At 70.0% G+C, this 53,278-nt stretch carries 48 protein-coding genes, 2 tRNA genes and 1 pseudogene; 28 read left to right on the forward strand and 23 right to left on the reverse strand.

Translation table 11 applies throughout. The features are described 5' to 3' along the window. The first annotated feature begins 324 nt into the window (after positions 1–324). The 9 genes from gyrB to ABZT47_RS35580 all read left to right on the forward strand — a co-directional run bounded on the left by gyrB (position 325) and on the right by ABZT47_RS35580 (position 12,057). Entirely contained in the window at positions 325–2,268 is a 1,944-nt protein-coding gene (gyrB, locus tag ABZT47_RS35540; RefSeq protein WP_354852154.1) for a DNA topoisomerase (ATP-hydrolyzing) subunit B, read from the forward strand. 42 nt (positions 2,269–2,310) lie between these two features. Then, positions 2,311–4,812 carry a DNA gyrase subunit A gene (gyrA, locus tag ABZT47_RS35545; RefSeq protein WP_354852156.1) on the forward strand — a complete coding sequence of 834 codons (2,502 nt, stop codon included), beginning with the start codon at positions 2,311–2,313 and terminating at the stop codon, positions 4,810–4,812. Positions 4,813–5,021: 209 nt separating this feature from the next. Continuing rightward, positions 5,022–5,933, forward strand: a complete 912-nt coding sequence (locus tag ABZT47_RS35550) for a DUF3566 domain-containing protein (RefSeq protein WP_354852157.1) — start codon at positions 5,022–5,024, stop codon at positions 5,931–5,933. A gap of 185 nt (positions 5,934–6,118) precedes the next feature. Further along, positions 6,119–6,195: transfer RNA gene (locus ABZT47_RS35555), tRNA-Ile, on the forward strand. 102 nt (positions 6,196–6,297) lie between these two features. Further along, positions 6,298–6,825: a glycosyltransferase gene (locus tag ABZT47_RS35560; protein WP_354852159.1), complete on the forward strand. Its 528-nt coding sequence runs from the start codon at positions 6,298–6,300 to the stop codon at positions 6,823–6,825. Positions 6,826–7,059: 234 nt separating this feature from the next. Continuing rightward, positions 7,060–7,452 carry a hypothetical protein gene (locus ABZT47_RS35565; RefSeq protein WP_354852161.1) on the forward strand — a complete coding sequence of 131 codons (393 nt, stop codon included), beginning with the start codon at positions 7,060–7,062 and terminating at the stop codon, positions 7,450–7,452. Positions 7,453–7,498: 46 nt separating this feature from the next. Then, on the forward strand, positions 7,499–8,116 hold the full coding sequence (locus ABZT47_RS35570) for a hypothetical protein (protein ID WP_354852163.1): 618 nt from the start codon (positions 7,499–7,501) through the stop codon (positions 8,114–8,116). Next, entirely contained in the window at positions 8,113–11,430 is a 3,318-nt protein-coding gene (locus tag ABZT47_RS35575; protein ID WP_354852164.1) for a WD40 repeat domain-containing protein, read from the forward strand. Before ABZT47_RS35570 ends, ABZT47_RS35575 begins: the two co-directional genes overlap by 4 nt. Positions 11,431–11,556: 126 nt before the next feature. Next, the gene (locus ABZT47_RS35580) at positions 11,557–12,057 is read left to right on the forward strand and encodes a hypothetical protein (protein ID WP_354852166.1); all 501 of its coding nucleotides are present in this window, start codon (positions 11,557–11,559) and stop codon (positions 12,055–12,057) included. Positions 12,058–12,148: 91 nt separating this feature from the next. Here the strand turns inward: ABZT47_RS35580 and ABZT47_RS35585 are convergent, their stop codons facing one another. Beyond that, entirely contained in the window at positions 12,149–12,376 is a 228-nt protein-coding gene (locus ABZT47_RS35585) for a hypothetical protein (protein WP_354852168.1), read from the reverse strand. A gap of 395 nt (positions 12,377–12,771) precedes the next feature. Here ABZT47_RS35585 and ABZT47_RS35590 point away from each other — a divergent pair. Further along, positions 12,772–13,566 (forward strand): annotated as a pseudogene (locus ABZT47_RS35590) (nucleotidyltransferase domain-containing protein). A 249-nt stretch (positions 13,567–13,815) separates the two neighbouring features. Further along, positions 13,816–16,188 carry a prolyl oligopeptidase family serine peptidase gene (locus tag ABZT47_RS35595; RefSeq protein WP_354852169.1) on the forward strand — a complete coding sequence of 791 codons (2,373 nt, stop codon included), beginning with the start codon at positions 13,816–13,818 and terminating at the stop codon, positions 16,186–16,188. Positions 16,189–16,262: 74 nt separating this feature from the next. On the opposite strand, the gene ABZT47_RS35600 is transcribed toward ABZT47_RS35595, so the two are convergent. The 6 genes from ABZT47_RS35600 to ABZT47_RS35625 all read right to left on the reverse strand — a co-directional run bounded on the left by ABZT47_RS35600 (position 16,263) and on the right by ABZT47_RS35625 (position 24,138). Beyond that, positions 16,263–16,886 carry a GAF domain-containing protein gene (locus ABZT47_RS35600; protein WP_354852171.1) on the reverse strand — a complete coding sequence of 208 codons (624 nt, stop codon included), beginning with the start codon at positions 16,884–16,886 and terminating at the stop codon, positions 16,263–16,265. Continuing rightward, positions 16,873–17,745 carry a S8 family serine peptidase gene (locus tag ABZT47_RS35605; protein WP_354852172.1) on the reverse strand — a complete coding sequence of 291 codons (873 nt, stop codon included), beginning with the start codon at positions 17,743–17,745 and terminating at the stop codon, positions 16,873–16,875. The genes ABZT47_RS35600 and ABZT47_RS35605 overlap by 14 nt, the downstream gene beginning before the upstream one ends. Beyond that, positions 17,742–20,807, reverse strand: coding sequence for an AAA family ATPase (locus ABZT47_RS35610; RefSeq protein ID WP_354852173.1), 3,066 nt, complete (start codon positions 20,805–20,807; stop codon positions 17,742–17,744). Before ABZT47_RS35610 ends, ABZT47_RS35605 begins: the two co-directional genes overlap by 4 nt. Further along, the gene (locus tag ABZT47_RS35615) at positions 20,804–21,016 is read right to left on the reverse strand and encodes an aroma-sacti cluster domain-containing protein (RefSeq protein ID WP_354852175.1); all 213 of its coding nucleotides are present in this window, start codon (positions 21,014–21,016) and stop codon (positions 20,804–20,806) included. Before ABZT47_RS35615 ends, ABZT47_RS35610 begins: the two co-directional genes overlap by 4 nt. 175 nt (positions 21,017–21,191) lie before the next feature. Then, positions 21,192–23,000: a BTAD domain-containing putative transcriptional regulator gene (locus tag ABZT47_RS35620; protein WP_354852177.1), complete on the reverse strand. Its 1,809-nt coding sequence runs from the start codon at positions 22,998–23,000 to the stop codon at positions 21,192–21,194. Positions 23,001–23,034: 34 nt separating this feature from the next. Then, positions 23,035–24,138 carry a hypothetical protein gene (locus ABZT47_RS35625; protein WP_354852179.1) on the reverse strand — a complete coding sequence of 368 codons (1,104 nt, stop codon included), beginning with the start codon at positions 24,136–24,138 and terminating at the stop codon, positions 23,035–23,037. A gap of 853 nt (positions 24,139–24,991) precedes the next feature. On the opposite strand from ABZT47_RS35625, the gene ABZT47_RS35630 reads away from it, so the two are divergent. Next, positions 24,992–26,047 (forward strand): endo-1,4-beta-xylanase, encoded by a 1,056-nt coding sequence (locus ABZT47_RS35630; RefSeq protein WP_354852181.1) that lies wholly within the window; start codon positions 24,992–24,994, stop codon positions 26,045–26,047. Between the two features lie 63 nt (positions 26,048–26,110). Here ABZT47_RS35630 and ABZT47_RS35635 read toward each other — a convergent pair whose 3' ends face one another. From ABZT47_RS35635 to pobA, 3 genes are read right to left on the reverse strand one after another with little or no spacing between them, the layout of a single operon-like run. Beyond that, positions 26,111–27,055: a DUF72 domain-containing protein gene (locus ABZT47_RS35635; protein ID WP_354852183.1), complete on the reverse strand. Its 945-nt coding sequence runs from the start codon at positions 27,053–27,055 to the stop codon at positions 26,111–26,113. A gap of 4 nt (positions 27,056–27,059) precedes the next feature. Then, the gene (locus ABZT47_RS35640) at positions 27,060–27,908 is read right to left on the reverse strand and encodes an MBL fold metallo-hydrolase (RefSeq protein ID WP_354852185.1); all 849 of its coding nucleotides are present in this window, start codon (positions 27,906–27,908) and stop codon (positions 27,060–27,062) included. Between the two features lie 29 nt (positions 27,909–27,937). Next, the gene (gene pobA, locus ABZT47_RS35645; RefSeq protein WP_354852186.1) at positions 27,938–29,143 is read right to left on the reverse strand and encodes a 4-hydroxybenzoate 3-monooxygenase; all 1,206 of its coding nucleotides are present in this window, start codon (positions 29,141–29,143) and stop codon (positions 27,938–27,940) included. A gap of 105 nt (positions 29,144–29,248) precedes the next feature. On the opposite strand from pobA, the gene ABZT47_RS35650 reads away from it, so the two are divergent. After that, on the forward strand, positions 29,249–30,043 hold the full coding sequence (locus ABZT47_RS35650) for an IclR family transcriptional regulator (RefSeq protein WP_354852188.1): 795 nt from the start codon (positions 29,249–29,251) through the stop codon (positions 30,041–30,043). A gap of 42 nt (positions 30,044–30,085) precedes the next feature. Here ABZT47_RS35650 and ABZT47_RS35655 read toward each other — a convergent pair whose 3' ends face one another. Next, positions 30,086–31,063: an acetylxylan esterase gene (locus ABZT47_RS35655; RefSeq protein ID WP_354852190.1), complete on the reverse strand. Its 978-nt coding sequence runs from the start codon at positions 31,061–31,063 to the stop codon at positions 30,086–30,088. Positions 31,064–31,291: 228 nt separating this feature from the next. Between ABZT47_RS35655 and ABZT47_RS35660 the strand changes: the two genes are divergently transcribed. The 5 genes from ABZT47_RS35660 (at position 31,292) to ABZT47_RS35680 (ending at position 34,109) form a co-directional block, all read left to right on the forward strand. Then, complete coding sequence (locus ABZT47_RS35660) at positions 31,292–31,684, forward strand: DUF3224 domain-containing protein (RefSeq protein ID WP_354852192.1); 393 nt, start codon at positions 31,292–31,294, stop codon at positions 31,682–31,684. Positions 31,685–31,960: 276 nt separating this feature from the next. Continuing rightward, positions 31,961–32,080, forward strand: a complete 120-nt coding sequence (locus ABZT47_RS35665) for a DLW-39 family protein (RefSeq protein WP_211264163.1) — start codon at positions 31,961–31,963, stop codon at positions 32,078–32,080. A gap of 57 nt (positions 32,081–32,137) precedes the next feature. After that, complete coding sequence (locus ABZT47_RS35670) at positions 32,138–32,863, forward strand: HAD-IA family hydrolase (protein ID WP_354852195.1); 726 nt, start codon at positions 32,138–32,140, stop codon at positions 32,861–32,863. A 15-nt stretch (positions 32,864–32,878) separates the two neighbouring features. Then, positions 32,879–32,951, forward strand: a tRNA-Ala gene (locus ABZT47_RS35675). A 375-nt stretch (positions 32,952–33,326) separates the two neighbouring features. Next, positions 33,327–34,109 carry a GNAT family N-acetyltransferase gene (locus tag ABZT47_RS35680; RefSeq protein ID WP_354852197.1) on the forward strand — a complete coding sequence of 261 codons (783 nt, stop codon included), beginning with the start codon at positions 33,327–33,329 and terminating at the stop codon, positions 34,107–34,109. 271 nt (positions 34,110–34,380) lie between these two features. Here ABZT47_RS35680 and ABZT47_RS35685 read toward each other — a convergent pair whose 3' ends face one another. The 3 genes from ABZT47_RS35685 to ABZT47_RS35695 all read right to left on the reverse strand — a co-directional run bounded on the left by ABZT47_RS35685 (position 34,381) and on the right by ABZT47_RS35695 (position 36,689). Then, entirely contained in the window at positions 34,381–34,647 is a 267-nt protein-coding gene (locus ABZT47_RS35685; protein ID WP_354852199.1) for an Imm53 family immunity protein, read from the reverse strand. A 262-nt stretch (positions 34,648–34,909) separates the two neighbouring features. Further along, a complete protein-coding gene (locus ABZT47_RS35690) occupies positions 34,910–35,548 on the reverse strand; it encodes an HD domain-containing protein (RefSeq protein ID WP_354852201.1) in 639 nt (212 codons plus the stop codon). 160 nt (positions 35,549–35,708) lie between these two features. Beyond that, on the reverse strand, positions 35,709–36,689 hold the full coding sequence (locus ABZT47_RS35695) for a sulfite oxidase (protein ID WP_354852203.1): 981 nt from the start codon (positions 36,687–36,689) through the stop codon (positions 35,709–35,711). A 289-nt stretch (positions 36,690–36,978) separates the two neighbouring features. Here ABZT47_RS35695 and ABZT47_RS35700 point away from each other — a divergent pair, with 289 nt between their 5' ends. Then, positions 36,979–37,323, forward strand: coding sequence for a DUF202 domain-containing protein (locus tag ABZT47_RS35700; protein WP_354852205.1), 345 nt, complete (start codon positions 36,979–36,981; stop codon positions 37,321–37,323). A gap of 177 nt (positions 37,324–37,500) precedes the next feature. On the opposite strand, the gene ABZT47_RS35705 is transcribed toward ABZT47_RS35700, so the two are convergent. Both ABZT47_RS35705 and ABZT47_RS35710 read right to left on the reverse strand, forming a co-directional pair. Then, positions 37,501–37,857 carry a hypothetical protein gene (locus ABZT47_RS35705; RefSeq protein ID WP_354852207.1) on the reverse strand — a complete coding sequence of 119 codons (357 nt, stop codon included), beginning with the start codon at positions 37,855–37,857 and terminating at the stop codon, positions 37,501–37,503. A 114-nt stretch (positions 37,858–37,971) separates the two neighbouring features. Next, positions 37,972–38,610 carry an FCD domain-containing protein gene (locus ABZT47_RS35710; protein ID WP_354852209.1) on the reverse strand — a complete coding sequence of 213 codons (639 nt, stop codon included), beginning with the start codon at positions 38,608–38,610 and terminating at the stop codon, positions 37,972–37,974. Between the two features lie 84 nt (positions 38,611–38,694). On the opposite strand from ABZT47_RS35710, the gene ABZT47_RS35715 reads away from it, so the two are divergent. Together ABZT47_RS35715 and ABZT47_RS35720 are read left to right on the forward strand one after the other, a co-directional pair. Next, the gene (locus ABZT47_RS35715; protein ID WP_354852210.1) at positions 38,695–39,948 is read left to right on the forward strand and encodes an MFS transporter; all 1,254 of its coding nucleotides are present in this window, start codon (positions 38,695–38,697) and stop codon (positions 39,946–39,948) included. Between the two features lie 180 nt (positions 39,949–40,128). Continuing rightward, positions 40,129–40,791: a tetratricopeptide repeat protein gene (locus ABZT47_RS35720; RefSeq protein WP_354852212.1), complete on the forward strand. Its 663-nt coding sequence runs from the start codon at positions 40,129–40,131 to the stop codon at positions 40,789–40,791. Here ABZT47_RS35720 and ABZT47_RS35725 read toward each other — a convergent pair. Beyond that, positions 40,788–41,030: a hypothetical protein gene (locus ABZT47_RS35725; RefSeq protein ID WP_354852214.1), complete on the reverse strand. Its 243-nt coding sequence runs from the start codon at positions 41,028–41,030 to the stop codon at positions 40,788–40,790. The two genes, ABZT47_RS35720 and ABZT47_RS35725, sit on opposite strands and share 4 nt — an antisense overlap. A gap of 111 nt (positions 41,031–41,141) precedes the next feature. After that, entirely contained in the window at positions 41,142–41,612 is a 471-nt protein-coding gene (locus ABZT47_RS35730; protein WP_354852216.1) for a lamin tail domain-containing protein, read from the reverse strand. A 484-nt stretch (positions 41,613–42,096) separates the two neighbouring features. Between ABZT47_RS35730 and ABZT47_RS35735 the strand changes: the two genes are divergently transcribed. Further along, positions 42,097–43,038: a hypothetical protein gene (locus tag ABZT47_RS35735; protein WP_354852218.1), complete on the forward strand. Its 942-nt coding sequence runs from the start codon at positions 42,097–42,099 to the stop codon at positions 43,036–43,038. 136 nt (positions 43,039–43,174) lie between these two features. Here the strand turns inward: ABZT47_RS35735 and ABZT47_RS35740 are convergent, their stop codons facing one another. Further along, entirely contained in the window at positions 43,175–43,708 is a 534-nt protein-coding gene (locus ABZT47_RS35740) for an RICIN domain-containing protein (RefSeq protein ID WP_354852220.1), read from the reverse strand. A 209-nt stretch (positions 43,709–43,917) separates the two neighbouring features. Here ABZT47_RS35740 and sigJ point away from each other — a divergent pair, with 209 nt between their 5' ends. Both sigJ and ABZT47_RS35750 read left to right on the forward strand, forming a co-directional pair. Next, positions 43,918–44,862, forward strand: coding sequence for an RNA polymerase sigma factor SigJ (sigJ, locus tag ABZT47_RS35745; RefSeq protein WP_354852222.1), 945 nt, complete (start codon positions 43,918–43,920; stop codon positions 44,860–44,862). 93 nt (positions 44,863–44,955) lie between these two features. Then, positions 44,956–46,170 carry an FAD-dependent oxidoreductase gene (locus tag ABZT47_RS35750; protein WP_354852224.1) on the forward strand — a complete coding sequence of 405 codons (1,215 nt, stop codon included), beginning with the start codon at positions 44,956–44,958 and terminating at the stop codon, positions 46,168–46,170. Positions 46,171–46,403: 233 nt separating this feature from the next. Here the strand turns inward: ABZT47_RS35750 and ABZT47_RS35755 are convergent, their stop codons facing one another. Then, positions 46,404–46,997 (reverse strand): PadR family transcriptional regulator, encoded by a 594-nt coding sequence (locus ABZT47_RS35755; protein ID WP_354852226.1) that lies wholly within the window; start codon positions 46,995–46,997, stop codon positions 46,404–46,406. A 96-nt stretch (positions 46,998–47,093) separates the two neighbouring features. Here ABZT47_RS35755 and ABZT47_RS35760 point away from each other — a divergent pair, with 96 nt between their 5' ends. Further along, positions 47,094–47,990: an alpha/beta hydrolase gene (locus ABZT47_RS35760; protein ID WP_354852227.1), complete on the forward strand. Its 897-nt coding sequence runs from the start codon at positions 47,094–47,096 to the stop codon at positions 47,988–47,990. A 168-nt stretch (positions 47,991–48,158) separates the two neighbouring features. Then, the gene (locus ABZT47_RS35765; protein WP_354852229.1) at positions 48,159–48,575 is read left to right on the forward strand and encodes a nuclear transport factor 2 family protein; all 417 of its coding nucleotides are present in this window, start codon (positions 48,159–48,161) and stop codon (positions 48,573–48,575) included. A 110-nt stretch (positions 48,576–48,685) separates the two neighbouring features. On the opposite strand, the gene ABZT47_RS35770 is transcribed toward ABZT47_RS35765, so the two are convergent. After that, positions 48,686–49,375, reverse strand: a complete 690-nt coding sequence (locus ABZT47_RS35770; RefSeq protein WP_354852231.1) for a helix-turn-helix domain-containing protein — start codon at positions 49,373–49,375, stop codon at positions 48,686–48,688. Between the two features lie 74 nt (positions 49,376–49,449). Here ABZT47_RS35770 and ABZT47_RS35775 point away from each other — a divergent pair, with 74 nt between their 5' ends. Continuing rightward, positions 49,450–49,896: a VOC family protein gene (locus ABZT47_RS35775; protein ID WP_354852233.1), complete on the forward strand. Its 447-nt coding sequence runs from the start codon at positions 49,450–49,452 to the stop codon at positions 49,894–49,896. Continuing rightward, positions 49,893–50,921 (forward strand): aldo/keto reductase, encoded by a 1,029-nt coding sequence (locus ABZT47_RS35780; protein WP_354852235.1) that lies wholly within the window; start codon positions 49,893–49,895, stop codon positions 50,919–50,921. The genes ABZT47_RS35775 and ABZT47_RS35780 overlap by 4 nt, the downstream gene beginning before the upstream one ends. Positions 50,922–51,075: 154 nt before the next feature. Here ABZT47_RS35780 and ABZT47_RS35785 read toward each other — a convergent pair whose 3' ends face one another. Both ABZT47_RS35785 and ABZT47_RS35790 read right to left on the reverse strand, forming a co-directional pair. Further along, positions 51,076–52,548: an Ig-like domain-containing protein gene (locus ABZT47_RS35785; protein ID WP_354852237.1), complete on the reverse strand. Its 1,473-nt coding sequence runs from the start codon at positions 52,546–52,548 to the stop codon at positions 51,076–51,078. Between the two features lie 354 nt (positions 52,549–52,902). Then, on the reverse strand, positions 52,903–53,278 hold a 376-nt coding region (locus ABZT47_RS35790), incomplete at its 5' end, for a hypothetical protein (protein ID WP_354852239.1).

Raw genomic sequence — 53,278 nt, forward strand, 5'->3', positions numbered from 1 at the left:
GACCGGCGACGGAGGGGGCCCTTCCCCGGGGAAACCGATCAGAATCACGGTGGCGGCGGTGACCCCCCTCCCCCGTGGGGGGATGCTCAGTAAGGCATCCAACGCCCGACAGGCCACCACAGCGGCCGTCAATGCCACCTGATGCGCTTCTGACCGGTAGAATGAACTCGGATTCCGGACACGTCCGCATGCGAGTCACCCCCGGCCGCGCGCCGATCTCCCACGGGTGGTCGCATCGAGGCACTCACGACGGTGACGGGCACGGCAGGAGCAGCCGCATCACGGCCTCTCCTGTCGCGTGTCCGCGGCAGGAGGATTTGGCACTTGTCCTACGACGCTAGCTCAATCACCGTTCTCGAAGGGCTTGAGGCGGTTCGTAAGCGCCCTGGCATGTACATCGGCTCGACCGGAGAGCGTGGTCTCCACCACCTGGTCCAGGAGGTTGTGGACAACTCCGTCGACGAGGCACTCGCCGGCTACGCCGACCACATCGAGATCACTCTCCTCGCGGACAACGGCGTCCGGGTAGTGGACAACGGCCGCGGCATCCCGGTGGGAATCGTCCCCGGCGAGCAGCGGCCCGCCGTCGAGGTCGTCCTCACCGTCCTGCACGCGGGCGGCAAGTTCGACAGCAAGTCCTACGCCGTCTCCGGCGGCCTGCACGGCGTCGGCGTGTCGGTGGTCAACGCCCTCTCCACCCGCCTGGAGGTGGAGATCAAGACGGAGGGCCACTACTGGCGGCAGTCGTACGTCGAGAGCAAGCCCACCGGTCCCCTGGTCAAGGGCGAGCCCACCGAGGAGACCGGCACCTCGATCACCTTCTGGGCCGACGACACCATCTTCGAGACCACCACGTGGAACTTCGAGACCCTGTCGCGCCGCTTCCAGGAGATGGCCTTCCTGAACAAGGGCCTGACGATCGTCATCCGCGACGAGCGGCCCGACCACGTTAACGGCGAGCCTCATGTGGTGACCTACCACTACGAGGGCGGTCTGTCCGACTTCGTCACGCACATCAACTCCAAGAAGGAACCGGTCCACAACTCGGTCATCGACTTCGAGTCCGAGGGCGAGGGCATCTCCGTCGAGATCGCCATGCAGTGGAACGGGTCCTACAGCGAGTCGGTCTACACCTTCGCCAACACCATCAACACCGCCGAAGGCGGCACCCATGAGGAAGGCTTCCGCGCGGCGCTGACGACGATCGTCAACCGTTACGCCCGCGAGCAGAAGTTCCTCAAGGAGGGCAAGGACGACAACCTCACCGGTGACGACATCCGTGAGGGCCTCACGGCGATCATCTCGGTGAAGCTCGCCGACCCGCAGTTCGAGGGCCAGACCAAGACCAAGCTCGGCAACACCGAGGCCAAGTCGTTCGTGCAGAAGGCCTGCAACGACTTCCTGCGCGACTGGTTCGAGCGCAACCCGGGCGAGGCCAAGGAGATCATCAACAAGTCGCTGCAGGCGTCCCGCGCCCGCATCGCGGCCCGCCAGGCCCGCGACCTCACCCGGCGCAAGTCGCTGCTGGAGGCCGGTTCGGGGCTGCCGGGCAAGCTCGCCGACTGCCAGTGGACCGAGCCCGAGAAGTGCGAGCTGTACATCGTCGAGGGCGACTCCGCGGGCGGCTCCGCCAAGGGCGGCCGCGACCCGAAGTTCCAGGCCATCCTGCCCATCCGCGGCAAGATCCTGAACGTCGAGAAGGCCCGCATCGACCGCGTGCTCAAGAACAACGAGGTGCAGGCGCTGATCACCGCGCTCGGCACCGGCGTGCACGCCGAGTTCGACATCGCCAAGCTCCGCTACCACAAGCTCATCCTGATGGCGGACGCCGACGTCGACGGTCAGCACATCACCACCCTGCTGCTGACGCTGCTGTTCCGCTTCATGAGGCCGCTCATCGAGGCCGGGCACGTCTACCTCTCCCAGCCCCCGCTCTACAAGATCAAGTGGGACCGGAAGGGCGAGGACGCCAGCTACGCCTACTCCGACCGCGAGCGCGACTCCATCATCGAGGCCGGCATCGCCAACGGCCGGCGCGACCCGCGCATGCACGACGGCGTTCAGCGCTTCAAGGGTCTGGGCGAGATGAACGCCGCCCAGCTCTGGGACACCACGATGAACCCGGCGACCCGGGTCCTCCTTCAGGTCACCCTCGACGACGCCGCCCAGGCCGATGAGATGTTCACCGTGCTGATGGGCGAGGACGTCGAGGCGCGCAGGTCGTTCATCATCAGGAACGCGAGGGATGTCCGGTTCCTTGACGTGTAACGGCTGCCGTACAGACTCATCTCCGAAAAGGACGTACCACCCGTGACGGAAGTCAACACCCCGCCTGGGCCGCCCGCCGACCGCATCGAACCGGTCGACATCCAGTCCGAGATGCAGCGCAGCTACATGGACTACGCGATGTCGGTCATCGTGTCCAGGGCGCTGCCGGACGTGCGGGACGGCCTCAAGCCGGTGCACCGGCGCGTGCTCTACGCCATGTACGACGGCGGATACCGGCCCGACCGCGGATACTTCAAGTGCTCCCGCGTCGTCGGCGACGTGATGGGCTCCTACCACCCGCACGGCGACGCCTCGATCTACGACACGGTCGTGCGGCTCGCGCAGCCGTGGGCGCTGCGGTACACGCTGGTCGACGGCCAGGGCAACTTCGGCTCCCCCGGCAACGACCCGGCCGCCGCCATGCGGTACACCGAGTGCCGTCTCGCGCCGATCGCCATGGAGATGCTCCGTGACATCGACAAGGAGACCGTCGACTTCCAGCCCAACTACGACGGCCGTTCGCAGGAGCCGATGGTCCTGCCGTCCAGGTTCCCCAACCTCCTGGTCAACGGCTCGGCCGGCATCGCGGTCGGCATGGCGACCAACATCCCGCCGCACAACCTGCGCGAGGTCGCCTCCGGCGTCCAGTGGTGCCTGGAGAACCCCGAGGCCTCCGAGGAGGAACTGCTCGAGGCGCTCATCGCGCGCGTCAAGGGCCCCGACTTCCCCACCGGCGCGCTCATCGTCGGCCGGCGCGGCATCGACGACGCCTACCGCACCGGGCGCGGCTCGATCACCATGCGGGCCATCGTCGAGGTCGAGGAGGACCCCAAGGGCCGCCAGTGCCTGGTCGTCACCGAGCTGCCCTACCAGGTCAACCCGGACAACCTCGCGCTGACCATCGCCGAGCTGGTCAAGGACGGCAGGGTCAACGGCATCGCCGACGTGCGCGACGAGACCTCCTCGCGCACCGGCCAGCGCCTGGTGATCGTCCTCAAGCGCGACGCGGTCGCCAAGGTCGTGCTGAACAACCTCTACAAGCACACCCAGCTCCAGACGACCTTCGGCGCCAACATGCTGGCCCTGGTCGACGGCGTGCCGAGGACGCTGCGCATCGACCAGTTCGTCAAGCACTACGTCGAGCACCAGATCGAGGTCGTCGTCCGGCGCACGCGCTACCTGCTGCGCAAGGCCGAGGAGCGCGCCCACATCCTGCGCGGTCTGCTCAAGGCGATGGACCGCATGGACGAGGTCATCGCCCTGATCCGCCGCTCCCCCTCGGCGGCGCAGGCGTCCGGCGGCCTGATGGAGCTGCTGGAGATCGACGAGATCCAGGCCCAGGCCATCCTGGACATGCAGCTGCGCAAGCTGGCCGCCCTCGAACGCCAGCAGATCACCGACGAGTACAACGGGCTGATGACGCAGATCGCCGACTACCAGGAGATCCTGGCGTCGCCGAGCCGCCAGCGACAGATCGTCGGCGACGAGCTCGGCGAGATCGTCAATCGGTACGGCGACGAGCGCAAGACCGAGATCATCGCCTACGACGGCGACATGTCCATCGAGGACCTCATCGCCGAAGAGGACATGGTCGTCACGATCACCCGCGGCGGCTACGCCAAGCGCACCAAGACCGACCTCTACCGCGCCCAGAAGCGCGGCGGCAAGGGCGTGCGCGGCGCGCAGCTGCGCCAGGACGACATCGTCGAGCACTTCTTCGTCACCACCACGCACCACTGGCTGCTGTTCTTCACCAACAAGGGCCGCGTCTACCGCATCAAGGCCTACGAGCTGCCCGACGCCGGCCGCGACGCGCGCGGCCAGCACCTGGCGAACCTTCTGGCCATGCAGCCCGACGAGCACGTCATGGAGGTCCTGGACCTGCGCGACTACCAGGTCTCCCCGTACCTGGTGCTCGCCACCCGCAGCGGCCTGGTGAAGAAGACCCGCCTGTCGGAGTACGACTCCCCCAGGTCCGGCGGCCTGATCGCCATCAACCTCCGCGACGACGACGAGGTGATCGCGGCCCGGCTGGTCTCCGAGGAGGACGACGTACTGCTGGTCTCGCGCGGCGCCAAGTCCATCCGCTTCACCGCCTCCGACGAGGCCCTGCGCCCCATGGGGCGGGCCACGAGCGGCGTCATCGGCATGCGCTTCCTCGACGGCGACGAACTGCTGGCCATGAACGTGGTCAGCGACGGCGCCGACGTGCTTATCGCCACCGTAGGTGGGTATGCGAAGCGGACACCCGCGGATCAATATCCTGTTCAAGGAAGAGGCGGGCAAGGTGTACTGACTGCGAAGATTGTGAGTGCCCGTGGCAAGCTGGTCGGAGCAGTCATGGTGAGCCCCGAGGACGAGGTGTTCGCGATCACCTCTGCCGGTGGGGTGATCCGGACCAGTGCGGGTGAGATCAAGCAGTCCGGCCGCCAGACCATGGGAGTGCGCCTGATGAACCTCTCAGAGGGAGACAGCGTGGTTGCCCTCGCCCGCAACGCCGAAGCGCTGGACTCCGAGGACAACGGGGGAGATGACGAGGAATGAGCCCTCAGGCCAACTCCGGTGGTTCCGGCGGGCCCGGTAAACCGACCGGCACCTCGGCGAACCGCAAACGCGCCACGCCAAAGGCCGCCCGTCCGGCGTCCTCGGTGAACTCCTCGACGCGCAATCAGGTGACGGAGAGCGTGAACACCTCGGAAAGTACGGGCAAGGTCCGTTCCCCGGCCGACCAGAGTGATGACAGGGTTGTCGTCGTGTCCAACGACGACGACGCGGCGGCTCCCGCCGCAGGTGGCGAGGGAGCGGACGCGACGCTGCACATCCGCTCCTCCTCGGTGCCCGACAACTCCTGGTCGCCCGCCGCCGACGGCCAGGGCGCCGGCCCCACCAGGCCCTCGCCTAAGCCGCAGGCGCCTCCGGCGCCCGGGCCGAACGCCGGGCCGAACGCCGGTCCGAGCGCGCGTCCCGCGCCTGCGGCCACCCCGCGTCCCGCGCCCGCCGCCCCGCGCACCGGCTCGCCGGCCCCTGGCACACCGGGCTCCGGCCCGGGACGCCCCGGCTCGCCCGGTACCGCCCCTGGAGGTCCCGGTTCGTCGGGTGCCGTTCCCGGCGGTCCCGGAGCGCCCGGCTCCGGTCGTGGGGGCCCTGGTACGCCCGGCTCCGGCCCCGGGGCCCGTCCGGGCAACGCGGGCAGCCGGCAGGGGTTCGGCGCCGTGTCGGCCCTGTCCACGCCCGACCCCATCGCCAACGCCCGTCCCGAGCCCCGCGACAAGCCGGCGGCCCCCAAGGCGCCCCGCAAGGCCCACCTGGTGCTGCGCAGGGTCGAGCCCTGGTCGGCGATGAAGTTCAGCTTCGTCGTCTCGCTGGTGTGCTTCGTGGTGCTCTTCGTGGCGGTCGCGGTCCTGTACGGGGTGCTGTCGGCGCTCGGCGTCTTCGACTCCATCGTCAACACCGTGACGCAGCTCACGGTGCCCGACGGCAAGACCAGCGCCGGCATCGACATCAAGTCCTGGTTCGAGCCGGTGCGCATCCTCGGCTACACCGCCCTGCTCGGCGCGGTGAACGTCGTCCTCATCACCGCCCTGTCCACGCTGGGGGCCGTCATCTACAACGTCGCCTCCGACCTGGTCGGCGGCGTCGAGGTGACCTTCAGCGAGGCTGAGTGACCCCACCCGTGGCCCGCGGCCGGGCACACGCCGTCGACGCCCCCGATCGCCCGCGGCTCCACCAGCGCGGGCGATCACCGGCGAAATCCATGGCGCGGACGGGCCCCGGAGCACGGTAAGCTTTTCCCTGTCGGTGAGACCGTTCGCTTCCGCGCCACGGAGGCGATAGTCTTCTCTCCGCCAGCGGGGCTATAGCTCAGACGGTTAGAGCGCTTCCCTGATAAGGAAGAGGTCCCAGGTTCAAGTCCTGGTAGCCCCACCACAAAATAACAGCTCAAAGGCCAGTTCCCAAGATCCGGGGCCTGGCCTTTTGATCGTTTGACCGTCATCTGGCCGTCGCATCGTCCGTCACGAGCGGGCACCGGTGAGTTCAAGTAAGTTCGCAATCAACACCCTGACCGAGCAGATCCTGCCCACGTTGCTCGCCCGCGCCCAGGTGCTTCACCAGTGCGGTCGTGACTGGATCGGCCATCTCACCGAGGTCGCCGCCAACCTTCCTGCCGAGATCGGTGAGCGTTACCACCCCACCGCGTATGTCGGCGAGGAACTGTCCGATGTGTATGCCGCCGCGGACGTCGTCGTCTCCCGCAGCGGTGCGGGAACCGTGGCCGAGCTGGTCGCGGTTGGGAAGCCGTCCGTCCTCATCCCCCTGGTCCCCGCTGCGGGAGACGAGCAGCGCAACAATGCCCGCTACCTTGTCCAGGCCGGAGCCGCTCGCGCCCTACTCGAACCCAACCCGACCCCTCAGCAGCTCCTGGCCGAGCTTGACGAACTCCTCCTCGCCCCTGGCCTTCGAGCGCGCATGACCGATGCAGCCCAAAGCCCTAGGCCGGCCCGACGCTGCCGACGCCCTCGCTCAGGTCATCCTCGATCAAGCGAAGTAGGCACATAGCAATCGAACGTGTTAGGCCATGCTGCGTAATGGCACTTCTCGACCACCAGCCACTACACGCTGCCCCTGCATATCGCCGGGAAGACCGGGACCGCTGCGACCAGCCCGGTGGCACCAGCACCAGGAACGAACGCTGCGGCAAATATCGATTTCATCACATGCCATGATTTCCGCGGACCCCCGCAGGGCGACGCGTCACGGTGTTGGCGGGAAGCACCGCGGCGGAGGATATTCATGCAATGGTGGCAATGTGCCGTGTGCGGCGCCATAGGAGGAGCCCTAGTCGAGGCCCTCAACGTCTTCCGCTGGCTCAGCGCCTGGCAGGAGGCCCGCCGCGCGGCGACCGGAAGGATTAAGGGCAGGCCGCCGGCGATGCGTGCGTACCTGGACCTTCCGGCGCATGCCTGGCTGTTCGTGCTCCGTGCCACGCTGGGGGCTGCGGCCGCGATGTTGTTCGGTATGACCGGGCAGATCAGCGGGCAGTACGTGGCCATCGTCCTCGGCTTCTCCGCGCCCTCGGTCCTGGCCCAGCTCGGCGCGAGCTCGAAGGTCTCGGCCGCCGTCGCCGGAGCTGATCCAGGCTCGGCGCCCGCTCCGGCCAGAGAGGGCCTCATCAATGAGGCGTGACACTCTGTCCCAGCGGGTTCTGGCTGGTTTGCTGCGGTCCGGGACCGTGCTCCCCGCCGCCGGACCGCCCAGCATCGCCGGTCATTCCCTGGCGCGGCGCGTGCTCGCCGGTCTGTTCGGCGTGACGCTGCCCGCGCGGGACGCAACCGCCGACCCGGCCGTCACACCACCACGCCTGGAGTCGGACGCCGATCCTGACGGGCTCGTCGTCATCTTCAAGCGCCTGCAGCCCTCCGCCGCGCACACCGCTGACGAGCCCCGCCCGATGCAGGCGGCCTGGGACCTTGGCAACGGCACCACGGTTCGCTGCCACAACCGCCCCGGCATGGATCAGGTCGAGATCTCCCTTGTCACCACCCGGCCCGACTGGCGGGACACGCTGCTGCCGGTCCGCGTCACGGGAACCGACTACCTGATGCTGATCGGCGCTACGGAGGGGGCAGCGGAGGGCCGCGTCATCGCCCGCACCCGCGCCGTCGACGTGCGGATCGAGTTCCGCCCGCCTGCCCGGCCTCCGTCGTCGCTGAAGACCGCCGACATCGAGGTAGTGCGCCGATCCGTGCGCGGGTCGTCCCAGGCGGGCATGAACCTCTGGCGGCGGATCGCCAGGAAGCGAGTCGAAGGCGACCCGCTGCGGACTGCGATCACTGAAGCGCTCCCGTGACCCTCGACACGCCGGGCCGCCCGCCGGGGGAGCCCGCGTACCGGACGGCGACGTCCGAGATGCTCCGGGAGCGGTTCGTCGGCCGCGGACAGGAGTGGGTCGCCGAGGTTGCCGCCTGCCTGCGCGACAGTCCGGACGAGCTGCCCTCCCTCCTGCCGCGTCCGGGGGACGAGCACTGGCGGGCCTTGGAGGCGGAGAGCGGCGTTCGGTGGCAAGACGAAGACCCCCTGGAGCCCCCGCGGGGTGTCCACCCCTGGTGCTCGGCCGCCTACGCCGTCGTGGGCGTCGCCCGCGCGCTGGCGGAGCCCGTCCGGCACCTCAAGCTGCTTGAAGAGGCGCTCGCGCACTGGGAACGAGCTGGCTGCATGAGCGTGAGCAGCACAGGGGTCCTTGTCACCCGACAGGACGAGCTGCCCGGATCCACACGAGACCTGCTGCTGCGGCTCCAGGCCGCCGGTCCCCACCCGAGCGCTCCCTTCGCCGCCCTCATGGCCGTGCGGTTGTCGGAGGTGCAGGTGCGCCACGAGGAGTCCGTTCGGGTTCCCGTCCTGGTGGACCGCGGGGGCGAGGGAGCGCGCCTCGTCCTATGGCTTCGTGCCCGTCCCGGCCCTCCTGGACTGCATCCCGACCCGGACTCCATGGCGTTCACGGTCACTGACCCGGCCTTCATGGAGGCACTCCGCAACGCGTGGAACCTGTCACCCATTGCCGGCACGGCCCGCTGCGTCACCTGGGCGGTGCTGGACGACGAGCAGCCATGTAATGACATCCATGGAAACTCGATCGGGGCGGCGGCCGGGGTCGCCCTGCACGAGCTGGCCGCACTGCGCGGCCGCCGCCTGCTGGCTCCGAGACGGCTGCGCGGGCTCGACCCGCGCTGCGCAGTGACAGGCGCGCTCGACCACAAGGGCACGATGGAAGCGGTCGGCGGTTACTCCCGCAAGCTCGAGGCCGCCCGCGACGCCCGGCTGCGGGTGGTCCTGCCCGCCGCGTCGCAGCAGGACCACGAACACCTGGCGTCGGAGCTTGGGGTGCCCGCCGTCTGGGCAGCCGACCTCGACGAGGCTATCGCGCTCTCCCGGACCGGCCTGGTCAAGCCGCTGGTATGGAGCGGCGCCCTCGTCGCCATGCTCACGGCGTTCGCTGCGGCCGCCGCGATCGCGATCCGAGCTGGCGGGGACGCCGACCGGGAGCGCGCCCTAGCGCTCGCCCGCGTGGCCCAGAACCAGTCCCGCCAAGTCGCCGCCGACAGTGAGGTCCCATTTCAGCACCCCGCGATCTCGGCTCGGCTAGCTGCCGCGGCCTGGGCCGTCGCGCCCACCGGAGAGGCCCGCGCAGCCCTGGCCGAGGTCGCTGGCCTTCCCGGGCGCGCCGTCCTGACCGGCCACGACGGAGTAGTGGTCGACGTGGCCTTCAGCCCGGACGGCACACGGATCGCCACCGCTGGGGACGATGGCACGGTGCGGCTGTGGGATGCGGGCGCCCGCAAGCAAATCGGCGCCCCGTTGAATGAGCCCGACAACGACGAGTCGGCCGTGGCCTTGGGCGCCGTGGCCTTCAGCCCGGACGGCGCGCGGCTGGCCACCGCCGGGGACGACGGAGCGGTGCACCTGTGGGACGTGACCAACCACCAGGAGATCGGCACTCCGAGGGATGGCCACGACGGAACGGTGGACGACGTGGCCTTCAGCCCGGACGGCACACGGATCGCCACCGCTGGGGAGGACGGCACGGTGCGGCTCTGGGACGCCACCACCCGTCGACAGCTCGGCACCCCCCTGAAGGGGCACGGCGAATCGGTGGAGGAGGTGGAGTTCAGTCCGGATGGCCGCCGGCTCGCCACTGCCGGGCAGGACATGACGGTGCGGCTGTGGGACGCCTCTACCCACGAGCAGCTCGGCCCGCCGTTGCCCTACAAGGAAGACGTGTTGTCGGTCGCGTTCAGCCCCGGCGGTGCCCAGCTGGCCACCCTCGGGCTGGACGATACGGTACGCGTATGGGACCTGACCGGCCGCAAACAAGTGGGCGTCCCGCTGAAGGGCAACAACGCGACGGACGTGGCGTTCAGCCCCGACGGTTCCCGGCTGGCCACCGCTGGGGCGGACGGGACGATCCGGCTGTGGGACGCGGGCAACCACAGGCAGCTCGGCGCCCCACTGGCCGGGCACACCGGCTCGGTGCTCGCGCTGGCCTTTAGCCCGGACGGCGCACGGCTGGCGTCCACCGGATGGGACGGAACGGCGCGCCTGTGGGACGCCTCCATCTACCGGCAGCTCGGCGCCCCGCTCGCCCGCGCCAACCGCCGCTTTTCGGCCGTGGCCGTGAGTCCGGATGGCGCGCGCTTGGCCACCGGCGGGGCTGACGGCACCGTGTGCATTTGGGACGCGCGCACCGGCAGGAAGCTGGGCGTCCCGCTGATCGGCCACCACGAGCTGGTGTACGCGGTCGTCTTCAGCCCCGACGGCTCCCGCCTGGCCAGTGCCGGGCAGGACTGGACGGTGCGGCTATGGGGGATCGCCGGCCATGAGCCGCTCGGCGTGCTGCGTACCAGCCACGTCGATCCGGTACTCAAGGGCAGTTCGGACAGCGTCGAGACGCTCGCCTTCAGCGCGGACGGCGCCCGCCTGGTAACTGCGATGCTGGACGAGACGCTCAGATGGTGGGACGTGGGCGCCCGCAAGCAGGACGGTCCTTTGCTGACCAGCCACGTCGACGCGGTGCAGTCGGTGGCCGTCGCGCGGGACGGTTCCCGGCTGGCTTCCGGCGGGACGGACGGGACGGTGCGCGTTTGGGACGTGGCCACCCACCGGCAGCTCGGCGCTCCGCTAACCGGCCACAACGGCCCGGTGCCAGAGGTGGCCTTCAGCCCGGACGGCACCCGCCTGGCCTCGGCGGGCGAGGACGGGAGCGTGCGCATCTGGGACGTGACGGCCGGTCGCCAGGTCGGCGCCCCACTGCTCGGGCATGAGGGCGAGGTGTCGTCGGTCTCCTTCAGCCCGGACGGTGCGCGCCTGGCCTCCGCCGGACACGACGGGACGGTGCGCGTTTGGGACGTGGCCACCCACCGGCAGCTCGGCGCTCCGCTAACCGGCCACAACGGCCCGGTGCTCGACGCGGTCTTCTTCCCGGACGGCACGCGCTTGGTCACCGTCGGATATGACGGAACGGTGCGCTTTTGGGATGTGACCTCGCCGCGCGATCTTCTCGGCGCAGTCTGCGGTATCGCCGGGCGGGGATTTACGCCAGAGGAATGGCGGCAGCGCATCCATGGCGTGGCGTACCGGCCGAGCTGCCCCGGAGATAAGCCCGGGTGACGGGTCCTGCCGCGACTCCAACGTAGCCTGGGGGGGTGAAGCCGCCGCCTTGGGCATAGCTTGCACCAACGCCGAGCAGCTCTACCAGGAGATCACGGCCGTGGGCTTCGCGGCACACGCAGGTCCGTGCGCGAGTACGTCCAGCCCTGGAGGTCCAAGACCACCATCGCCCTGCCGCCGCCATCCCCGCCTACCGTCCGCCAGGCCACCGGCTGGTTCCTCCGCCACCCCGACAGCCTCGACGCCGACGAACACCAGCACCTGCAGGCCTTGACCGCGGCCTTCCCGGCCCTGGCCGCGCTCGGCGAGCACGTCCGCGCCTTCGCCCGGCGCCTGGTGGCCGAGGCGTATCCCCGCGAGGTCCGTCTGACGCGTGATGCGGCGCTCAGGCTGTCGGGAGCCGCTTCCGGGACGCTCGTCGGGCGTGAGCTCCCCGGCGAGGACGTCGAGGCCGCGATCGGCTGGGCGGAGCGCGTGTGGGTGGTCAGCCGCTCCTACCCCAAGGAGAGCGACCTGGCGTCGCCGCGGGACGAGGCGAAGCGCCGTCTGCTCAAGGACCACTACCGGCAGGCCGAGGTCACCCGCGTCCTCGGTTACGCGGTGCGGCTGTACCTGCGCCGCGACTGAGCGCGGCGGGTCCGAGGAAGTGGGCGCGCGGCGCGGGTGGCCGCCCGCGCCGCGCACTGCGTGCTTGTTGCCCCAGGTACGCCGGCGGGTGTCAGGCGTAGAGGAAGTACCGGTAGTCGCTGGGGCCGACGCTCTGATAGGAGCAGTAGTAGGAGGTCCACCAGCCCCACTGGATGCCGAGCTGCCCGCCGTTCACGCAGTCCGAGTACAGGAAGTAGACGTACCGGATGCTGTCGGCTTGGGCGGGCGCCGTGCCCAGCGACAGCGACAGGCCGGCGGCCAGGGCGGCCGAGACGAGTAGGGCTCTGATTTTGCGCATGCGATCCTCCTGCGGCCGGATAAGGGGGACCGCTCGCCCTGTACGCGGAGGCTCGCGTCCGGGAGGCGAGTGGCACCCGCACTATCGCATCGCGGATGGCGCCCGGCCAGGTCGCGCCCGCCCGGGCGGATCCGGGCGCGCGTGACCTGGATCGTGGTGCAGAGAAGGGGGAGCGGGCGTGAAAGGTTCACCACGCCCGGGCGCCGGGGTCGGGGAAACGGCTCCGAGCATGATCCACCGAGAACGAGGCGTTCACGCGGGGGCGGAGGCACCCTGGGGATAACTCCGTTGCTCCAGGCAGGCGGCGCGAGAGATGATCCGGAGTCACGGCGCGAGAGCCGATCACGTGGCCAGAGGTGATCGGCGGTCACGTAGCGAGAGAGAGGTGGCGTCCGTTGAGCTGGACCAAGCACTCCACCCCCGAGCACGAGGCCATCGCGGGCGCGATGACCATCCTGCGCTGCCAGGTGGGCTCCGGCGTGCACGGTACGGCCATCGTCGGCACCGACGACCGCGACGAGATGGGCATCTGCCTGGAACCGCCGGACTACGTCATCGGCCTGCGCCATTTCGACAAGTACGTCTACCGCACCCAGCCCGAAGGCGTCCGCTCCGGCCCGGGTGATCTCGACCTGACCGTGTACTCGTTGCGTAAGTGGATGCGCCTGGCCGTGGGCGGCAACCCCACCGTGCTGCTGCCGCTGTTCGTCCCCTAGTCCGAGATCGTGTCGGTCACCGACCTCGGGCGCGACCTGCGCGCGGACCCGGGCCTGGTGCTGTCCCGGCAGGCAGGCCACCGGTTCCTCGGCTACCTGCGCTCGCAGCGCGACCGCATGGTGGACCACCCGCAGGGCAAGCGCACCAACCGGCCCGAACTCATCGCGCGGTACGGATACGACACGAAATACGCCGGGCACATGGTTCGCCTCGGCGTCCAGGGCGTCGAACTGCTCGAGACGGGCAGCATCACCCTGCCCATGCCGGAGCCCTGGCGGTCGCTCATCGTCGGCATGCGGCAGGGCGCGCACACCAGGGAGGAGGCCCTGGCCCTCGCCGCCGACCTGGAGGACAGGCTCGAGCGGCTCATCCCGGTCTGTGACCTGCCCGAGCACCCCGACATGGACCGCGTCGACCGGTGGCTCGTCGCGGCCTACCGCGAGACGTGGGCGTCGGGCGTGCCGTTGTCCTGACCGGTCAATGGACGTCCGGGCGGGTGCGCCGAGGCCGGCCTCTCCCTAGTCGTCGCGACGGAGGAGGCTGTACGGGCAGGAGTGGTAGACTTTCTCCCTGTACAAGGCCGCTTTCCCGGTTCCGGGGGCGGCCATCCTGCTTTTCAGGTGTCCATCGGCGCGCACGCGCCGGTCGCACGGCCGCCGTCGCGCGTCCTGCCCTGAGAGCGGAACGCGGTGCGGTGGCCGGCGTCTCGACGAAGGAGAAGCATGGCCATTTCCCCCGCATCCCCGGTCCCGGCGTCACCCCCACCCGCCGCGTCACCCCCGAACGCCGCATCATCGCCGTCCGCCGCGTCACCGCCGTCCCCGCCGATCTCGCTGCCGCGGCAGCTCGCCCGCACCCGGCGGTTCTCGCTCGGCGTGCCCCGCCATTTCACGGTGTCGCCCGACGGCGGCACGGTCTTCTTCCTGCGCACCAGGGCGGGGGACGACCCGGTCTCCTGCCTGTGGGCGCTGGACGTCGCGACCGGGCGGGAGCGGCTGCTGGTGGACCCGCTGACGCTGCTGCGCGGCGAGGAGGAACGGCTGTCACCCGAGGAGCGCATCCGCCGCGAACGCGCCCGCGAGCTGTCGTCCGGCATCGTCGCCTACGCCGCCGACGGCGCCTGCGAGGTGCTGGCCTTCGCGCTGTCCGGCGCCCTGTGGACCTGCCGCACGTCGGACGGGGCGGTGCGCCGCCTGCCGGCCGCCGAACCGGTCGTCGACCCGCGCCCGGACCCGGCGGGGCGGCGCGTCGCCTACGTCGGCGACGGCGCGCTGCGCGTGGTGGACGCCGACGGCGGCCGGGACTGGGTGGTCGCCGCGCCGGACGGCCCCGAGGTCGTCTTCGGCCTTCCCGAGCACGTGGCCGCCGAGTCGATGGGCCGCCACCGCGGGTACTGGTGGGCGCCGGACGGGCGGAGGGTGCTGGTGGCCAGGGTGGACACCGCCCGGGTCCAGCGCTGGCACATCGCCGACCCCGCCGACCCTTCCCGCCCGCCGGTCTCCTTCCCGTACCCCGCCGCCGGCACGGCCAACGCCGAGGTGAGCCTGTGGATCGCCGACGCGGACGGCGCGGAGGGCGCGAGTCCCACGGCGGTGGACTGGGACGCCGAGGCGCTCGAGTACCTGACCGGGGCCGGGTGGGACGCCTGCGGACCTTACGCGGCCGTGCAGAGCCGCGACCAGCGCCGGGTGCTGGTTCTCGGCGTCGACCCCGCCACCGGCGCGACCGAGGTGCTGGCCGAACAGCGCGATGAGGCCTGGGTGGAGCTGGTGCCGGGCCTGCCGGCGCGCACGGCGCGGGGCGTCCTGCTGACCAGCGCGGACCTGGACGACACGCGCAGGCTGCTCGCGGACGGCCACCCGGTCACTCCCCCGGGACTCCAGCTCGACGCGGTGCTGGCGGTGGACGGCGAGACGGTGCTGTTCGCCGCCGCCCAGGACCCGACGTGCGTTGATCTGTGGGTGTACGACCCGGTTTCGGGGTCGCGGCGGGTCAGCCGGGAGCCGGGCGTGCACACCGGCACGCACCGCGCGGGCACGACCGTGCTGGTCTCCCGCACCCTCGACCGCTCGGGCACCCGCGCGGTCGTGCTCCGCGACGCCGCGTCCAGCGCGGACGGGGGACCGTCCGCGCGGGCCACGCAGGCACGCGAGGCGGTCCAGGGGTCGGGCGAGCAGGCCACTCAGGTACGCCAGGTGGTCCAGGGGTCGGGCGAGCAGGCCGTGCAGGTACGCGAGGCGGTCCAGGGGTCGGCGGAGCAGGCCACGCAGGCGCGTGAGGCGGTCGGGGTGGAGATCGCTTCGGCGGCCGAGCGACCGGTGCTGGAGCCGCGGGTCGAGATGCTGGTGCTCGGCCCTCGCGAGCTGCGCGCCGCGCTGTTCCTGCCCTCCTGGCACCGCGACGGCCCGCTGCCGGTGCTCATGGACCCCTACGGCGGGCCCGCGATGCGGAAGGTGACCGCCGAGCGGGCCTGGTGGGCCTACGTGTCGCAGTGGTTCGCCGAACAGGGGTTCGCGGTGCTCGCGGTGGACGGGCGCGGCACGCCCGGGCGGGGCCCGGCGTGGGAGCGGGCCGTCCACCTCGACCTCGCGGGCCCGGTGCTGGAGGACCAGGTCACGGCGCTGCGGGAGGCGGCGCGGCTGCGTCCGGCGCTGGACCTGAGCCGGGTCGCCGTCCGGGGCTGGTCTTTCGGCGGGTACCTCGCGGCCCTGGCGGTGCTGCGGCGCCCGGACGTCTTCCACGCCGCCGTCGCCGGCGCCCCGGTCACCGACCAGCGGTTGTACGACACGCACTGGCGGGAGCGGCACCTCGGCCACCCCGCCGAGCACCCGGAGGCCTACGACCGCTGCTCGCCGATCCTTGAGGCGTCCGCACTGAGCCGTCCATTGCTGATGGTGCACGGGCTGGCGGACGACAACGTGGTGGCGGCGCACACCCTGCGGTTCTCGGCCGCGCTGCTGGCGGCGGGACGGCCGCACGAGGTGCTGCCGCTCCCCCGCGCGACGCATCTGCCCTCCGACGAGTCGGTGCAGGAGAACCTGCTGCTCCACCAGCTGGACTTCCTGCGGCGCGCGCTGAACCTGTCATCGGGCTGATCGAGACGAGGCGGGTCCCGCCGGCCGTCCCGGTGGCGCCGCGTCGCGGGGGAACGGGGCCGGGCGGCGGGAGGTCACAGCAGCTCCTCGGCCACCGCGAGCAGCTTCAGGGCGGTCGGGTGGGTCGTCCCGGCTCCCCGGGGCACCCGCGCCGAGATGCGCTGGAGCAGCACGTGCACGTCGTCGCCGGGGGAGGCGGCGGCGCTCGCGGACCGCAGCCGCAGCAGCAGCTCCAGCCCGTACGCCGCCTGGGTCGCGAGCAGGCCGAGGAGGTTCACCTCGGCCAGCTCACCCCGTGACCCGCCGCTCGCCCGGTCGAGCACCTCAAGGACGCCGATGCAGCGTTCGTACCGGACGAGCGGCGCGGCCATGATGCTGCTGGGGACGTATCCGGTCGACTCGGCCGCGTCCTTGGCGAACTGCGGCGTCTCGGCCACGTCGTCGGCGATCATCGGCTGGCCGCTCGCCGCGACCCAGCCCGCGATGCCCGTGCCCGCCGGGAACCGCGTCCCCAGCAGGTGCTCCTCCCCTTCGCCCGACACCGCCTCGAAGACCAGCTCGCCGGTGTCGGGGTCCACGAGGAACACCGACGACGCCGCCGCGTCGAACACCTCGCGAGCCACCTCCACGATGGACTGCAGCAGCCTGCGCTCGGTGATCTCGGCGTCACCGGCGGACGGGTGGTCATAGAGGTACATGGGCGTCTCCGTTGCGTGCGACGACGTTGGCAGAGGCCAGGTAGAGCACCGACTTGAGCTGGAAGGGCGTCATCCACGGATGCTTGCCGAGGATGAGCGCGCAGATGCCGGTGATGTGCGGCGCGGCGAAGCTGTTGCCGCTGCTGCGGATCATCCGGCCGCCCGGCCAGGCCACCGGGACGCGCACGCCGCGTGCGTAGAACTCGGCCGGAGGGGTGGGGTTGTAGTAGTAGGTCATCGGGTTCGGCTCGTCGTGGCTGGCCACCGAGATGACCGAGGAGAAGGTCCACGGGAAGCTCAGCACCGGCATGTTGTGCGCGGCGGCGACGAGCAGGCACCGCCGGAAGTAGGCGCGGTCGGCCAGGTCGTGCAGCGTCGGCAGGAACTCGCTCCTGGTGGTCGACAGGCTGAGGTTGATGAGGTCGTACCCCTCGTCGACGGCCCAGCGGAGCCCGGCCAGCAGGGCGGCGCCGCTGCCGGAGCGCCCGTCGGTCAGCACCCGCACCGACGTGAGGCTCACCGCGGGGGCGATCGACCGGATCACCCCCGCGCACGCCGTGCCGTGGCCGGCCGGGTCGACCGGCGCGCAGTCGGCGATGGTCAGCTCGTCGCCGTCGTGGGCGACCATGAGCGATCGTTCGAGCGCGCCGACCATCGGGTGCGCGCCGTCCACGCCGGTGTCCAGCACGCAGACGCGCACCCCGGCGCCCAGGCCGCCGCCCCATGCCCACTGCTGGGTGACCTCCTCGTGGCGGATGACCCCGAAGTCGTCCAGGGCCAGCCGGGAGGTGGCGGCGCTCCAGGCGGGCAGGCCGGGGAAGTGCGCGCGGCGTTCGCGGCGCCAGGGCGGCTGGGTCACCGGGGTCCCTCCTGTTCGGCGATCCAGGCGCGCACCCGCCCCGCGGGCAGGCCGGCGCCTTTGGCCAGGTAGCTGTGCACGGCGCGCTCCGCGGCGTCGCCCGCCTCGGCGGCGTGTCCGGCCGCGCTGTAGGCGCGGGCGAGCTCGGTCAGCACGTCGCCGCGCAGGCACGGGTCGTCGGTGCGGTCCAGCGCCTCCCGTGCCCGGGCGGCGAAGGCGAGCGCGGCGCCGTGGTCGCCGCCGAGGGAGGCGATCCGGGCGCGCGCGGCGAGCACGACCAGCTCGCCGCGGACCTGCGGGCGCCCGGCCTCGGCCTCCAGCCGGTCCAGCGCCTCCCCTGCTTCGGAGACCAGCCCTTGGCGCAGCAGCTCGCGCGCCGCGTACGCCTCCAGCGTCCTGCCCGGCGAGGTGTGACCGGCGCGGCGCAGGGCCGACGCGCACCGCCGGAACAGGGTCTCGGCCTCCGCGTGCCGGCCGACGAGCGACTCGACCAGCCCGCGGACCTGGTTCACGGCGGTCGCCGCCATGGCCAGGTGCAGGTCGCCGGCGTGCCGCGCGGCGGTGGCCAGCACGGCCCGGGCGGCGGTGACCTCGCCGGACAGGGCCAGCAGGCGCGCCCTGGTGAGCAGCACGGGGACCAGCAGGGCACGGTCGCCGCCGAACCTGGCCGACAGCTCGTCGCACAGCGCGAGGCTCTCCCGCAGCGGCGTGGGGGACCACTGCGCCAGCTCGCACAGCCCGCTGAGCAGCCGGTCCTCCTCGTACCGGTCGCCGAGCGACCGCGCGCGGACCAGGCCCTCGCGCAGGGCGTCCTCGGCGGCTCCGGAGCGCCCCTCGACGGTGCGGGCGAGCGCTTCGAGCTGGTGGAACCGGCACCAGCCCAGGTCATCGCCGGGGTCGGCCGCCAGCATCTCGCGCAGCGCTCCGTGGTCCACGGGGCGGGTTCCGAAGCGCACCGCGAGCGTCTCGCGCTGGATCGCGCAGGTGAGCCGGGTGCGCCGGTCGTCGGGCAGCATCCGCTCGGCGGTGTCCAGCGCGGCGAAGGCCCGGTCGCCGTCGCCGCGGGCCACCCCGGCGTCGCAGATGCGCACCGCGAGGGGACGGTGCTCGGGATCGCCCGCGGGCAGCAGGTCGCGTCCGCGTTCGAGCAGGCCGACGGCGGCGGGCAGATCGTTGCGGTGCAGCGCCTGGGTGCCCTCGTCGATGAGGGCGCGGGCGGCCCGTTCGGTGAGCGCCGGCAGGGACGGGTCGTCGGGGCGGACGTCGCGGGTGAGGTGGCAGGCGGCCTCCAGGTGGTGGGTCAGGTCACTGTGGGAGGACTCCTCGTAAAAGCCGCCGGGGTGCGGCCGGCCGGCCCCGGTCAGCCGGTCGGCCAGGGCCAGATGCCAGCTCGCCCGCAGTTCCTTGCGGGTCATGGCGTAGACGGTGTCCCGGGTGAGGGTCTGAGTGAACTGGAAGGAGCCGGGCGCCTCCCGCCGCCGGATCATGCGGTGCCGCAGCAGGCGCCGCAGCGACTCGCCCATGTCCTGCTCCTCCAGGCCATCGCGGCACAGCAGGTCGAGCTGGTCGGCGGTGAAGACGTGGCCGATCGCCGCGGCCCGCTCCAGCACCTCGCGCTCCCCCTCGCCGAGCCGGTCCAGGCGGGCGCCGAGCAGGGCCTGGATCGTGGGCGGCAGAGGCGCGTCCTCCCCGTCCTCGACCAGCGTCTCCAGCATCAGCTCGGCGAACAGCGGGTTTCCGTCGGAGCCGTCGGCGACCCGCACGCACAGGGCGTCCACGCCGTGGGCGACCACCTCGGGCTCCGGCGCCCGCCCGGCCGAGAGCGCGGCGACCAGCAGCCGCATCTGGTCCTGGTCGAGCGCGCCGAGCTCCAGCGAGGACGAGCACGCCATGCCCCCGCCCCAGGTCGGGCGCGCGTCCAGCAGCTCGGGCCTGGCCACGCAGACCAGCAGGACCGCCACGTCCAGCAGCCACGTCGCCACGTCGTCGATCAGATCGAGTAGCGTCGGCTCGGCCCAGTGGAGGTCCTCCCAGACCACCACGAGCGGCCGGTGCCGCGCGAGCGCCTCGAACAGGGTGCGCACCGCCCGCGAGATCTCCTCCACGCCGGCCTCCTCGCCGCCGCGCGGGGAGCGGGAGGCGTCGGCGGTCACCAGGCCGCGCAGCGCGGGCGTACTCGACGGCTCCATCAGGGGGGCGATGTCGGTCCAGGAGCCGTTGAGGGCTTCCAGCATCTCGGCCACCGGGCGGTAGGTGATGCCCGCCCCGTACGAGCGGCACCGTCCGACGAGCACCGTCACCTCCTCCGGCAGCGTGTGGACGAAGTCGCGCACGAGCCGCGACTTGCCGATGCCGGGGGTGCCGAGCAGCGTGACCACGCAGCACCGCCGGCCCCGGGAGGAGCGCCGGTACGCCTGGCGCAGCTGGTCCATCTCGTCGTCGCGGCCGACGAGCGGGACGGTGCCCTCGTCGCGTCCCCCGGTCTCCGGTTCCAGCGACTCCACCCGCCACGCCCGCACGGGGTTGCTCTTGCCCTTCAGCGTGAGCGGCGGCATCGAGACCAGCCGCGCCTGCGCGCGGACCATGCGCCCGACCTCGTCTCCGACGAGGATCTCCCCGGCGCCCGCGGCCGACTGCAGCCGGGCCGCGGTGTTGACGGTGTCGCCGATGACGCGCAGGTCCGAGCCGGGCGTGTCGATGACCACCGCCTCGCCCGCGGAGACGCCGCAGTGCACCTCCAGCCGGATCCCGTGGGTGGGCGCGAGCCCGTCGCTCAGTTCTCGCACCCGCGCGAGGGCGGTGTGCGCGGCGCGGACGGCGCGCAGGGCGTCGTCCTCGCTGCTGATGGGGATGCCGAACACGGCCATGATGGCGTCGCCGATGAACTTCTCGACCACGCCGCCGTGTTCGCCGATGCCCGAGGTGCACGCCTGGTAGTACCGGTCCAGGATGTGCCGGAGCAGCTCGGGGTCGAGCCGTTCCGCGAGCTCGGTGGAACCGACCAGGTCGATGAACAGGACGACGACGTTGCGGCGCGCGGGGCGGGGCGCCCGGTCCGTCATACGAGCTTGACTTCGTGACCCTCGACCTCGCCCGCCACGGCGTCGAGGCGGGTCTTGATGGAGTTCAGCAGCTCGACCTCCGGCCGGCTCAACTCCGCGAACACCTGCCGCTGCCGCTCGCTGAGCAAGTCGATCGGATGACCGGCCTCGCGCAGGGTCCCCAACGCGTCGAACGTCGTCGGCCCGGTCCGAATCTCGCGGCTGTCCATCGGCCACCTCCTGGTCGCGCCCGCCGCGGCCTGCCGGCCACTGCTGATCCACACGCTAGTGAGGCAGGGTTTGGCGGCAGTATGGCGCCGCCATGCCACCGCCATACTGTTCCCGAACTGGGCCGTAACTGGCCGTGTGGGTCACCACCCGGACGAGGCGGGCTCCGTAGGCGGCTCAGCGTCCATGGTGGCGGCGCAGTTCGGTCGCGAAACGGTGGGCGAGCGGTGACATGGTGTAGGCCATCGAGTGGGCCACCACCTCGGCCTCGTCGGCCGCCTTCTGGGGCACCGACAGGATGTTGGCCTCCAGCAGCGACTCGATGGCCCGCTCCGCCGAGGTCACGATGCCCTCCAGCGCGGCGACCAGCTCGTCGTGGCCGAACGGCGGCCCAGGTAGTGCGCCGAGGGCCAGGAACGCCGGCCGGTGCGCCCAGGAGGGCCGGTTGTAGCATTCCTCGAACCGGTCGCGCAGCGAGGTCTCCCCCGCGACGAACTCGTCCAGGATGTTCTCCGAGCGGTACAGCCGCTCCGCGAGATGAGCCAGGGGCACGTGACGCAGCCCGGACAGCCTGCCGCCGAGCAGGCGCAGCGCCAGGGGGGACACCCCGTACTGCTCGAAGATCGCCGTGACGGCGGGCAGGTCGCCGAACACCCGGTCGTGGCCGATCAGCCTGCCCATGAACTCCAGGCCCTCGGCCGCCGACAGCTCCTCCAGGCCGACCCGGGTCACCGACTCCAGCCCGCTGAGCCTGCTGCGGCTGGTCACCAGCACCTTGCTCGCCGTGGTGCCGGGGAGCAGCATGCGGACGCTGGACTCGTCGGGGGAGTCGTCCAGTACCAGCAGGATCTTGCGGTTGGCGAGCCAGGACCGCCAGACCGAGGCCAGCACGTCGTCGTCGCGGATGCCCGCGACGTTCAGCCCGACGCCCTCCAAAAGCTCCCGCTGGAGGTCCACGGTGCCGCGGGTGTCGCCGCAGTGACGGCCCAGCGCGACGACGAGCGCGCCGTCCGGGAAGCCGGGGGCCAGCATGTGCGCGACGTGCACGGCCAGGGCGGTCTTGCCGATGCCCGGCCCGCCGGTGATGAGGGTGACGGCGGCCGCCTCGTCGACGATGCGCCGCACCTCCCGCTCCCGGCCGACGAAGTCGGAGATGTCGCGCGGTAGCTGGTTGGCCAGGGTCTGGATGGGGCGCGGGCGACCGGCTCCGGCGTGGCCCGCCCCGTCCGCCGTCCGCCGTCCCTCGCCGCGCAGGATCTCCTGGTAGAGGTTCCTGAGCACGGGGCTCGGGTCCAGGCCGATCTCGGCGGCCAGGTGGCGGCGCAGGCCCTCGAAGTGCGACAGGGCCTCCGAGGCGCGCCCGCAGCGGTACAGAGCGGTCATCCGCGCCGCGGCGATGCGCTCGCGCGCGGGGAAGCGCGATGCGAGGAGGTCCAGGGAGGCCAGGGCCTCGACGTGGTGGCTCAGTTCGATCTCCAGCTCCACCCAGTCCTCGTACACCGACAGGAACAGGTCGGTGGAGCGTGCCAGCTCCCCGGCGACCAGGGGCACGTGGGAGAACTCGGCCAGCGGGGGATCGTGCCACATGCGCACGGCCTCCCCCAGCAGCTCGGCCGCGACCGCGAGGTCCCCGGCGCGGACGGCGGCGCGGCCCGATCTGGCCAGCTCCACGAACCGCAGCAGGTCCAGCTCTTCGCGCCCGGCGAACAGCCGGTAGCCCCAGCCTTCGAAGCTGAGCCGGTCACCGAAGATCTTCCGCAGTCCCGAGACGTAGACCTGCAGGTTCTTGCGGGCGGTCCGGGGCGGGCGCTCCCCCCACAGCGCGTCGATGAGCTGGTCGGACGGGATGACGGCGTTGGCGTGGCAGAGCAGGATCGCCAGCAGCAGCCGCTGCTTGGGCGCGCCGATGACCGCCGTGTAGTCGTCCACCCGGACCTCGAGCGGGCCGAGTATCGAGCAGTGAAGGCGAAAAGCCGCGTTACCCATAGCTGTCCTTGATTTCGCGCCGTCGCTGTGACGGTCACCGCGCCCCACCGGCCATCGGCGTGCCCAGGAGCAGGAAGTCGACGATCTCGATCGGAGGGGGAGCGCCGGCGCTCCGCAGCGCGTCCAGATGGCGCTTTCTGATCATGAGGGCGACGGCGTTCGAGACGGCGGTCCCGCCGGCTCTGGACTCGAACCAGCGCCAGTCGCCGTCCACGTTGACCTCCAGGAACACCACCTCCGTCCCGGCCAGGAGCAGATCGAAGGCGCCGTAGGCCAGCCCCCACAGCCGGGCGAGCCGGCGGACGGCCGCGGCCGCCGCCGGGGGGACGGCCGCCGGCGTGACCGGCACCCGCGCTTCCTCGCGCCACGGCGAGTCGGGCGAAGGCTTGTCGACCGCGTAGGCGTGGACGGCGCCGTCCAGGTAGTAGACCCGCAGCTCCGCGTCGTGCTCGACGTGCTCCTGCACCATCACGGGGAAGTCCGGCGCCGGCAGGCGCGCCAGCTCCTCGCGCTCCAGGACCTGCGGGAACACCCCGAGCAGCAGCCCCGGCGCCGTCTCGAGGAAGTGCTCGTCCACCACCTTGACCACGAACCGGCGGGCCGCCGAGCGCGCGGGGACCGCCGCGGGGTCGGTGGTGACGACCGTCTCGGGAACGCGGACGCCGGCCCGCGCGGCGCCGGCGAGCTGTTCGAGGTGGCCGGGACTCCCTCCGGGAAGGCTCGATGGCGCCAGCGAGGCGAGCTGCCGCACCAGGGCCGTCCACGAGTCGGCGCGCACCATGGCCGCGGCCGGGCCGCCCGTGCGCGGCATCGCCCGCGGTGAGAAGTGCCGCGCCCAGACGACGGTCGGGGCGACGCGGCGGCCGTCCAGGGTGAGGGAGCCGTCGTCCAGGGTGAGGGAGCCGCCGCCGAGCCGGAACGACAGGTCCAACGCCGACACGCCCTCGGCGTCGATCCGCACGCTCGGCACGCCGAGACGGCACAACAGGGTCTGCAGGAGGGGGAACTCGCCGCACCCGGCCCGGTCGGCCAGGACGACGCACGGAGTCGCGGTCAGGGGGTCGTACGGCTCCGGTGGCGACCATGTCACGACGCCGCGCGACGAGCACAGGTCCACGGTGACCGGGGGCATGGGCACGCGGCCGGAAAGATCATATGCCGAACCACCGACAGGCCCTAACAATGTCCATCCGCGGCCGTGCGTGGGCGGAAAGCGTCATCCACCGACGCTTCACGCGAAATCACCATGCTGTTCACGAACGCACCTCCATCAGTCAGGATGTCGGCTGTTTATCGACAAGATGAGGCGTAGATGCATAAAGGACGGCTTTGACCTGCTATGTGGGGAGTTCGTGACTCAATAAGAGCACGAGTCAGCATGCTCTGCAAGCGGTGTTTCCGCAGGTAGACAAATCCGGTAGGGGAGGCTCCGCGCGCTTCTCCCTCGAGCGCCGATGCGGAGGCCGCCCTATTTTGGGACGGCGCGTCATGACCGAAAACAAGGCGCCGCACCATGTCATTCGCCGGCTCGTGCGCATTTCACCATTGAGGCCACTGAAGGGTGATACGCCTGGCCGATCATCCACAAGATCTGAAACTGAATCATGTTCGTGCAGGCAGCGCCGGACGGGCGCGCGCGTTCGCCGGCCGTCTCGCGTGGCGTCGGCCGCGGTCCCTCGCGGGCGGGCGCGGACGCCGGTGGCGGCGACCTCCGCCGCGCGGCGACCGCCCCGGAAGGCGGGTCCGAAAGCCTTCCGGCATTTCGGACTCCATCCCGGAAGAGGGCCGCGAAAGTTTCACGCCCGCGCCCCTCGGATCGCTCCACCGGTCTCCGTCCGCGCCCCGCCCGTTGACGATCGCCTGCGTTAGATCTACGTTGCAGGGCACCGCACGAAACATCTCGGGAATGGTCCGAAACTTTCGGAACGCCGGGACCATGACCTGCCGTCGGGGGCTACGAAGTCGTCATCGAACATCACGAGCGAGGATCTATGAAACGTCTCATGCTGGGACTGATCGCCATCGCGCTCGCGCTGGCCGTACCCTCGCCGGCGAGCGCCGGCACGGGCGGCGGCAGGGCGCCGGACGACCTGCGCGAGCTGGCGCACAAGCTGAAGGTGTACATCGGCTCGGCCGTCGACGTCACCGCCCTGGCCGACGAGGCCGACTACCGCCAACTGCTCAACCGCGAGTTCACCCACGTCACCGCCGAGAACGCGATGAAGTGGGAGTCGGTGGAGCCCCAGCGCGGCGTCTACACCTGGGAGGGCGCCGACGCGCTGGTCAGGAACGCCCAGCGCAACGGCCAGCACGTGCGCGGGCACAACCTCATCTGGCACAACCAGATTCCCGCCTGGCTCACCGAAGGCGTCGCCGACGGCAGCATCGACGCCAAGGAGCTGCGCAGGATCCTCCGCGACCACATCTTCACCGAGGTCGGCCGCTACCGCGGCAGGATCCGCGCCTGGGACGTGGTGAACGAGGTGGTGGACGACGAGGGCAACCTGCGCCAGAGCATCTGGCTGACCACCCTCGGCCCCGGCTACATCGCCGACGCCTTCCGCTGGGCGCACCAGGCCGATCCGCACGCCAAGCTCTACATCAACGACTACAACCTCGAGTGGAACACCGCCAAGATCGCCCAGACGCTGAACATCGTCAAGGACCTCAAGTCCAAGCACGTGCAGATCGACGGCATCGGCTTCCAGGGGCACCTGGGCATCCAGTACGACTACCCCGGCGACTTCCCCGCCGTCATGCGCCAGTTCACCGACCTCGGCCTGGAGGCCGCGATCACCGAGGCGGACGTGCGCATGGTCCTGCCGGTCACGCCGGAGAAGCTCGCCACCCAGGCCGACTACTACCGGCGCATGCTGTCCACCTGCGCCGCCAACCGGCGCTGCGTCGAGTTCACCGTCTGGGGCTTCACCGACCGCCACTCGTGGGTCCCCGGCGTCTTCACCGGTGAGGGCGCCGCCTGCATCACGGACGAGAACCTGGCGCACAAGCCCGCCTACGACGCCCTCCTCGGCGTCCGCAGGGCCTGAGCCCGAAGACCGGTTCCGGCGGCCGTCCAACGGCCGGCCGCCGGCGCCGGGCCCGGCGAAGGTTCACTCGGACGGCGCGGGCGCGGGACGCACCGGGACGTCCGCCGCGTCCCGCAGCAGAGCGGCCAGTTGCCCGGCGTTGGTCTGGGCGTAGTCGCGGTAGCAGTTGTTCATCAGGACGTGCGTGGTGTCGGCCTCGCCCGCCAGTTCGCGCAGCCGCGGCGACCACTCCCGCAGTTCCTCCGGCGAGTACAGGTAGCCGAACTTCTCGTGGATGTCATGGCTGGTCCACTTCGCGCTGTGGCCGTGGAACCGCACCACCGCGAGGCCGGAGGTCGCCGCGACCACCGGCGGCACCGAGCACGGGTGCCCCTGCGGCATGTCCACGCACACGTACGGGATGGCGTACGAACGCAGGAAGTCCAGCGTCTCGGCGCGGTTCTCCGCGGACATCCACGTCCGGTTGCGGAACTCCACCGAGATGGGCAGCGGTTCGCAGCGGCGCTTGCATTCCAGGATGTACCGCTTGTTGCGCTCGCCGATGGGGAACCAGCGGGGGAACTGGAACAGCACCGCCCCGAGCCTGCCCGCCTCCTGGAGCGGCAGCAGCGCGGACACGAACGCCTCCCACACCTGGTCCACGACGCCCGGCGGAAGGTCGGCCGCGTACAGGTTCTTCTTCCCCGCGCCGTCCCCGTCGGCCGCCGGTCCCGCGTCGCCGCCCGGCCGCAGCCGCCGCGGCAGCGCCGCCGGACGGGTGGGATGGCCGGTGAGCAGCGAGAACGCCTTGACGTCGAAGACGAACCCCGGCCGGGTCCGCTCGGCCCACAACCGCGCGGTTTCCTGCGAGGGCGGCGCGTAGTAGGTCGAGTCGACCTCGACGAGCGGGAAGTGGCCCGCGTAGAACCGCAGCCGCTCCTCGGCCGTCGTGACCCGCGGCGGGTACCACCCCGACGCCAGCAGCGTCTTGTCCGTCCACGACGCCGTGCCGACGAGGACCTCGCCCATCGCGTCAGTGGCTCTCGCGCCCGGCCCGCCCGGCTCGTCCGGTCCTGCGGCCGAGGACGTGGTAGGTCTCGCCGCGGGCGACATAGTGCACCCGGTCCGCGAGCCCGAGGCGGTTGACGTGCCGGCGGAAGTCGTCCAGCCCCGAGCTGAAGGCCTCGTAGTCGTCGTAGTGGACGGGCACGGTGTGGTCGGCGCCGATCAGCTCGACCCACTGGGCGCCCTGCATCCCGTCCATGGTGACCAGCAGAGTGCCGAGCAGCTTAGTGCCGCCCAGGTGCACGATGGCGACGTCGATGTCGGGGAAACGCCGGGGGATCGCGTTCAGGCGATCGTCCAGCAGCGTGTCCCCGCTGATGTGCAGGCGCAGGTCGACCTTGCCGTCCTCCCCGCCGAACTCCAGCATGCCGCCCATGACCGGCGGCAGCAGACGCTCGGCCGGTCCGGGCGCGTGACGCGCCGGCAGCGCGGTGATCTTCAGGCGGCGGCCGTCCCGCAGCATCACCCGGTCCTGCCAGGTCGAAAGGCCGATCGCGTTGCCGAACCCCTGACGCCTGAGCCGCTCGGCGGCGTGCGGGGTGGTGAAGATCGGCAGACGCCTGTCCAGGCCCTGCCGGGCGACCCGGTCCCAGTGGTCGCCGTGCATGTGGGACAGCACGACGGCGTCGATGGCCGGCAGCCGCCCGATCTCCATCGCCGGATCGGTGCGGCGGCGCGTGCTGATGCCCCAGCCGAGGTACGCGCGCTGCCCCCGGTGCAGGAAGTTCGGATCGGTCAGCAGTGTGAAGCCCTGGCAGCGGATCAGCGTCGTGGCGTTGCCGATGAAGTACACGCTCGCTTCGGTCGGATCAGACATTTCGACCCCCCGTTCCCTGATATTTCAGGTTATGCAAAGTGGTCGGGAGGGAGCCCTCCGGGGGTCGGGGACTGCTCGAAGGGCAGCCCCACGTAGTTCTCCGCCAGCGTCGCCGCCGCCGCCTCCGACGAGGTCACGTAGTCCAGGTAGGACAGCTGGAGCCGCCGGCCGTAGGGGTCCTCGGAGTCGAAGGTGTGCAGCAGCGTCGTCATCCACCAGGAGAAGTGCTGGGCCCGCCACACCCTGCTCAGGCACGTCCGCGAGTAGCCGTCCAGCGCGTCGCGCGATCCGGTCGCGTACCACAGGGCCAGCGCCTCGGTCAGCACGCGCACGTCCGCCACCGCCAGGTTGAGGCCCTTGGCGCCGGTCGGCGGGACGATGTGCGCGGCGTCCCCGGCCAGGAACAGCCGCCCGTACTGCATGGGCTCGGCCACGAAGCTCCGCATGGGCGTCACGCTCTTCTCCAGGATCTCCCCGGTGGCCAGGACGAAGCCGGGGACCGTCTCCAGGCGGGCCTTCAGCTCCGCCCACACGCGCTCGTCGGGCCAGGCCGCGACATCCTCGTCCGGCGCCACCTGCAGGTAGAAGCGGCTGACCTCCGGGGAGCGCATGCTGTGCAGGGCGAAGCCCCGGTCCGTGCGCGCGTAGATCAGCTCCTCCGCCGACGGCCGCACCCTGGCCAGGATGCCGAGCCAGGCGAAGGGGTACTCCCGCTCGTACTCCGTCAGCGCGCCCGCCGGGATCGATGGGCGCGAAACCCCGTGGAAGCCGTCGCACCCGGCGACGAAGTCGCAGTCGAGCCGCTCACCGCCGAAGGTGAGATACGGCCGGTCGGTGTCGAGATCGTGCGGGATCACGTCGTCGACCTCGAACCGGACGTCCCCGCCGTCGGCGAGTCGCGCCGCGATCAGGTCCTTGACGACCTCCTGCTGACCGTAGACGGTGATCGACCGCCCCGGGACGAGCTTCTCGAACGCGACGCGGTGCCCCGCGCCGCCGTACCTCAGCTCGATGCCCTGGTGCGGCAGGCCCTCGCGGCGGAGCCGGTCGCCCACGCCGGCGGCCACGAGGGTGTCGACCGTGCCCTGCTCCAGGACGCCGGCCCGCACCCGGCGTTCCACGTGGTCGCGGCTGTGACGCTCCAGCACCACCGAGGAGATGCCCCTGAGGTGGAGGAGATGGGAAAGCAGGAGGCCCGCGGGGCCCGCTCCGATGATGCCGACCTGAGTGCGCATACGACGAAGCATCCTGCGCCGTGGGGCGGGGACACGAGCGGGCGCTTCCACTCAGCGGAAAGGTGGCACAATATCCACAGCCTGTGGACGATCAGGGGAGGGTGGATGGCCGGAGGATCCCGCGAACCCGGCCGATCGGTGACCTCCCGCGTGCTGGCCGTCCTCGGCGCCTTCGACGCCGACCACAGCGCGCTCACCCTCACCGACATCGCGCGGCGCAGTGGCGTGGCCCTGACCACCGTCCACCGGCTCGCCCGCGAGCTGGAGGCCGCCCGGATGCTCGGCCGCGACGACCGCGGGTGCTACCACATCGGGCACCGGCTCTGGGAGCTCGGCCAGCTCGCTCCGCGCCGCCTGCTGGAGGTGGCCCACCCCTGGATCCAGGACCTGTACGCCGAGACCGGCGAGAACGTCCATCTGGCGGTGCGTGACGGAATGGAGGTGCTCTACGTCCACAAGGTGTACGGGCGCCGCGCCGTGCCGATCGTCTCCCGCACGGGCGGGCGCCTGCCCATGCACCCCACCGGCGTCGGCAAGGTGCTCCTCGCCTACGAGTCCGAGTGGTTCGTCACGTCCTATCTCGCCCGCACGCTCGAAAGGCCCACCCCGCACACCGTCACCGAACCGGGACGGCTCGCGCGCGAGCTGGCCTCCGTGCGCACCCAGGGGTACGCCTTCACCTACGAGGAGATGACGCCCGGCTCCTGCTCGGTCGCGGCCCCGATCCACCGGGACCGCGGTGGTGGTGAGGGTGGTGGCGGCGACGGTGTGCCCATCGCCGCCCTCGGCGTCGTCGTCTCCTCCCGCAGGGCCCGGGAGCTGCCCCGGCTGGTCGAGCCGCTGCTGGCCACGGCGCGCGAGATCGCCCGCGCGTACGCGGCGTCTCCGCCGGCGAGCTGAGCCGGGCGGCGACCCGGCCCGCCTCGCGGAGAGGGTCCTGCGTCAGCCGATGGAGAAGAGCTCCCGCAGGTAGCGCAGCTGCTCGTCGCGCTGCCGGCTGCCCCCGCCCTCGTGGCCGTTCCACGGGTACACCGAGATGTCCTTGCGCCCCGCCCAGTGGTTGTAGGCGCCGAAGACCGTGGACGGCGGGCAGATGAGGTCCATCAGCGCCACCGAGTACAGGGCCGGCACCCGGCCGCGGGCGGCGAAGTTCAGCCCGTCGAAGTACGACAGCGTGCGGAACACCCGTTCCTCGCTGTCGCGCAGGGACGACATGAACTGCACGAGCTCCTGGTACGGGAAGCTGTCGGTGATCTCCACCGCCCTGCGGAAGTGCGTCAGGAACGGCACGTCGATCAGCGCGGCCTTGACCTTCGGCTGCAACGCCGCGGTGGCCTGCGCGATGCCGCCGCCCTGGCTGATGCCGGCCACCGCGATGCGCTCGGGGTCCACGGCGGGGTGGGAGGCGGCCACGTCCACCGCGCGCACGGCGTCGGTGAAGACGCGGCGGTAGTAGTACTGCTCGGGGTCGAGCACACCCCTGGTCATCATGCCGGGCGCCTGGGGGTGGTCGCCGCCGTGCGGGTCGCCGGTCGAACCGGGGTGGTAGATGTTGGCGCCGCCCTGGCCGCGCGTGTCCACCACCAGCACCGCGAGGCCGGCGGCCGGCCACACCGTGTGGTCGACGGGCAGCCCCCGCCCGCCGGAGTAACCGATGTACTGGACGACGCACGGCACCCGGCCGGCGCCCTCCGGCACCAGAATCCACGCCTTGATCGGGTCGCCGCCCCAACCGGCGAAGGTGGTGTCCTGCACCCGCACCCCGGTGAGCGGGGCGTCGAAGTCGGCGAAGTCGGGCGCGAGGTCGTGGCCGGCGGCCTCGTCGAGGGTCTTCTTCCAGAACGCGTCGAAGTCCGCGGGCTCGTCGCGCTCCGGACGGTACTCGCGCAGTTCCGACAACGGCAGGTCGAACAGGGCCATATACCTCTCCCAGGGTGAATGAGGTCACCGACCGCTCGATGGCGCCCCGGTGACGTGCGCGCGCCGCGGTTCGCATGCTATCGGCGGGGTGATGTGCCGGTCGATGTCCGGAGATATGCGTATTCGGGCGATTCGATGGGCGGACGGAAACCTGCCAGGAGCTGACAGCCATGCGCGGCAGAGTTACCCCATCACCACCGCATCACCATCACGAGCAGGGAGGCCACTGTGCCACGAGCGAACGGCGCGTTCGACATCGAAGGCTGGGAGCCCGAGACCTACGACGAGCGCGAGGGCGCGACGCTGTCGCGCGTCCACATCACCAAGACCTTCCGCGGCGACCTGGAGGGCGGCAGCACCACCGACATCCTCACCGCCATGACCCAGGTCGAGGGCTCGGCCGCCTACGTGGGCCTCGAACGCTTCACCGGCACCCTCCACGGCCGCAAGGGCACCTTCGTCCTGCACCACAGCGCCACAGGATCCGCCGGCGAACAGTCGCTGAGCTGGACCGTCGTCCCCGACTCCGGCACCGGCGAACTCCTCGGCATCCGCGGCGGAGGCCAGATCGCCAACGACGACGGCGCCCACACCTACACCCTCGACTACGACCTGGCCTGACCCGGTCGAAAACGGGCCTGGACACCGGGCGCGCACCGGAGCATCCTGACCTTGTACGGAGTAGCCCCTGATCAAGCCGTTGGTCGGCTCTTACCTGAAGGGCCGATACTCGTAACGGATGCCGCGAAGCGGGTTCCGTATCAGAAGATTGTGGACAACCGCTTCTCCGCCGAACAAGGGAGGAAGCCGATCCCTTGCTAGGCTGCAAGCATCTGTTAGGAACCCGGCGTCGTCCCATCCCTGGCTGATGGGACCGTTGAGAAGTGGGGTCACACCGTGAAGAAGCTGCTCGTTCTCGCGCTCGTCGCCCTTGGGGGGCTGCTGGTCTGGCGCAAGGTTCAGGCCGATCGCGCCGAGCTCGACCTGTGGACTGAGGCCACCGGCAGCGAGAACTGACCACCCGGGCAGCCGAGCGGGTGCGTGATGGCTCTGGATCAAGGCGGAGGTGACGGCATGACCGACGCCTCACCCATCAAGCTCGCCTGCCTCGATCTGGCCGGCACCACGATCGGTGACATCGCCATGGTGGAGCGGGCGTTCGCCGAGGCGATCGCGACGCAGGGCATAGTCCCCGGGACCGGGGCATATGCGCGCGCCATGGTGCACGTGCATCGGTCCCGGGGATGCCCCAAGATCGAGGTCTTCCGCGGCATCTTCCCCACCAACGAGGCGCAGGCCCAGGCGGCCAACCTCACCTTCGAGCGCTCCTACGAGGACGCCATCGACCGCGCCGGCCTGTTCCCCGTCCCCGGCACCGTCGAGGCCCTGGAGAAGCTCCGCGCCGCCGACGTGAAGATCTGCGTCATCACCGGTTTCAGCCGCCGCACCCTCGGCCGCGTCCTCGGAGTCGTCGGCTGGATGGACAAGATCGACCTCGCCCTCTGCCCCGAGGACGCCGGCCGCGGCCGCCCCTGGCCCGACATGGTCCTCACGGCCCTGCTGCGCCTGCGCGTCGACGACGTCCGCCAGGTCGCCGTCGTGGGCGACTCCGAGAGCGACATGCTCTGCGGCAGCCGAGCGGGCGCCTCCGTCGTGGCCGGGGTCCTGTCCGGCGTCCACAGCCGCGAACGCCTCCTCCGCGGCGGCGCCACCACGGTCATCGACTCCATCGCCGACTTCCCCGCCCTCGTCCTCGACGGCGACCCCGCCAACGCACCAGTAGCCACCTCCTCCCGGTAAGCTGTCCACCGACAAGGGGCCTTAGCTCAGTTGGCAGAGCGCCTGCTTTGCAAGCAGGATGTCAGGAGTTCGAATCTCCTAGGCTCCACCCACACGAAAGCCCAGGCCAGGGATCGTTTTCCCCGGCTGGGCTTTGATCGTTATTCGGCCTTGTCGCTCTTGCTTGCGTTGCGTGCCCGATTCACTCTTGAGTTGTCCTCGTGCGAGGCTGTCAAGGGCGGCCCTCGCGGCCCTGCGCCCGCTCGGCGGCCGGGCATGCGGCCTGGGGCCGATCCCGGCCGCCAGCAACTCGGGCCGTCATCATGTCTGTGCCACAGCACCTATGAGCTCACCGATCAAACGACACGGCGGGGCTCAGGGAAACAGACTTGGTTGCGACGCCGGTACCACGTCCTGAGCCGACCGCACAGAACCAGACGTCGAGAGCAAAGTCGACCCGGTCCCGGGACACTACGGTGGGTATGTGCCCTTACATCCAGATATCGAAGACCCCGCCGACTCGTTGCTGTCTGCCGACGACGGCACCGTGCTCGCCCGACTGCGGATACGCGACGATGATGGAGAACGCGTCGCGGGCCAGGTCCGCCCGCTGCCCAGGGCAGCCCTGAATCACGTTGCCACGCAAGCCCGTCGTGATCTCGCCGGCCTACGCCTGGACACGCCTGATGACGGTCTGGCGGACGCCTTGGTGGCCACCGGTCTCAAACTTCGTCGGGCCGCGACCGACATGCGTCACGACCTGGTCGACATACCGGCGCCGGTGGCATTGCCAACCGGGTGGTCGCTGGGCGTCCCGGGCTGGGACGACGACCTAGCCGAAGGGCTCGCGGCGGCGTACGGACCGGACCATCCGGACGGCGCTTGGCAGACCAGGGACACCGAGCAGATTCGGGCCATGTTCGACGACGGTCAACCGGTATCACCCCTGCTCCCGGCCTCGGCCCGGCTGGTGGGTCCTGATGGACGCAGCACGGGCCACGTCCTGTGTGCGGGCCCGGTGCCGTGGACCGACGATGTCTGCGCATGGGTCCTCAACCTCGCGCTGGCGCCTCGGGCGCAGGGCCGTGGACTTGGCCAGGCCCTTCTCACACACGCACTACATGGCGCTCGCGAGGCAGGGCTGCCGGCAGTCGGTCTATCGGTGGCTGACGGCAATCCCGCCCGCCGCATGTACGACAACGCCGGTTTCCAACCACTCACCCGAGTGCTCTCGGTGCTTCTGCCTCCGCCATCCGATCCGTGGTGATCGCCGGGCGATCAGCGGGCCATTAAGGGCGGCCAACAGGGGGCGCTCACGGTCACTCTCGGACTGCTTCTCGCCCAGGTTGGAGCCGTTTCCCCGGTGAGGCACGCCTTCTTCGGAGACAACGGCCAAGGGATGATGACGTTCATCCTCGATGAGGAGACCCGCGTCTTGCGCATCATCGACCTCCTCTGGGCCGGCTGACGTCTGGTTCGTAGGTCGACGAACACGCCTGTGGCATGCAAGTGGCTGGATTACCTCACGAAGTACCTGACTAGAGTCTGGCCGACCCTCTCGACCACGACCGAGAGTACGCGGTCGCCTGTTGAGGCCCTGCATGTCGAGCCGTGTGATCCTCGGTCCGTTCCACTGCCAGGTGATCCAGCGTGGTGCCGGCGAGGGGCGTATCGACAAGGTCGATCTTCAGGTGCCACCCAGGGTTGTCCAGGGTGTCGATCGTCACGCCGTAGCTGTGTTCCCAGTCGTCGTTGCAGCAGGAGGCGTACCACGACTGAAGGAAGGCGAACGCATCGGCGACCATGCGGCGAGTCTGTCAGGCGTGCCCGTTGCGTGCCCGATGGGGCGGAGAACGAGGGGGAACGGCGGGGAGTCGGGGAACGTGATCAGCGCCTTGATCTGCGTCTTCGCAGGCCGAGGAAGATCGGCATGCGTCTTTGCAAGCAGGATGTCAGGAGTTCGAAACTCCTAGGCTCCACCCCAGCTTAAAGGCCACCTCCCATGATCGGGATGTGGCCTTTTTGGTGCGTACAGCGGTGAAGTTTGGTGCGTACAGCGGTGACAGATCAGCTCGGCCAGGCCGCACCCATGACGCGCTCGACCATGCTGATGTGACGGAAACCGGGAATGAAGTGCATCAATACGTCCGCACTAATGGTGCCGAAGGTGGTGTCCGGGCGGTCTCTGGTTCCTTCGAGAAGGGCCTGCAGGAACCCGTTCTTGAAGTCGCCGCGCGGATGAACAGTATTGATCTCGTCCACCAGGCCACGATCCAGCTTGTCCAAGCCCACGCCCTGCACGTCGGTCAGTACGCCGTGGTACGTGGCGGCGATCTCCGGGCCCATCCGGCCGGGAATCCTCGGCGTGCTGTGCAGCGCGATCGCTTCCCAGACCACGTCGGCGGCCGTGGCCGGAAAACCGCGGTCGAGCAGGAACCTGCGTGCGTGGTCGGCGCCATCGAGCTCGAAGCGCTGCTCCATGTCGGAGAAGGGCGTCCGCAGGCCGAGGTCGTGGAAGATGGCGGACAGGTAGAGCAGCTCCGGGTCCGGCTGCAGACCGGCCTCGCGAGCGTGAAGCGTGGCGAAGAAGAAGGTGCGCCGTGAGTGATGGAAGATGAGGGGGCTGGTCATCTCCCGGATGTGGCGGGTGGCTTCGGCGACCGCCGCCGTCTCGGGAACCTCCACCCCTGCAATGGCTTCGGTCATGAGCTGGGCCCTTTCTGATCTCGGCGTTGCGAGTGGGCGGTGCATCCATCTGCATCAGAAGGTCGTGGGTTCGGGTCCTCTCGGCCGCGCACATGTATAGAGCCCACCACCAGCGAAAACTTGGTGTTCGCCCGCCTGTTGTCCGAGCACTGATACGGCCTCAGGTCGTGGATTCGACTCGGATGGGGTGGGACAGCACCGGGTGGAAGCAGTAGCCCAGGTCATTCCATGGGACGGTGTCGGGCTGCGTATGGCCCTGGTCGTCGGTGGCGCGTACCCGGATGGTGTGATCGCCGGGTTCGGGATCCCAGCCGAACTGCCAGCGTACCCACGCCCCCGGTATCTCCGGCGGAGCCAGGGACGCCTCCTGCCAGGGACCCCCGTCTATGCGGTATTCGACCGCCGTGACCCGGTTTTCTCCCGCGAACGCACGCCCACGGATGATCTGCGGTACCGGCTGCAGCAGTGCCGGCCAAGGCAGTTCCACCAGGCTCGCCACCGGCATGCCGGTGATCGGCATACCGAGTGATGGTTCCTGCGGAGGGTAGTCCGCACCGATCAGTACGTAGTCTTCGGTGTTCCACGGAACGTGGAGCGGATGTTCGGAGACTTCGATCCGGCCCACCCACTTGATGCTTGCGGCACCGAGCCATCCGGACACCACGACCCGAGCCGGGTACCCATGATCGAGCGGCAGCGTCTCGCCGTTCATGGCCAGCGCGAGCAGGGTGTCGTCGGCAAGCGCCTTGGCCAGCGGCATGGGCCGGCGGGTCTGGATCTCGTCGAGCGCTTCCGGCATGACCTCGCGGGCTCCAGGGGTGATCCCCACCGGTTCGAGCAGGTCGCGCAGCCGGACGCCGGTCCATTCGGCGGTGCCGATCGCGCCGCGGCCCCACTGGGTACCCTCGAACTTGCGTCCGTACTCCTCGCCGAACAGCACACGGCGGTTACCTGCGCACTCGATCGTTCGGACCATTGAGATCAGCGGGAAGCGATTCCAAAGATCGGCGTAGGTGTAGGTGATCGGTTCGCGTATCCCACTTCCTTCGATCCGGAGCGACCATCTCGCCGCGTCCAGATGGGGGGTCGGTGCATGGCTGCGAAGGAAGAAGCGGTCGATCGGGGTGAGGTAGCCAGGCATGCGGTCCGGCCGAATTCCGTAGTCCAAACCGGTCCCGGCGTCCTCCATGAGCTCGGGAGGAGTCGGCTTGACGACTCTTCGTTCTCTGACCCCCTCAGGCGAGGGATGTACAGGCTCGCTTCCGCGTAGGGGACCACTCATGGTGTGTCGCCTCCCACGACTGGCTTGAGCCTCTTCTCGAGGCCCCCACCTGGCACAACCTCTTGTATCATCGTGTCACAGCGGGTTACGGCTTACCCTCTACGCGTCGCAAAGAGGACCCAATCGGTCGGACGGGAGTGCCTGATCGGTGAACGAGTCGTCCATCGCAGCCGGCGATCTCCGGGTTCGCGAGCACCTGGCCAACGAGCGCACTTATCTCGCCTGGCTGCGGACGAGCTTGGCCATGATGGCCTTCGGTCTGGGAGCGGCGAAGTTCGGCTCACACAATGAGGTCTACGCGTTTGCCGCAGGCGGCGTGCTCGTATGCGCGGCAATCGTCGGCTTTGGCTACGCAACCGTCCGTTACCGTGTGTTGAATCAGGAAATCACGCGGGGCCGCGTCGTCATCGGAGCCAGCACCCATGGCCCAATCGCCGCGGCCACGGCCCTCGTGCTCGCGGCCTTCATCGCATTGGCACTGCTCGTTCGCTGATACATCATCCAGCACTGTCCGTGGCAGTCGGTTTCGACGGTGTGAATGACGGCGGCGACCACCACCGCAGCCACACGTAGGGCACTGTCAGCACCCCTCCAGTCACAGCTCCCGGCGGGTGAGCAGGGCGATTGCCACGCCTGAAAAGCGGACGCTCGTTCTCGTCTCAACGAGGGCTCAGCGATACAGCAATTGGTTTGCTTCCACCTGCTCCATGGTGAGCGCCGGGGGCTTCCCCTTGCCGCTCGCCGGGACGTGACTGCGTGGTGGACCGGATCGCCGGCCGATCCACCGTGCCGCAGACGCCGTCACGCTTGAGGGACTACCCCGAATGAGCGTCGCGTGTGTGGTCGGTGACCTGGAGAAGTCCTCGACCGCAGAGTGCCTGCCGAGCAGGTGACGGTCGAGGAAGGCGGCCAGGTAGGCGCGGGTGATGCGCAGCGCCCGCTCGCCGCCCAACTCCTGCGCGGGCAGGCCGAGCTGGGGTCTGAGCACGGCGTAGTCGACGAATGCCGAGTGGTCCGTCCTCGCCACCGTGATCCACTGCTTCCAGCCCTTCAGGCCGGGCCAGGAGTCCGGCCACGAGCCGTCCTTTCCGCTGGGCGTGTGCAGCGCCGCCTCGCCCGAGCGGGGAGGCGGTTGCGTGGTTCAGCGCATGAAGGGTTTGAAGATGGAAACCACCTTCGTGGCAGCACGGTCCCCGTCCCCGTCCGCGATCGCCTCGACCAGCTCGTGGTGGTAGCGGTGTGCCGCGTCGTCGTCCTCGCCCTTCTCGTCGCGCATGTGGGCAGCGAAGATGTCGAGCATGCTGGAGTACAGCTTGACGTAGAGAGGGTTGTGCGTCGCCGCCACGATCGCGTGGTGCAGGGCGAGGTCCGCGCTCGCTCGCAGGTCGAGATCATCGGTCGACCAGCTCGCTTCTCGACGGTCACGCAGCTCGCGCAGCAGCTCGACGTCGGCATCTGAGCGGTTCAACGCGGCCAGTGACGCTGCAGCGCTGTCAAGGGCAAGGCGTAGTTCCAGGTAGTGGCGACGGGTGCCACCGGCGAGCTGACGTTCGAGAGTGCCTGTCAGCTCAGAGTTGGAGATGACGAAGGTGCCGCGGCCCTGCTCACGGCGCAGTAGACCTGCGTGCACCAGCGACTGCAGCGCCTCGCGCACCGTGTTCCGGCCGATCCCGAACTCCGACACCAGTGCGGCCTCGGTAGGTATCCGCCCACCGACCGGCCAGCGTCCAGAGACCACCTCCTCGCGGAAGCGCTCGGCAGCCTGGTCGATGAGTCCCACTCGACGCATGGGCTGTCGCGTGCCAGAATCTTCGGAACTCATCCCATAATCCCATCATCTGCTGACCTTGCACCGGAGTATAACGTGACATCGCTCTCCTCATCGCTCGTTCCCTTGCACCGTGGGCGCCTGATCTTGTGGGCCTGGCTCGCCATCGCTTTGACGGCGGTCAACCTGCGAACGGCCGTGACCGGGTTCACCCCGCTCCTGGAGATCATTGGATCCGATCTCGGCTTCGGGGTGACGCTGTCCGGCCTGCTCGGCACTGTGCCGGCGGCGTCCTTCGGCATCTTCGGGTTTCTCGCCCCGGCGGTGACGAGGAAGTTCGGACTCGAGCGCACGGCCACTGTGGCGCTGGGCCTGACGGCTCTGTCGCTCCTGATGCGCGCCTTGTCTCCGACGCCCTCGTTGCTGGTGCTTTCGACCGTGCTGGCCCTGGCCGGAATCGGAGCCGCGAACGTCGTCATCGTCCCGTTGGTGAAGGTCTGGTTCGCCGATCGACTGGCCCTGGGGACCTCGCTTTACCTGATCCTCCTGCAGACGGGTCAGTTCATCGCACCGCTCCTCGCGGTCCCGGTAGCGGAAGCGGCGACGTGGCGGCTGTCGGTAGGTATCTGGGCGGGACCGGCTGCTGTGGCCGGTGTGGTCTGGCTCGTCCTGGCGGTCAGGCTGCCCGCCGATCACCACGCGCCCGCGGCCGTGACGGCGACCGATGCGAGCCCGAGGATCAGCCGATCATCGACCGTCTGGGGCCTGGTGATCCTCTTCGCGATGCTGTCGCTGTCCAACTACGGGATCATCACCTGGGTCCCGGCAGTGCTCACCGACGCAGGAGGCGACGCGGCACTGGGCGGCTCCATGGTCGCGCTCTACTCGGCATGGGGCATGCTCGCGGCCTTGGTGGTTCCGCACCTGGCCACGCGCATGGTGAATCCGTTCATCGTGGTCGTCGGGTGCGCGATCTTCCTGATAGCGGGATATCTGGGCCTGCTCCTGTCCCCGCTCGACGGCACGCTGGTGTGGATGTGCGCGCTGGGAATCGGGGTGAGCACCTTCCCGCTCTGCATGACCCTCATCAACCGTCGCACCAAGAGCCCGCAGACGGCTTCTGCCGTGTCGGGCTTCGTTCAAGGCATCGGCTACGGGCTGGCGTGCTTCGGCCCGATCGGGTTGGGCGTTCTGCGCGAAGCGACCGGATCATGGTCGATCCCGCTCCTGGTGCTCGCCGTGACCGCCATCCCAGGGGTGATCGCCGGCTGGTTCGCTTGCCGTCCTCGCTTCGTGGAGGACTCTGCGCCACAGCCGACGAAGCGCGACGCTGACGAGCAGCGCCCCTGACCGCCAGGCCAGCCCACGACGCGTGCCCGTCGCCGCCCCTATGCCGGCGACGGGCAGTGCGTGTTCTGTACGGCCCGGACCGGCCGGACTCACTCGTCGCCAACCGTCCATGACGGTCCTGAGCCGGAGTACTCTGCTGCTGATCTGACACGTGATGGCGTTGCCAGGGCGGGGGCGGCGATGAACGCCGAAGACCGGGTCGAACGAGCCAAGACGCTCTATGAACGGGCGGTTTTCAGCGGCGACGTCAGCGTGCTGACCAGTGCCGAACGAGGCTTGGACGCCGTGGAGGCCGACGTCGCGCTGGCCCGTGGGCGGATCCTGCATGCGCGGTTTCTCAACGAGCGCGCCAGCGCCGGCTCGCCACCCGTCGAGGACCCGGCTGAGCTGCCGTTGTTCGAGCGCGCGATCGAGTCATACCGGGCGCTGGGCGACACGCGCGGTGAGGCCGAGGCGTTGTTCTGGATCGGCTGTCTACATCAGGTCATCAGGCGTGACAACGTGACCGCGGTTCCCTACCTGGAGCAGTCCTGTCGGATGGCGGCGCAGATCGGCGACAAGCCGACCCAGTCCGAGGCCCTGCGGCACTTGGGCATCGCGGCGCACATGGCCGGTCGGCTTGATGAAGCACGCGAGCGACTGGAGGAGTCGTCGCGGCTGGGCCGGGAGATCGGGGCCCTGCCGGTCGTCGCCGCCAACATGGTCGGGCTGGCCTACGTCGCCGCCGCCCAGGGCCGCCGGGCGGACGCGCTCACGGCACTCGACGAGGCGCACGCCATCGCACAGGCGCATGGTGCCCATGCCATCGTGCGGCAGACCGAGCAGGCGAGAACGAAGATCTAGGCGTGGCGGCCTTCGTCCGCCTCCCAGAAGACCGGCCATGACGTCCAGCGGGTCAACGAAACGCCTGTCCAAGGTGTGCCGACGGTGGTGCGGTCTACAGCGGCGACGAGGATGCCGCGGCTGACCAGGCATTTGAGCTTGGAGCGGTTCTTCTCGGTGTTCTTCGACGCGATGGACAGGTCCAGAGACTCATGCAGGTCACGAGTGCGCAGGGGCGGCCGACATGTCGACGCGGTCACCCGCTTTCTCGCCCGCCGTGTGGACGATCCGCACACTGTTGCCGGGACACTACCTCGATGTGCGGTCGGCTCTTCCTCGGAGGTGAGCTGGTGCTCCTTATGTCCAGGCGGTCAGCAGACCTTGTAGTCGACTCGTGTGGAGTTATACGAGCAGGAGTCGACCAGCGTCCCCGAGGCGTTGCGCAGGTAGGCGGTGTCCTTGCCCTGGTTCCAGATGTAGGCGAGAGTTCCCCCGCTCCTGCCCCAGTAGCGGGTGGTGGTGGTGTTCCTGCCCTTGCCGGTCCGCACGGTGACCGTCTTCCCCGTACCGAGCGTGAACGTGCCGAACGTGTAGACGTGGTCCGCCCGGCTCGTCTCGTCTCGGAGCGTCCACCCCTTGAGGCTGATCGCCTTCCGGGTCGTGTTCCTGATCTGGACGTACTCGCCGTTCAGGCTGCTGTTCGCGCCGAAGTCCGGTGAACCGGGCGAGTCGTAATAGACCTTGGTGATCTGAACGGCCGGGCTCGCCGCGTGAGCAGGCTGGGAGACGACAACCACACCGGCGGCCAGCGCAGCACCTATCAGCAGAGAACGGGTACGCACAGTGGTGCTCCATGGGCGGGGGATATGGGCGTGAGGCGATCATAGTAGTGATAATAGATACAGATAGACCGTTCTAGCCTCGGTTTGATATCTCTGGGGCTTTTGGGGGGCGGGAGGGCCGGGGACTACGGTGCTCTGGTCGGGGTCGACGTCCTCGCCTCGTATCTCGGCCGGCCGGACTCAACGGCTCGCGTCACCGTCGCGTCGATTCGCTCACCCCTACCCGCGTGCTCAGCGCATCGGCGATCTTCTGATCGGCGTCGCGCCTGGCGTGCTGGTAGGTCGGCGCCGCCCGGTGGCTGTCGGCACCGCTTCGCGCCTTGAGGTCGGCGAGGCTCGTTCCGACTGCGCGGCGAGCGTGGTGCCCGTGTGGTGAAGGTACTCAAAGCCCCTCTGACATGGTCACCAACGTTGCCTGATTTGGACGGGTTACGTCGTGAGGGTTGGGTGGAACGTCTGGAGTGTCTCGTTCGTCGCCTGAAGTGTGACGGGCTCACCAGAACTCGACGAGCGGCTGCGTGTCGCGGCCACCCGAAAGCACCGCGCTGACCACCTGCGGCGGCTGCGGAAAGCCACCGAAGAGCAGATCCGGGAAGCGCAGCACACCCTGGCGGGCCTGGAGCTGAAGTTGTCCCAGGAGGAGAACGACGTCACCCGCTTGGAAAGCGGGGTGTCCGCCGTCCCGGCTCGCCTGCTGGGCGTCCGCGAGGAGCATCTGGCTCGCGAGCGCGCCGAGGTGGCCGTCGCCAGGCAGCGCGTCGATGGCCATCGGGCCCGACTGGCCCAGCTTGAGGCGGATGCGCGTGTGGCCGAGGCGGAGCTGGCCGGGCTCGCGACGGCTCGACATGAATACGCCGAGTTGCTGGCCGAGAAGGAACGACAGCTCATCGGCAGTGGTGATGCCCGCGCCAGAGAGTTGGCCGACCTCGGCGCCGCCCTGGACCGCGTGACGGCGCAAGAGCGTGAGCACGAGCAGGCCCACTACGCCGGGCAGACCGCACACGACGCCATCGGTGAGGTGCTGCACCATCTGAACTCGGCCAGGCGCGCGTCCACCTGGGATGTTCTCGGCGGCGGTCTGATCGCCGATGCCTTCGAGCACAACCGGCTGCGCACCGCCGACCAGGTGGCCTGGCGAGCCCAGCGGGCGCTGGACGTCTTCTCCCGTGAACTGGCGGACGTCGGCATCTCCGCACACGCTCGCATGCCCAAGGTGGACACGCGGTGGTTCGCTGACGTCTTCTTCGACAACATCATCACCGATGTGATCAAGCACAATCGGATTGAGAACACCCGCGCTGAGGTCATGAAGACGGCCGGATGGGTCCGGAACATGAACGCGCGTGTGCAGGCCCGCCACAGCGCCCTGTCCGCTGAGCGTGCGCGGCTGCTGGCCAGGCGAGAGAAGCTACTGCGCGATAGATGACCGGGCCGGCCGGATGTCGCGGCCCGGTGCTGGAAATAGGCGTCCTACCCGTTTCATCGGCCCGCCCACTGCGTGCCCGTTTGCTTGGTGAGCCGGTCACGGGCGGTACAGGCAAAGGGTCCGGGGAGACCGAGGATCAGAGCAAGGTGTCCTTGATCGCGATTTGGCCGTTGTTGATGACGAACTTCTGGTTGGTGTTGCCGCTGCCGCACTGCCACAGGTACACCTGGGTGCCGTTGCCGCGGTTGTTGGTGGCGTCCAGGCATAGAGGGTTGCCGGAGGACAGGGTGGATTTGAGGATGATCGCGCCTCTCTGGACGACCCAGAGCTGGTTGGGGTTACCCAGGCACTGCCACTGGTAGACCCGGGTGCCGTTGGTGCGGCCGTTGGAGGAGTCAAGACACATCACCTGGCCCGTGCCGATGGTGTCCTCCACCTTGATGAGGCCGTTGTCGATGACGAACCTCTGGTTGGCGTTGTTGCCGTCGCACTGCCACTGGTACATCAGGGTGCCGTTGCCCCGGTTGTTGCTGACGTCGACGCACATGGGAGGCCAGGCCTGGGCGGTGTGACCGGCGGGCCGGCGAGTGGAGGCGGTGGCGGGCAGAGTGGTCACCCCTCCCACGCTGGTGGAGATGACGACGACGGCGAGCAGACGGCGAGCGAGCATGATGGGCCCCCATGAGAGTCGGTCAGGACTCGAGCACCATGTCATAACCGAAAGTCCTTGATCAATTACTGTCCGTGCGAGTATTTCGCGTGTCGAGGGCCGGACAGGACCGGAGCCGGGTGTCCGGTCGTTCGCCGGGTCCTGTCGGCTCATGTGATCGGCGCGATCCGGGCGGCGGACAACGGGTGTCGCGGGGTTAGGCTCGGGCCATGCCCTTGACCGTGGAGGATGTCGACCGGTTCGAGGCCGCCAGGCCGCGGCTGGAGGCCATCGCATACCGTCTTCTCGGTTCCGCCGGGGAGGCCGAGGACGCCGTGCAGGAGACGTTCCTGCGCTGGCAGGCCGCCGATGTCCGCCGCGTCGAGGTTCCCGAGGCCTGGCTGACGAAGGTGCTCACCAACTTGTGCCTCAACCAGCTCACCTCCGCGCGGGCGCGCCGCGAGACCTACGTGGGCCAGTGGCTTCCCGAGCCGCTGCTCGCCGGAGACCCGATGCTCGGCCCGGCCGACACCGCCGAGCAGCGCGAATCGGTCTCGTACGCGGTCCTCACCCTCATGGAGCGCCTGTCTCCCAACGAGCGGGCCGTGTACGTGCTGCGTGAGGCGTTCGACTACTCGCACCGCGAGATCGCCGCGATCCTCGACCTCACCGAGGCCGCCAGCCAGCAGATCTTCCACCGTGCCAAGAAGCACGTCGCGGACGGCAAGGTCCGCGGCGAGGTCGACGAGGCCGCCGCCCGGCGGATCGTCGAGGAGTTCCTGGCGGCCGCCTGCAGCGGCCGGACCGAGCCGCTCGTGCGCCTGCTCACCGCGGACGCCATCGCGATCGGCGACGGTGGCGGGAAGATCCCGGCTCGCGTCAAGGCGTTCGAGGGTGCCGTCGCGGTCGCGAAGTTCCTGCGGGGCCTGTTCCGCCCGGGCGAGGCCAAGCGCTCCATCGCCGGCGGCACGGCCGGGCTGTACACCTCGATCGTCAACGGCGATCCCTCGGTCGTGGCCGTCGTGGACGGCCGGGTGGTCGGCGTCATGTGCCTGGAGGTGACCGCGGACGGCATCGTCGCGGTCCGCAACCAGGTCAACCCCGACAAGCTCGAACGCGCCACCGAGCGGTGGGCAGCCGGCGACCACGGGGAGCCGCTGTTCACCGCCTTCTGAGCCCTATGTGAGGTGCTTCACATCGCGTTCCTGTCAGGAAACGGCGAGCCATCCGGTTCAAGGGGCAAAACCGCGCAAGACAGGAGCATGGAGATGCAGCACCGCATCATCGTCCTCGGAGCCGGATACACCGGAGCGATCGCCGCCGGCCGCCTCGCCAAGCGGCTCCGCCGCGAGGATGTCACCATCACCCTCGTCAACGCCGAGCCCGACTTCGTCGAACGCGTCCGCATGCACCAACTGGCGACCGGTCAGGACCTCAAGCCCCGGCCGTTCAGTGAGATGCTTGCGGGCACCGGCGTCGAACTGAGGCTCGCGAAGGTCACCGGCGTCGACGTCGGCCGCAGGACCGTCACCGTCGCCGACGCGAACGGCGCGAACGGCGCGAACGGCGCCGCGGAACTCTCCTACGACACGCTCGTCTACGCCCTCGGCAGCGGCTGGAACGCCCAGGGCGTCCCCGGGACCGCCGAGCACGCCTACGAGATCGCCGGCCGCCCCGGAGCACTGCGGCTGCGCGAGCGCCTGGCCCGCCTCGACGCCGGACAGACCGTGGTCGTCGTCGGCGGCGGCCTCACCGGCGTGGAGGCCGCAACCGAGATCGCCGAGTCCCGCCCGGACCTCGACGTCGCCCTCGCCGCCCGAGGCGGCCTCGGTGACTGGCTCTCCCCGAAGGGCCGTGCGCACCTGCGGAAGGTCTTCGCCAAGCTCGGGATCACCGTGCATGAGCACGCCGCCGTCACCGGCGTCGAGGCGGACCGGATCGTCACCGCGGGCGGCACGGTCATCCCGGCCGCGGTCACCGTGTGGACCGCCGGCTTCGCGGTCCACCCGATCGCTGAGGCGACCGACCTTGAGGTCGCCGGCACCGGCCAGATCGTGGTCGACGGGACCATGCGCTCGGTTTCGCACCCGGATGTGTACGCGATCGGAGACGCGGCCATGGCGATGGGGCATGGGAACAAGCCGCTGCGGATGTCGTGCGCCTCGGGGACTCCGGCCGCGTGGCAGGCCGCCGACGCGATTGCGGCGCGCCTGACCGGCGGCAAGCTCTCGAACGCGCCGATCCGCTACTTCAACCAGTGCATCTCCCTGGGTCGCAAGGAGGGGTTGATCCAGTACGTCACCGCCGACGACCGCGCTGTGAGCGCGGTGCTGACCGGACGGCTCGCGGCCCTGTACAAGGAACTGGTCTGCAAGGGCGCGGCCTGGGGCGTCGCCAACCCGACCCTCGGACTGCCGACCCGGCGCCGCCCTGTCACGCGGGAGCAGGTCGCGGACAGCTCGACCGTCCAGGCGACGGCGTAGACCACGGAGCGAGGCGGGCGCCCTCGTTCGGAGGGAGCCCGCTCTTAAGGGGGCGGGGAGGCGGGACGCTCCCGCTCCCCGTGCGCGCCGCCCGGAATCCCGCACTCGCCACCGCGGGAGACGACCCGGCCGGCGCGCGATCACTGGGCCGGAGCCCTCGGTTCTGCGTGCAGCGCTGCTCCTCGCTCTGGCTCATCGTGGCGCCCGATGGTTCGGTCGTTCGCCGTGGAGCCTCACTCGGGGGTCTCGGCGAATGCCAGCATCTCCTCGGGGGACCACGCCAGGGCGCCGCTGCGCAGGTCGTCGGACACTGAGCGGAGCCACTGCAGTTCGGCCGCGATGACGACGCGCATGTACTCGGCCTCGAGCATGGCGATGCGAGGGATGCCGTATCCGGTTTCGGCGCCGAGGTCGGTGTCCAGCGCGGCCAGCGTCTCGTCGAGCGTTCGCACGCGCCGATCGAGGGCGTCGCGTATCTCCTGGGGGGCGAGCATCAGCAGGTGGGACAGCGCCGCGGGGAACTCGGGGAACTCCGCTTTGGGCGTGGCCAGCATGTCGAGCAGCCATTCGCGGGCCACGGCGCGTCCCGCGTCGGTGATCCCGTAGACCGTCCTCTCGGGATACGCCTGGTCGCGCCCGGTCTCTCGCACCTCGATCAGGCCGGCCGCGGTGAGGCGGTCGATGGTCCGGTAGAGGCTCGTCCGCTGGCCGACGTTGACGACCTTGTCCTTGCCCCACTGCTTGATCAGCCGCTGGATGCCGTACGGGTGCAGCGGCTTGTACTGCAGCAGAGCCATGACGGTCAGAGCGAGCGGTGAGCGGGTCATGCCTCGATATTAGCGCCAGTGCCACTAGTTGACGAGATACTAGTTTCTCTGACACTATTCGAATGTCGATCAAACGGCGCACCAAAGGACATGGCGATGACCACTCATGAACTGCCTCGGACCGCTGACCTCACCACCGATTTCGTCATCTCGGACGACGGCACCCGCATCGCCTACCACTCGATCGGCCATGGCCCCGGCATCGTGCTGCTGCACGGCTCCATGGAGACGGCCGGCAGCCACCTGGCCATGGCCGAAGCGCTGGCCGACGCCTTCACCGTCCACCTGCCCGACCGGCGCGGCCGCGGCCAGAGCGGGCCGTACGGGGACGACTACAGCGTGCGGAAGGAGGTCGAAGACCTTGACGCGGTACTGCGGAAGACGAGTGCCCACTGTGTCTTCGGTGTCAGCGCGAGCGGGGTGGCGGTGCTCGAGGCGGCGCGTACCCTGCCGGCGATCCACAAGGTCGCCGTCTACGAGCCGGCCCTGCTTCTGGAGGACGTCCCCCGGCTGACCGGGTGGATCGGCCGCTTCGACCGGGAGATGGCCGAGGGCAAGGTGGCGGCCGCGCTGGTGACGAGCATGCTCGGGCTCCGGCTCGGGCCGCCGATCATGAACGTCATGCCGCGAGGTCTGCTGACCTGGATGACCGGCCTGCTGATGAAGAGCGAGGACAAGCACGCCAAGCCGGGTGACGCGACCATGCGTACCCTCGCCCCGACTCTGCATTACGAGGGCGTGCTGCTGGCCGAGATGGCCGACACCCTGGACCGTTTCGCCGACGTACGCGCCGACGTGCTCCTCCTCGGCGGAAGCAAGGGGCTGCCCTTTCTCAAGCCCGCGCTGTCCGGGCTGGAGAAGACCGTGCCCAACGTCGAGCGGGTCGAGTTCCCCGGCCTCGACCACGACGCGTCCGGAGATGTCGGCAAGCGGAACCCGGCCGGCCGCCCGGATGTCGTGGCCGCCGAACTCAGGCGGTTCTTCACCGCCTGACCGGGGCATACGGTCGTCGTCGCCATGGCGGGACCCTCGACCGTGGTGCCGGACGCGCCGGTTGTGGTCCCACGCCGCACGGGAACCCCTCGGTACCGTCTGTCGTGAAGGTCGGCGACCTGTCGTGAAGGTCGGCGACATTCTCTCTGGAAATGAGGGACTGACGGGGTGAACGGCGCGATCGGTCCCGAAGACGATTTCCAGGCTCGGCTTCGGGAGCACTGGGAGGCCTCCGAACGTGGGGACGTCGCCGCTGAGCACGCGATCTACGCCGCGGACGCGATCCTGGACTACCCGCAGTCGGGGGAGCGCTTCACAGGGCGGTCAAAAATCCAGGCGCAACGCGGCGGGCACCCGGCCGAACGCCACTTCGCCGTCCGCCGGATCTTTGGGGGCGGCGACCTCTGGGTGAGCGAGTGCGTGATCACCTATGACGGTGTGCCCACATACTCGCTCAGCGTCATGGAGATCACCGATGGTCTCGTCACGCACGAGACCCAGTACTTCGCCGACCCCTTCCCCGCGCCTCCCGGGCGCGCCGCGCTGGCCGAGCCGATTCCGGCCCGCGACCAACAAGCCGATTGAGCCCCTGCCGATCGAAGCCGCAGGTCTATTCGGGATGCGATGACGATCCAGCTCGGGAGAAGTGAGGCCCCTGTACCCCGGTGCCGGATGCAAGCCCCTGGCTCCATGTCTCACGGCGAATGGTCCGGCGGTTCGATGGGTGTAAGGGGCGGGATGTCCGGGTCGGTGGCGGTGCGGCCGTACAGGAGGGAGGTCCAGGCGTTGATGAGGACGTCGATGAGCACCTCCTCGTCGTCAAAGGGAGGGACTCCGGCCGCGGCGAGGTAGTAGAGCCGCTCCCCGAGCCAGGTGAGCGAGGCGGCGACGGTGCGGATGTCCTGGCCGGCGAGTCGCCGGCGGGCGTGCGGGTCGGATTCGACGCGTGCCGCGGCGGCGTCGGTGAACAGGTCCATCTGTTCGAGCCACAGGGTTCGCAGGTCCTCGTCCGAGGCCCAGTTCTCCACGATCGCCATGAGGACGCCCGCGTTGGCGCGCCACAGGCGGGCGCCGTCCGTCACCCCCGCCCGGAGGGCGGTCACCGGATCTTGCTGCCCGTCGATCCAGGGTTGTGCCGCCTGTTGCCCCTGCGTCACGGCTTGGCGCACCAGCTCGGCGAGCACGGCCTGTTTGCTCGGGAAGTAGAAGTAGAAGCTCGCCCGGGAGACCTCGGCGGCGGTCAGGATGTCGGCCACGCTGAGGGCGTCGAAGCGGTGTTGCCGCAGAAGCTCGCGCGTCGCGGACAGGATGCGCTCTCGCAGCTCGGCGGAAGCGGGCGCCGTGCCGGATCGGCGGGCGGAGGGCGCCGTGCGCTTGGAGGGCATGCCGCCAGTATACGACAGCATGTACGGACAGGAAGTCTGTACGTATTGTCCATACGATGTGTATGGTCAGGTTCATGACGCGAATCGCGATCCACTTGGTGGTCGGCGACCCCGACCACGCCGCCCGTTGGTACGCCGAAGCCCTGGGCGCCCAGGAGACAGGCCGTATCACCCTTCCCGACGGCCGCACGCTGACCGTGGAGCTCCTGCTCGGCGGCACCGTGCTGGCGGTGGCCGGCGAGATGCCCGCGCTGGGCATGCGCTCACCGGCGAGCCTCGGCGGCACTTCCGCCGCCCTGCACGTGCCGGTCCCGGACGTCGACGCGGCCTGGGAACGGGCGATGAGGGCGGGGGGCACGGTCTTCGAGCCGGTGCACGACGCCTTCTGGGGCGACCGCACCGGTCAGCTGCTGGACCCGTTCGGGCATCGCTGGGCGTTGGACGAGCACGTGCGAGACGTGCCGCACGACGAGATCGTCTCGCGGGCCGCGGAGCTGTTCAGCGGATCGGCGACCGCATGAGGTACCGCACGTTGGGCGCGAGCGGGCTGCGCGTCTCCGAGCTGATCCTGGGCGCGATGACCTTCGGCGAGCAGGGCGGGGTCGGCGCGCCGCTGCCGGAGTGCCGGCTGATGCTCGATCTGTACGCCGAGGCCGGCGGCAACATGATCGACACCGCCGTCAACTACCGCGACGGGGCCAGCGAGGAGTTCCTCGGCGAGCTGCTGAAGGGCCGGCGGGAGTCGTTCGTGCTCGGCACGAAGTACACCGTGTCGCGGGCCCGCACCGATCCGAACGCCGCCGGGAACCATCGCAAGAACCTGCGGGCGTCGCTGGAGACCAGCCTGCGCCGGCTGCGCACCGACTATCTGGACCTGTACTGGGTGCACATGTGGGACCGGCACACGCCGATCGAGGAGACCATGCGCGCGCTGGACGATGCGGTCCAGGCGGGCAAGGTGCTGTACGTGGGGATCTCCGACGCCCCCGCCTGGGTCGTGTCCCGTGCCAACACGCTGGCGCAATGGCACGGCTGGAGCCCGTTCATCGGCCTGCAGGTGCCCTACAGCCTGCTGCAGCGCGACATCGAACGTGAGCTGCTGCCGATGGCCGAGTCCCTCAACCTGGGCGTCACCGCGTGGAGCCCGCTGGCCGGCGGGGTGCTGTCCGGCAAGTACACCCGCCCGGACGGCCCCGCGGCCGGCGTCAGGCTGGCCGCCGAGTCGCTCTCGGACCGGGACCACGCCGTCGCCCGGGTCGTCCAGGAGGTGGCCGACGACCTGGGGGCCACGCCCTCACAGGTGGCGATCGCCTGGACGATGAGCCGCTCCCGCGCCGTCCACCCGGTCATCGGGGCGCGCCGCGCCGACCAGCTCCGCGACAATCTCGCCGCGATCGACCTCGTCCTGCCGCCCGAGAGCGACGCCCGCCTGGAAGCGGCGTCCGGGTTCACGCTCGGATTCCCAGGGGACTTCATCGCCGAGACCTCGCCGTGGGTCTTCGGCTCGGCGCTCATCGACCCGCATCCGGCCACGACCACGCGGTGACGGCCACGCGGTGACGACCGTGTACCTGAACGACTCCACACCTGCCTCAACGGCCTACCCGCGGTCGATGCTCGACCGAGCATCGACCGCGGGTGAGACCTGCGGCTCCGGCGCTAACCGGACCCATCCGGTGGTGAGGACGTATCCCGTTATGTCATCGGATCCGAGACGCTCCCCGGGATCCGGCCGTCCTCAGGGTGCTCGTGGTCATGGAGAGGCAGGGCGGTGACTGGAAGGTCACGCCGTCCAGGAAGTTGCCGGCCGTCGGGGTGCCGCCCGCGGCGGACACCGACTCGAAGGCGAATCGTGTGGTGGTCTGTCCCGGAGGCACCACGTACACACCGGTGTAGTAGCGCCAGGCGGTGTTGTCGTCGGAGATGTCCGGCGAGGAGGCCCCGGACGGGATCTGGGCCACGGTCGCGCCCGGAGCGCCGATGAGCACCCGCATCACGTCGGTGCCGAGACGGCCTCGGTGGTACACCCCCCAGGTCATCGGCGTTCCGGGGACGGTCGGCAGGTCCTGGTAGAGCGTGGAGACCTGATTGGCGTTGAGTTCGGCGAACTGCTGCCCGTCGGCCGCCGGGAACCCGGCCGCGCTTCCCCGCCAGAACTCCAGCTTGTTGTCGGTGGCGGTGGTGTGCCAGCCGGCGGCCGGGTTGGTGGAGGCGTCGGGGATGGACCAGTCGACCGTGGCCACGGCCGGCGCTTCGAAGCTGCCGTTGACCAGGTTGACCGGTTTGTAGGCACAGGTGACGACGACGGTGACCGTGGCGGTGCTGGTCCCGCAGGGGGTGGCGATGGTGTAGGTGAAGGTGTCGGTGCCGCTGAGGCCTGCGGCGGGCGTGTAGACCACGTTGCCGCCGGAGATGGTCGCGGTGCCGTTGGCCGGCTTGGTGACGCTGGTGATCGTCGGTGAGGTGGCGGTGTCGTTGGCCAGGACGGGGACGCTGACGGCCGTGTCCTGCTTGGTGGTGATGGTGTCGTCGGTGGCCTTGGTGGGCGATATGGACTGCCCGCCGACGATCTGAATCGGGGGCGCCGGGGTGTTGTTGCCGAGCTCGCCCGGAGCGGCGATGATGCTGCTGATCCCGGTCGGCCGGATGGTCATGCTGCGCCCGATGGTCCCCTGCTTCACCTGGAAGGTGATGACCTTCGGGGGCGGGTCGGTCTTGGTGCCCGGCGAGGTGATGGTCAGGGTGGTGCCGTTGATGGCGCCGGTCCCCGACTGGCCGACGACATCGGCGTTCGCCAGCAGCGACGACAGGTCCCACATGGTGGTGTAGGTCCTCACCAGCAGCGGCCACTGGCTCGTGCGGTGCGTCAGCGAGAGGGTGAAGGTGCTGCCCGGTGCGATCTGCCCGCCCCACAGGGACGGCGAGGTGTCGACCGAGACCGACCCGGCGCCCAGCCTCATGCCGAGCGCGTTCTTCCAGTAGTAGCCGACGGGGTAGGTCGCCTGGCCCTGCCGGACACACGGCGTGGTGGCGACCCGCGGGACCGGCTGCCGTACGCCGGCGGCGGCATGCGCGGCGGTACCGGCCGCCGCCTGCGTCCCCGAGGCGGCCAGCAGCGCCAGCAGCACGCCGGCCAGTGCGGTGCGCGCGGACCTGGGATGTTGTGACTTCAACGCCGAACTCCACTCCGTCGTGAGGTACTCCTAGATCGACTTCACGGCGGACGTTACTCTATGTGATCAAGAAGTCGCGCGAGGTGTCAGAGGCGTGCGATCTCCGTGTCGCACTCGGGCCGCGCCGTCGATCCGCACCTGTGTCCGGCGCCGGCCTGCCCGGTGCCGGGGAACCTCGCCCTCCTCGCGTACCCGCACGACCAGGACGACAGGCGGGACGGGTGGTTCGGCTATCCGATGCCGACATGACGAGAGCGGGCGCTCCGTGGGGAGCGCCCGCTCACTTGTCTTCCGCCTCCGGTCACCCTGACCGGGTATCCGCAGGAGTCCTTCCGGGCGGCGGTATCGGGTCGTTTAGAAGAAGTTGCGGTACTGGCCCCAGTCGTAGTGGCCGCGGTAGCCCTCGCCGACGCGGATGCGGAAGTCGTCGAAGCTTCCCTTGCGGAATTTGCCGGTGAAGTGGGAGGCGCCGTAGCGGCTGCCGCGGTAGATGCGCGAGTGCCAGCCGTTGTCGTCGTGCCACTGGAAGTCGATGTAGGAGTAGTCGCGGTCACGGTGGTAGTTGTACAGGTCGCCCTTGAAGTAGTAGTAGCCGTTCTGGGAGTACCAGTAGCCGGAGAAGTAGGAGCGGTCGCGGCTGGACTCGCCGCGGCTGTAGCCGGACCAGATGCGGCCGAATCCGTGCCGGTCGAAGCCGTTGGCGGTGCTGGTGCTCGCGGTGGTGGTGGCG

The sequence above is a fragment of the Sphaerisporangium sp. NPDC005289 genome, from assembly GCF_040607455.1.
Classification (GTDB): domain Bacteria; phylum Actinomycetota; class Actinomycetes; order Streptosporangiales; family Streptosporangiaceae; genus Sphaerisporangium; species Sphaerisporangium rhizosphaerae.

Bases quoted from the DNA above. Each gene is read 5' to 3' on its own strand.
- ABZT47_RS35770 (WP_354852231.1), bottom strand. From the start codon at position 49,375: ATGCCCTCCAAGCGCACGGCGCCCTCCGCCCGCCGATCCGGCACGGCG.
- pobA (WP_354852186.1), bottom strand. From the start codon at position 29,143: ATGCGCACTCAGGTCGGCATCATCGGAGCGGGCCCCGCGGGCCTCCTG.
- ABZT47_RS35585 (WP_354852168.1), bottom strand. From the start codon at position 12,376: ATGCGCAAAATCAGAGCCCTACTCGTCTCGGCCGCCCTGGCCGCCGGC.
- ABZT47_RS35695 (WP_354852203.1), bottom strand. From the start codon at position 36,689: ATGCCTGGCTACCTCACCCCGATCGACCGCTTCTTCCTTCGCAGCCAT.
- ABZT47_RS35720 (WP_354852212.1), top strand. From the start codon at position 40,129: ATGAACGCCGAAGACCGGGTCGAACGAGCCAAGACGCTCTATGAACGG.
- ABZT47_RS35615 (WP_354852175.1), bottom strand. From the start codon at position 21,016: ATGGACAGCCGCGAGATTCGGACCGGGCCGACGACGTTCGACGCGTTG.
- ABZT47_RS35760 (WP_354852227.1), top strand. From the start codon at position 47,094: ATGACCACTCATGAACTGCCTCGGACCGCTGACCTCACCACCGATTTC.
- ABZT47_RS35750 (WP_354852224.1), top strand. From the start codon at position 44,956: ATGCAGCACCGCATCATCGTCCTCGGAGCCGGATACACCGGAGCGATC.
- ABZT47_RS35610 (WP_354852173.1), bottom strand. From the start codon at position 20,807: ATGACGGACCGGGCGCCCCGCCCCGCGCGCCGCAACGTCGTCGTCCTG.
- ABZT47_RS35595 (WP_354852169.1), top strand. From the start codon at position 13,816: ATGGCCATTTCCCCCGCATCCCCGGTCCCGGCGTCACCCCCACCCGCC.
- ABZT47_RS35620 (WP_354852177.1), bottom strand. From the start codon at position 23,000: ATGGGTAACGCGGCTTTTCGCCTTCACTGCTCGATACTCGGCCCGCTC.
- sigJ (WP_354852222.1), top strand. From the start codon at position 43,918: ATGCCCTTGACCGTGGAGGATGTCGACCGGTTCGAGGCCGCCAGGCCG.
- ABZT47_RS35690 (WP_354852201.1), bottom strand. From the start codon at position 35,548: ATGACCGAAGCCATTGCAGGGGTGGAGGTTCCCGAGACGGCGGCGGTC.
- ABZT47_RS35740 (WP_354852220.1), bottom strand. From the start codon at position 43,708: ATGCTCGCTCGCCGTCTGCTCGCCGTCGTCGTCATCTCCACCAGCGTG.
- ABZT47_RS35630 (WP_354852181.1), top strand. From the start codon at position 24,992: ATGAAACGTCTCATGCTGGGACTGATCGCCATCGCGCTCGCGCTGGCC.
- ABZT47_RS35655 (WP_354852190.1), bottom strand. From the start codon at position 31,063: ATGGCCCTGTTCGACCTGCCGTTGTCGGAACTGCGCGAGTACCGTCCG.
- ABZT47_RS35565 (WP_354852161.1), top strand. From the start codon at position 7,060: ATGCAATGGTGGCAATGTGCCGTGTGCGGCGCCATAGGAGGAGCCCTA.
- ABZT47_RS35685 (WP_354852199.1), bottom strand. From the start codon at position 34,647: ATGGTCGCCGATGCGTTCGCCTTCCTTCAGTCGTGGTACGCCTCCTGC.
- ABZT47_RS35775 (WP_354852233.1), top strand. From the start codon at position 49,450: ATGACGCGAATCGCGATCCACTTGGTGGTCGGCGACCCCGACCACGCC.
- ABZT47_RS35640 (WP_354852185.1), bottom strand. From the start codon at position 27,908: ATGTCTGATCCGACCGAAGCGAGCGTGTACTTCATCGGCAACGCCACG.
- ABZT47_RS35635 (WP_354852183.1), bottom strand. From the start codon at position 27,055: ATGGGCGAGGTCCTCGTCGGCACGGCGTCGTGGACGGACAAGACGCTG.
- ABZT47_RS35755 (WP_354852226.1), bottom strand. From the start codon at position 46,997: ATGACCCGCTCACCGCTCGCTCTGACCGTCATGGCTCTGCTGCAGTAC.
- ABZT47_RS35780 (WP_354852235.1), top strand. From the start codon at position 49,893: ATGAGGTACCGCACGTTGGGCGCGAGCGGGCTGCGCGTCTCCGAGCTG.
- ABZT47_RS35670 (WP_354852195.1), top strand. From the start codon at position 32,138: ATGACCGACGCCTCACCCATCAAGCTCGCCTGCCTCGATCTGGCCGGC.
- ABZT47_RS35600 (WP_354852171.1), bottom strand. From the start codon at position 16,886: ATGTACCTCTATGACCACCCGTCCGCCGGTGACGCCGAGATCACCGAG.
- ABZT47_RS35650 (WP_354852188.1), top strand. From the start codon at position 29,249: ATGGCCGGAGGATCCCGCGAACCCGGCCGATCGGTGACCTCCCGCGTG.